The sequence below is a fragment of the Nitratireductor rhodophyticola genome, assembly GCF_019891355.1.
Lineage (GTDB): Bacteria > Pseudomonadota > Alphaproteobacteria > Rhizobiales > Rhizobiaceae > Nitratireductor > Nitratireductor rhodophyticola.
In genome coordinates, this window is the sequence record NZ_JAHSSF010000001.1 from 570,616 (window position 1) to 628,131 (window position 57,516).

The 57,516-nt window shown below is 60.3% G+C and carries 52 protein-coding genes and 1 tRNA gene; 37 read left to right on the top strand and 16 right to left on the bottom strand.

Translation table 11 applies throughout. The features are described from left to right. Positions 1–38: 38 nt before the first annotated feature. Entirely contained in the window at positions 39–1,448 is a 1,410-nt protein-coding gene (glnA, locus tag KUG85_RS02680; protein WP_007009551.1) for a type I glutamate--ammonia ligase, read from the bottom strand. Between the two features lie 73 nt (positions 1,449–1,521). Beyond that, positions 1,522–1,860 (bottom strand): P-II family nitrogen regulator, encoded by a 339-nt coding sequence (locus KUG85_RS02685; RefSeq protein WP_007009552.1) that lies wholly within the window; start codon positions 1,858–1,860, stop codon positions 1,522–1,524. A 278-nt stretch (positions 1,861–2,138) separates the two neighbouring features. Here KUG85_RS02685 and KUG85_RS02690 point away from each other — a divergent pair, with 278 nt between their 5' ends. Then, positions 2,139–3,644, top strand: coding sequence for an NAD(P)H-hydrate dehydratase (locus KUG85_RS02690; RefSeq protein WP_223004034.1), 1,506 nt, complete (start codon positions 2,139–2,141; stop codon positions 3,642–3,644). Between the two features lie 153 nt (positions 3,645–3,797). Here the strand turns inward: KUG85_RS02690 and lexA are convergent, their stop codons facing one another. Further along, positions 3,798–4,517, bottom strand: coding sequence for a transcriptional repressor LexA (gene lexA, locus KUG85_RS02695; protein ID WP_007009554.1), 720 nt, complete (start codon positions 4,515–4,517; stop codon positions 3,798–3,800). Positions 4,518–4,616: 99 nt separating this feature from the next. Next, entirely contained in the window at positions 4,617–5,249 is a 633-nt protein-coding gene (locus KUG85_RS02700) for a MarC family protein (protein ID WP_223004035.1), read from the bottom strand. 231 nt (positions 5,250–5,480) lie between these two features. On the opposite strand from KUG85_RS02700, the gene gyrA reads away from it, so the two are divergent. Next, complete coding sequence (gyrA, locus tag KUG85_RS02705; protein ID WP_223004036.1) at positions 5,481–8,270, top strand: DNA gyrase subunit A; 2,790 nt, start codon at positions 5,481–5,483, stop codon at positions 8,268–8,270. Positions 8,271–8,297: 27 nt separating this feature from the next. Here gyrA and KUG85_RS21070 read toward each other — a convergent pair whose 3' ends face one another. Further along, on the bottom strand, positions 8,298–8,432 hold the full coding sequence (locus KUG85_RS21070) for a hypothetical protein (RefSeq protein ID WP_255606232.1): 135 nt from the start codon (positions 8,430–8,432) through the stop codon (positions 8,298–8,300). 216 nt (positions 8,433–8,648) lie between these two features. Between KUG85_RS21070 and coaD the strand changes: the two genes are divergently transcribed. From coaD to KUG85_RS02750, 9 genes are all read left to right on the top strand, one after another. Further along, on the top strand, positions 8,649–9,149 hold the full coding sequence (coaD, locus tag KUG85_RS02710; RefSeq protein WP_065815287.1) for a pantetheine-phosphate adenylyltransferase: 501 nt from the start codon (positions 8,649–8,651) through the stop codon (positions 9,147–9,149). Positions 9,150–9,167: 18 nt separating this feature from the next. Beyond that, a complete protein-coding gene (locus KUG85_RS02715) occupies positions 9,168–9,758 on the top strand; it encodes a peptidylprolyl isomerase (RefSeq protein ID WP_065815288.1) in 591 nt (196 codons plus the stop codon). A gap of 27 nt (positions 9,759–9,785) precedes the next feature. Then, a complete protein-coding gene (locus KUG85_RS02720) occupies positions 9,786–10,262 on the top strand; it encodes a peptidylprolyl isomerase (protein ID WP_007009560.1) in 477 nt (158 codons plus the stop codon). 55 nt (positions 10,263–10,317) lie between these two features. Then, complete coding sequence (queA, locus tag KUG85_RS02725) at positions 10,318–11,394, top strand: tRNA preQ1(34) S-adenosylmethionine ribosyltransferase-isomerase QueA (RefSeq protein ID WP_223004037.1); 1,077 nt, start codon at positions 10,318–10,320, stop codon at positions 11,392–11,394. Next, positions 11,391–12,521 carry a tRNA guanosine(34) transglycosylase Tgt gene (gene tgt, locus KUG85_RS02730; protein ID WP_065815289.1) on the top strand — a complete coding sequence of 377 codons (1,131 nt, stop codon included), beginning with the start codon at positions 11,391–11,393 and terminating at the stop codon, positions 12,519–12,521. Before queA ends, tgt begins: the two co-directional genes overlap by 4 nt. Positions 12,522–12,938: 417 nt before the next feature. Next, positions 12,939–14,348, top strand: coding sequence for a circularly permuted type 2 ATP-grasp protein (locus tag KUG85_RS02735; protein ID WP_223004038.1), 1,410 nt, complete (start codon positions 12,939–12,941; stop codon positions 14,346–14,348). Between the two features lie 11 nt (positions 14,349–14,359). Further along, a complete protein-coding gene (locus tag KUG85_RS02740; RefSeq protein WP_223004039.1) occupies positions 14,360–15,301 on the top strand; it encodes an alpha-E domain-containing protein in 942 nt (313 codons plus the stop codon). Positions 15,302–15,311: 10 nt separating this feature from the next. Beyond that, positions 15,312–16,106, top strand: coding sequence for a transglutaminase family protein (locus KUG85_RS02745; protein ID WP_223004040.1), 795 nt, complete (start codon positions 15,312–15,314; stop codon positions 16,104–16,106). Positions 16,107–16,141: 35 nt separating this feature from the next. Then, complete coding sequence (locus tag KUG85_RS02750) at positions 16,142–16,870, top strand: proteasome-type protease (RefSeq protein ID WP_065815293.1); 729 nt, start codon at positions 16,142–16,144, stop codon at positions 16,868–16,870. A 33-nt stretch (positions 16,871–16,903) separates the two neighbouring features. Here KUG85_RS02750 and KUG85_RS02755 read toward each other — a convergent pair whose 3' ends face one another. Further along, entirely contained in the window at positions 16,904–17,320 is a 417-nt protein-coding gene (locus KUG85_RS02755; protein WP_065815294.1) for a DUF4864 domain-containing protein, read from the bottom strand. 205 nt (positions 17,321–17,525) lie between these two features. Here KUG85_RS02755 and KUG85_RS02760 point away from each other — a divergent pair, with 205 nt between their 5' ends. The 10 genes from KUG85_RS02760 (at position 17,526) to KUG85_RS02805 (ending at position 27,772) form a co-directional block, all read left to right on the top strand. Beyond that, positions 17,526–18,302, top strand: a complete 777-nt coding sequence (locus KUG85_RS02760; protein WP_065815407.1) for a DeoR/GlpR family DNA-binding transcription regulator — start codon at positions 17,526–17,528, stop codon at positions 18,300–18,302. Positions 18,303–18,428: 126 nt separating this feature from the next. After that, on the top strand, positions 18,429–19,976 hold the full coding sequence (glpD, locus tag KUG85_RS02765) for a glycerol-3-phosphate dehydrogenase (protein ID WP_223004041.1): 1,548 nt from the start codon (positions 18,429–18,431) through the stop codon (positions 19,974–19,976). Next, positions 19,969–21,051, top strand: a complete 1,083-nt coding sequence (locus tag KUG85_RS02770; protein ID WP_223004042.1) for an ABC transporter ATP-binding protein — start codon at positions 19,969–19,971, stop codon at positions 21,049–21,051. The genes glpD and KUG85_RS02770 overlap by 8 nt, the downstream gene beginning before the upstream one ends. A 9-nt stretch (positions 21,052–21,060) precedes the next feature. Further along, a complete protein-coding gene (locus KUG85_RS02775) occupies positions 21,061–22,152 on the top strand; it encodes an ABC transporter ATP-binding protein (RefSeq protein ID WP_223004043.1) in 1,092 nt (363 codons plus the stop codon). Beyond that, positions 22,149–23,012, top strand: a complete 864-nt coding sequence (locus tag KUG85_RS02780) for a carbohydrate ABC transporter permease (RefSeq protein ID WP_065815298.1) — start codon at positions 22,149–22,151, stop codon at positions 23,010–23,012. The genes KUG85_RS02775 and KUG85_RS02780 overlap by 4 nt, the downstream gene beginning before the upstream one ends. Next, on the top strand, positions 23,009–23,809 hold the full coding sequence (locus KUG85_RS02785; RefSeq protein WP_065815299.1) for a carbohydrate ABC transporter permease: 801 nt from the start codon (positions 23,009–23,011) through the stop codon (positions 23,807–23,809). The genes KUG85_RS02780 and KUG85_RS02785 overlap by 4 nt, the downstream gene beginning before the upstream one ends. Before the next feature lie 10 nt (positions 23,810–23,819). Next, complete coding sequence (locus tag KUG85_RS02790) at positions 23,820–24,113, top strand: DUF2160 domain-containing protein (protein WP_007009573.1); 294 nt, start codon at positions 23,820–23,822, stop codon at positions 24,111–24,113. Between the two features lie 128 nt (positions 24,114–24,241). Continuing rightward, on the top strand, positions 24,242–25,972 hold the full coding sequence (locus KUG85_RS02795) for an ABC transporter substrate-binding protein (RefSeq protein ID WP_223004044.1): 1,731 nt from the start codon (positions 24,242–24,244) through the stop codon (positions 25,970–25,972). A gap of 99 nt (positions 25,973–26,071) precedes the next feature. Next, complete coding sequence (gene glpK / locus KUG85_RS02800) at positions 26,072–27,565, top strand: glycerol kinase GlpK (RefSeq protein ID WP_223004045.1); 1,494 nt, start codon at positions 26,072–26,074, stop codon at positions 27,563–27,565. 131 nt (positions 27,566–27,696) lie between these two features. Next, positions 27,697–27,772, top strand: a tRNA-Lys gene (locus KUG85_RS02805). 281 nt (positions 27,773–28,053) lie between these two features. On the opposite strand, the gene KUG85_RS02810 is transcribed toward KUG85_RS02805, so the two are convergent. Genes KUG85_RS02810 through KUG85_RS02820 form a run of 3 tightly spaced genes read right to left on the bottom strand, consistent with a single transcriptional unit; the run spans position 28,054 to position 30,106 of the window. Then, positions 28,054–29,139: a beta family protein gene (locus KUG85_RS02810; RefSeq protein WP_223004046.1), complete on the bottom strand. Its 1,086-nt coding sequence runs from the start codon at positions 29,137–29,139 to the stop codon at positions 28,054–28,056. Between the two features lie 30 nt (positions 29,140–29,169). Next, positions 29,170–29,673, bottom strand: coding sequence for an ImmA/IrrE family metallo-endopeptidase (locus KUG85_RS02815; RefSeq protein ID WP_223004047.1), 504 nt, complete (start codon positions 29,671–29,673; stop codon positions 29,170–29,172). A gap of 16 nt (positions 29,674–29,689) precedes the next feature. Beyond that, positions 29,690–30,106 carry a hypothetical protein gene (locus tag KUG85_RS02820; protein ID WP_223004048.1) on the bottom strand — a complete coding sequence of 139 codons (417 nt, stop codon included), beginning with the start codon at positions 30,104–30,106 and terminating at the stop codon, positions 29,690–29,692. 374 nt (positions 30,107–30,480) lie between these two features. On the opposite strand from KUG85_RS02820, the gene KUG85_RS02825 reads away from it, so the two are divergent. The 4 genes from KUG85_RS02825 (at position 30,481) to KUG85_RS02840 (ending at position 35,682) form a co-directional block, all read left to right on the top strand. Then, the gene (locus KUG85_RS02825) at positions 30,481–31,239 is read left to right on the top strand and encodes a cytochrome c biogenesis CcdA family protein (protein ID WP_223004049.1); all 759 of its coding nucleotides are present in this window, start codon (positions 30,481–30,483) and stop codon (positions 31,237–31,239) included. A gap of 277 nt (positions 31,240–31,516) precedes the next feature. Then, positions 31,517–32,878, top strand: a complete 1,362-nt coding sequence (gene glmU / locus KUG85_RS02830) for a bifunctional UDP-N-acetylglucosamine diphosphorylase/glucosamine-1-phosphate N-acetyltransferase GlmU (protein ID WP_223004050.1) — start codon at positions 31,517–31,519, stop codon at positions 32,876–32,878. A gap of 136 nt (positions 32,879–33,014) precedes the next feature. Then, a complete protein-coding gene (glmS, locus tag KUG85_RS02835; protein WP_223004051.1) occupies positions 33,015–34,838 on the top strand; it encodes a glutamine--fructose-6-phosphate transaminase (isomerizing) in 1,824 nt (607 codons plus the stop codon). A gap of 121 nt (positions 34,839–34,959) precedes the next feature. Beyond that, complete coding sequence (locus KUG85_RS02840) at positions 34,960–35,682, top strand: DUF502 domain-containing protein (protein ID WP_223004483.1); 723 nt, start codon at positions 34,960–34,962, stop codon at positions 35,680–35,682. Here KUG85_RS02840 and recG read toward each other — a convergent pair. Continuing rightward, positions 35,634–37,742, bottom strand: a complete 2,109-nt coding sequence (recG, locus tag KUG85_RS02845; protein WP_223004052.1) for an ATP-dependent DNA helicase RecG — start codon at positions 37,740–37,742, stop codon at positions 35,634–35,636. The two genes, KUG85_RS02840 and recG, sit on opposite strands and share 49 nt — an antisense overlap. 108 nt (positions 37,743–37,850) lie before the next feature. Between recG and KUG85_RS02850 the strand changes: the two genes are divergently transcribed. Together KUG85_RS02850 and mfd are read left to right on the top strand one after the other, a co-directional pair. Next, positions 37,851–38,129, top strand: coding sequence for an FAD assembly factor SdhE (locus tag KUG85_RS02850; RefSeq protein ID WP_223004053.1), 279 nt, complete (start codon positions 37,851–37,853; stop codon positions 38,127–38,129). Positions 38,130–38,141: 12 nt separating this feature from the next. Next, positions 38,142–41,645, top strand: coding sequence for a transcription-repair coupling factor (gene mfd / locus KUG85_RS02855; protein ID WP_223004054.1), 3,504 nt, complete (start codon positions 38,142–38,144; stop codon positions 41,643–41,645). A gap of 41 nt (positions 41,646–41,686) precedes the next feature. Here mfd and KUG85_RS02860 read toward each other — a convergent pair whose 3' ends face one another. Then, entirely contained in the window at positions 41,687–42,364 is a 678-nt protein-coding gene (locus tag KUG85_RS02860; RefSeq protein ID WP_223004055.1) for a DsbA family oxidoreductase, read from the bottom strand. A gap of 11 nt (positions 42,365–42,375) precedes the next feature. After that, a complete protein-coding gene (locus KUG85_RS02865; protein ID WP_223004056.1) occupies positions 42,376–44,211 on the bottom strand; it encodes an extracellular solute-binding protein in 1,836 nt (611 codons plus the stop codon). 262 nt (positions 44,212–44,473) lie between these two features. Between KUG85_RS02865 and KUG85_RS02870 the strand changes: the two genes are divergently transcribed. Further along, complete coding sequence (locus KUG85_RS02870) at positions 44,474–45,100, top strand: invasion associated locus B family protein (protein ID WP_223004057.1); 627 nt, start codon at positions 44,474–44,476, stop codon at positions 45,098–45,100. Between the two features lie 80 nt (positions 45,101–45,180). On the opposite strand, the gene hspQ is transcribed toward KUG85_RS02870, so the two are convergent. Next, positions 45,181–45,513, bottom strand: coding sequence for a heat shock protein HspQ (gene hspQ, locus KUG85_RS02875; RefSeq protein WP_223004058.1), 333 nt, complete (start codon positions 45,511–45,513; stop codon positions 45,181–45,183). 163 nt (positions 45,514–45,676) lie between these two features. Between hspQ and KUG85_RS02880 the strand changes: the two genes are divergently transcribed. Continuing rightward, positions 45,677–46,639 (top strand): AEC family transporter, encoded by a 963-nt coding sequence (locus tag KUG85_RS02880; protein ID WP_007009884.1) that lies wholly within the window; start codon positions 45,677–45,679, stop codon positions 46,637–46,639. On the opposite strand, the gene KUG85_RS02885 is transcribed toward KUG85_RS02880, so the two are convergent. Beyond that, positions 46,602–47,822 (bottom strand): UbiH/UbiF family hydroxylase, encoded by a 1,221-nt coding sequence (locus KUG85_RS02885; protein WP_223004059.1) that lies wholly within the window; start codon positions 47,820–47,822, stop codon positions 46,602–46,604. The two genes, KUG85_RS02880 and KUG85_RS02885, sit on opposite strands and share 38 nt — an antisense overlap. Positions 47,823–47,948: 126 nt before the next feature. Here KUG85_RS02885 and KUG85_RS02890 point away from each other — a divergent pair, with 126 nt between their 5' ends. From KUG85_RS02890 to KUG85_RS02925, 8 genes are all read left to right on the top strand, one after another. Continuing rightward, positions 47,949–48,839: a DUF2182 domain-containing protein gene (locus KUG85_RS02890; protein ID WP_223004060.1), complete on the top strand. Its 891-nt coding sequence runs from the start codon at positions 47,949–47,951 to the stop codon at positions 48,837–48,839. 16 nt (positions 48,840–48,855) lie between these two features. Next, positions 48,856–49,470, top strand: coding sequence for a DUF1326 domain-containing protein (locus KUG85_RS02895; RefSeq protein ID WP_090326381.1), 615 nt, complete (start codon positions 48,856–48,858; stop codon positions 49,468–49,470). Positions 49,471–49,595: 125 nt separating this feature from the next. Then, positions 49,596–50,321 carry a phosphatidylcholine synthase gene (gene pcsA, locus KUG85_RS02900; RefSeq protein WP_223004061.1) on the top strand — a complete coding sequence of 242 codons (726 nt, stop codon included), beginning with the start codon at positions 49,596–49,598 and terminating at the stop codon, positions 50,319–50,321. A 101-nt stretch (positions 50,322–50,422) separates the two neighbouring features. Continuing rightward, a complete protein-coding gene (locus tag KUG85_RS02905) occupies positions 50,423–52,009 on the top strand; it encodes an ABC transporter ATP-binding protein (RefSeq protein ID WP_374730089.1) in 1,587 nt (528 codons plus the stop codon). Next, positions 52,009–53,106, top strand: coding sequence for an ABC transporter permease (locus KUG85_RS02910; protein ID WP_065815313.1), 1,098 nt, complete (start codon positions 52,009–52,011; stop codon positions 53,104–53,106). Before KUG85_RS02905 ends, KUG85_RS02910 begins: the two co-directional genes overlap by 1 nt. After that, on the top strand, positions 53,099–54,013 hold the full coding sequence (locus KUG85_RS02915; protein ID WP_223004063.1) for an ABC transporter permease: 915 nt from the start codon (positions 53,099–53,101) through the stop codon (positions 54,011–54,013). Before KUG85_RS02910 ends, KUG85_RS02915 begins: the two co-directional genes overlap by 8 nt. A 34-nt stretch (positions 54,014–54,047) precedes the next feature. Beyond that, positions 54,048–55,124 carry a BMP family ABC transporter substrate-binding protein gene (locus KUG85_RS02920; protein ID WP_223004064.1) on the top strand — a complete coding sequence of 359 codons (1,077 nt, stop codon included), beginning with the start codon at positions 54,048–54,050 and terminating at the stop codon, positions 55,122–55,124. A 138-nt stretch (positions 55,125–55,262) separates the two neighbouring features. Next, the gene (locus KUG85_RS02925; RefSeq protein ID WP_223004065.1) at positions 55,263–55,898 is read left to right on the top strand and encodes a glutathione S-transferase family protein; all 636 of its coding nucleotides are present in this window, start codon (positions 55,263–55,265) and stop codon (positions 55,896–55,898) included. A 43-nt stretch (positions 55,899–55,941) separates the two neighbouring features. Here the strand turns inward: KUG85_RS02925 and speE are convergent, their stop codons facing one another. Continuing rightward, complete coding sequence (speE, locus tag KUG85_RS02930; RefSeq protein ID WP_223004066.1) at positions 55,942–56,805, bottom strand: polyamine aminopropyltransferase; 864 nt, start codon at positions 56,803–56,805, stop codon at positions 55,942–55,944. Continuing rightward, complete coding sequence (speD, locus tag KUG85_RS02935) at positions 56,802–57,281, bottom strand: adenosylmethionine decarboxylase (RefSeq protein ID WP_223004484.1); 480 nt, start codon at positions 57,279–57,281, stop codon at positions 56,802–56,804. The genes speE and speD overlap by 4 nt, the downstream gene beginning before the upstream one ends. Positions 57,282–57,516 lie beyond the last annotated feature (235 nt).

Genomic DNA, 57,516 nt, shown 5'->3' on the forward strand with positions numbered 1-57,516 from the left:
GTCCGAAGACGGAGCCCTGATCACCCCAACAGATGCAATCAAACGGAGTAGTACATCTCGAACTCGACCGGGTGCGGCGTCATTTCGTAGCGCAGCACTTCCGCCATTTTCAGCTCGATATAGGCGTCGATCTGATCGTCGTCGAACACGCCGCCTGCCTTCAGGAAGCCGCGGTCCTTGTCGAGGCTCATGAGCGCTTCGCGCAGCGAGCCGCAGACCGTCGGCACCTTTTTCAGCTCCTTCGGCGGCAGGTCATAGAGATCCTTGTCCATGGCCTGGCCGGGATGGATCTTGTTCTTGATGCCGTCAAGGCCTGCCATCAGCATGGCGGCAAAAGCGAGGTAGGGGTTCGCGCCCGGATCGGGGAAGCGGACCTCGACACGCTTGGCTTTCGGCGAGGAGCCGAACGGGATGCGGCATGAAGCGGAGCGGTTGCGGGCCGAATAGGCAAGCAGAACCGGTGCTTCGAAGCCCGGAACCAGACGCTTGTAGGAATTGGTGATCGGGTTGGTGAAGGCGTTGATCGCCTTGGCGTGCTTGATGATGCCGCCGATATAGTAGAGGCAGTTCTCCGACAGGCCGGCGTATTCATTGCCGGCGAAGGTCGGCTTGCCTTCTTTCCAGATCGACTGGTGCACATGCATGCCCGAACCGTTGTCACCATAGACGGGCTTGGGCATGAAGGTTGCGGTCTTGCCGTAGGCATTGGCCACCTGGTGGACGCCGTATTTGAACTTCTGGACGCTGTCGGCGCTTTTCAGAAGCGTCTCGAACTTGATGCCCAGCTCATGCTGTGCCGCACCCACTTCGTGGTGGTGCTTTTCAACGATAACGCCCATTTCGGTCAGAACCGTCAGCATTTCGGAACGCATGTCCTGTGCCGAATCGATCGGCGGAACCGGGAAGTAACCGCCCTTTACGCGCGGACGGTGGCCCAGATTGCCCGTTTCATAGTCCGCATCGTCATTGGTGGGAAGCTCGCTGGAATCAAGCTTGAAGCCGGTGTTGTACGGATCGGCCTTGTACTTCACGTCATCGAAGATGAAGAACTCCGGCTCGGGGCCGACATAAACCGTGTCGCCAATGCCCTCGGACTTGAGAAAGGCTTCCGCCTTCTTTGCCGTGCCGCGCGGGTCGCGGTTATAGGCCTCGCCGGAGATCGGATCGAGAATGTCGCAGAAAATCGCCATCGTCGACTGGGCGAAGAACGGATCCATGTGAGCCGTGTCGGGCTCGGGCATGAGCACCATGTCGGACTCGTTAATGGCTTTCCAGCCGGCAATGGACGAGCCGTCGAACATGACGCCGTCGGCGAACATGTCCTCATCCACGGCGGAGACATCCATGGTGACGTGCTGCAGCTTGCCTTTGGGATCGGTGAAGCGCAGATCGACAAACTTCACGTCGTTTTCCTTGATCTGCTTCATGATGTCTTGTGCAGTGGTCATATTCGCCTTCCTATTTGCGATGGTCTTGCCTGATGATCCCGGAGGTCTTCCGGGAAAGAGAATGGTTTGGGGATCAAACGGCGTCGGCGCCGGTCTCGCCGGTGCGGATGCGGATGACTTCTTCCACATTTGTCACGAAAATCTTGCCGTCGCCGATACGCCCGGTCTGGGCGGCCTTGCGGATCGCCTCGATCGCGGCGTCCACGGTCTCGTCCGGGAGCACGACTTCGATTTTCACCTTCGGGAGAAAATCGACGACATATTCGGCCCCGCGATAAAGCTCGGTATGCCCCTTCTGGCGACCGAAACCCTTGGCCTCGATCACGGTTATGCCCTGAAGGCCGATTTCCTGAAGAGCTTCCTTAACTTCGTCGAGCTTGAACGGTTTGATGATCGCTTCGACCTTTTTCATGCCTCAGTGGCCTCCAAATGAGTTCAGGAACGGTGATCCCGCGCCCCTTGTTGCTCCGGTTCGGTTGAAGCACGAAACATGCCAACTCGTGCGGGAGCCTTGCATGAAGCGTGCCAGTCGCTGCATTCTGTGTCCGCACGGGCGAAATCGCGTGGATTGTTCGGGCAGCGACATGTCAGGTCGGGCCTCCGGAGCTTATCAAGGAACCATGCGGTGTGCTGCGCAGTTTGCGACTTGCCTAAAAAATATGCAATGCGCCGAAGAAAGCGGCAAGGTCGATGGGTTTGGAAATTCTGACACCTGAAGAAATGGGCAGCGTGGACCGCAATGCGATCGCTGCCGGGCCTCTCGACGGCTATGGCCTGATGCAGAACGCGGGTGCGGTGGTGCTTGCTGCGATCCTTGAACGTTTCGCCGAGGCGGAGGGATTTCTGGTTCTGTGCGGCCCGGGCAACAACGGTGGCGATGGTTATGTCGTTGCCCGCCTGCTTGCGGAGCGGGGTGTCCAGGTCCGGCTGTTTGCCGAAACCGAACCGGCGGCGGGCAGCGATGCGGCCAGGGCGCGCAGGGATTGCCCTGTTGAACCGAAGCCGTATTCGGAGTTCGAACCCGTTGAGCGATGGCTTGTGGTGGATGCGCTGTTCGGCGCTGGTCTGTCGAAGCCTGTCGAAGGGCGCGAGGCTGCAATCATAGAACGGGTGCGCACCAGCGGGCTCTCCGTGGTGTCGATCGATTTGCCGTCCGGCGTTTCCGGGCTTACCGGGAAGCCGCTTGGCGCTGCGCTCCAGGCGGATCTGACCGTGACCTTCTTCCGCAAGAAGCCGGGGCATGTGCTCGTGCCTGGCCGGCAGATGTGCGGTGTGCTTCTTGTCGCGGATATCGGCATAGCCGAAACAACGCTGGATCGAGCCGAATGGAACACGTGGGAAAACCGACCCGCGCTGTGGCGGGCGGCCTTGCCGGAGATCGGCATCAGCGCCCACAAATATTCGCGCGGGCATGTGGCCGTCATATCCGGCGGCGCCACGTCCACGGGAGCGGCGCGTCTTGCAGCGCGGGGTGCGGCGCGGGCGGGGGCGGGCGCCGTGACCGTGCTTTCACCCGCAAACGCGCTCTCCGTCAACGCAATGCATCTGACCTCGATCATGCTGCGCAAGGCCGATACGGTGGACGAACTGGAGGCGTTCCTGCGTGATCGCGCGCCTTCCGGTGCAGTGCTGGGGCCAGGGGCAGGAACAGGCGAGCGGACGCGAGGTTTTGCGCGCAGCCTTCTCGATCAGGTGGACGATGTGGGCGGGCTGGTTTTCGATGCGGACGCAATCACCGCCTTTCGCGGCGATCCGGAGACGCTTTTCGCCATGATCAAGGCCTCCGCCGCGCAGGTCGTTCTGACACCGCACGAAGGCGAATTCGGGCGCCTGTTTGCAGGTCTTGAAGATGCGCCGGAGGTCTCGAAAGTGGAGCGGGCCCGGGAGGCAGCCATGCGATCCGGTGCAACAATCGTGCTCAAGGGACCGGATACGGTGGTTGCGGCGCCCGACGGGCGGGCAGCCATCAATGTGAACGCAACGCAGCACCTGGCCACAGCCGGGTCAGGCGATGTCCTGTCCGGAATCGTGGCTGGTCTGATGGCACAGAGGATGCCGGCATTTGAAGCAGCCTGCGCGGGTGTCTGGCTTCATGCGGAGGCCGGCGGAGTGTTCGGCCGAGGGCTTATCGCCGAAGATCTGCCCGAGATGCTGCCCCGGGTTCTGCAGTCTCAGTTCCCGGAACATGTCCGCTGAAAGGTCGAAGCGAGCGGGACGTACCGGCGGGGAGAAACGAACGGGGTGTACCCGGCTGTGGAAGAAAAGTGGGGGCTACACAGACGGCTCGACCCGCCGTCGCCGCGTTGGAGGATTTTGCAGTCAGTTTTTTCCACCTGACTGCAACATACTTCAGTAACGGCGCATCAATCCAACCAGACGCCCCTGAACCTTGACCCGGTCGGGGCCGAAAATCCGCGTTTCATAGGCCGGGTTTGCAGCTTCAAGGGCAATCGACGCGCCTTTGCGGCGAAAGCGTTTCAGGGTTGCTTCTTCCTGATCCACCAGCGCGACCACGATCTCGCCCGGATTGGCGGTCTGGGTTTCGCGGATGATGACGGTATCGCCGTCGAAGATCCCCGCCTCGATCATGGAATCGCCCCTGACCTCCAGCGCGTAATGATCGCCGCCGCTCAGCATGTCCGGGGGGACGGCGATGGAATGTGTCTGGTGCTGAATGGCGTCGATGGGAACGCCGGCAGCGATGCGCCCCATCACCGGCACGGAGACGACGCCAGCCAGACCGTCATCATTGCTGGCGGCGGGTTTTGGCTGGGGCGAGGGGGCTTTGCCGAGGCTGCCTTCAATGACGCTGGGCGAGAATTTGCGTGCGCCGGGGTTCAGGCCGGGAGCAATCGAATCGGGGAGGCGCAGAACTTCCAGTGCGCGAGCCCGATTGGGAAGCCGGCGAATGAAGCCACGCTCCTCGAGCGCGGTGATCAATCGATGAATGCCGGATTTCGAGGCAAGGTCCAGCGCTTCCTTCATTTCATCGAAGGAGGGCGGAATTCCTGTCTCCTTCAGCCGCTCGTGGATGAACAGGAGAAGTTCGTGCTGCTTGCGGGTCAGCATGGGCGCCACCGAGAATCAGTTAAAAACAAAACCAGAACATACTCTATATGTTCCAGTTGTGTTCCGCAACTCCCGGCATTTGTGTGCGGTTTACCGGGGCTACGGCGCCGCGAACAGCGCCTTGGCACCATCGGCGACGAACTGCACGGCGAGCGCGGCCAGTATAACGCCGAGAAGGCGTGTCAGGATCGAGCGTCCTGTCTCGCCGAGGAAGCGGTCGACGCGCTCGGCAAGCGTGAAGACGGCGTAGGTGATGACGATCGTTGTCGCCAGGATTGCCAGCAGTGTCGCGCTTCCGGCCAGTCCGCCGAAGGAACCCGAGAGCAGAACGGTGGCCGAAATCGCGCCGGGACCGGCTATCAGGGGGATCGCCAGCGGAAAGGCGGCGATGTTTCGGATCATGTCACGGGTGATGGCGCGCTCGGCGCTCTTCTCATGGCGTTCCTGGCGGCGCTCGAAGATCATTTCGAAGGCGATGAAGAAGAGCAGCAGGCCGCCCGCCACGCGGAAAGCGGGAAGTGTGATCCCGAACACGGAGAGTATGGCGCTGCCGGCCACGCCGAAGAGAGCGAGGACCGCGAAGCCGATGATCGCCGCCCGAACGGCGACCTGATTGCGCTCCGACCGGTTCATGCCCACCGTCAGGGCGAGAAAGAGCGGGGCGAGGCCTGGCGGGTCCACGGTCACGAGCAGTGTGACAAAGGCATTGAATACGGTCTCGTAGCCTAGCATGAGGTCCTCCCTTGCAACTGTCTAGCCCAGTCGGGAGGCTTCGGAAAAGACCCGAATGTGTCTCCTGGCGGGCGGTCTGCGGCAATTTGTCAGTGAAATCATTCACAGACCTTCCATATGCATCTGAAATTGCGTTGGATTTCCCCGGCTTCAATCGCTGCTCTGATTGGAGAATCAGCGGCGCTTCATATATAAGAAGTCAGTGATTCCTTATTCTGTGTGTGACACGATTTGACTGACCAGACGACGCCGACCGGACCGGGCGAGCCCGACGACATCGAGCCGATTTCCATCATCGAGGAGATGCAGCGCTCCTATCTCGATTACGCGATGAGCGTGATCGTGAGCCGCGCTCTTCCGGATGCGCGCGACGGGTTGAAGCCGGTGCACCGGCGCATTCTCTATGCCTCGCACGAGAGCGGCTACCACTGGAACCGCAAGTATGTGAAATCGGCGCGCCCGGTCGCCGACGTCATGGGTAAATACCACCCCCATGGCGATGCGGCGATCTATGATGCGCTGGTGCGCATGGCGCAGGACTGGTCCATGCGCCTTCCACTCATCGACGGTCAGGGCAATTTCGGCTCCATCGACGGCGATCCGCCGGCGGCCATGCGCTACACCGAGTCGCGGCTCACCAAAGGCGCTCACGAGCTTCTGGAAGACATCGACAAGGAAACGGTCGATTTTCAGGACACGTATGATGGCTCCTCCAGCGAGCCAAAAGTGCTGCCCGCACGCTATCCGAACCTTCTGGTCAATGGTTCCGGCGGTATCGCGGTCGGCATGGCGACCAACATTCCGCCGCACAATTTGTCGGAAGTCATCAATGGCTGTGTGGCCATGATCGACAATCCGGCGATCAGCCTGCCCGAGCTGCAGGAGCTGATCCCGGGCCCCGATTTCCCGACCGGCGGTCTCATCCTCGGGCGGTCCGGCATCCGCAGCGCCTACGAGACAGGCCGCGGCTCGATCATGATGCGCGGCAGGGTGGCCATCGAACCCGCCCGCAACGACCGCGAAGCCATCATCATCACGGAGATCCCCTATCAGGTTAACAAGGCCTCGATGATCGAGAAGATGGCCGAACTGGTGCGCGACAAGCGCATCGAGGGCATCTCCGACATCCGCGACGAAAGCGACCGACAGGGCTATCGCGTCGTGGTCGAGCTGAAGCGCGACGCTGTCGCCGATGTCGTGCTAAACCAGCTTTATCGCTTCACGCCGCTGCAGACCTCCTTTGGCGCAAACATGGTCGCGCTCAACGGCGGCAAGCCGGAGCAGATGAACCTGCTCGATCTCCTGAAGGCCTTTGTCCACTTCCGCGAGGAAGTCGTCAGCCGGCGTACGAAATATCTTCTGCGCAAGGCGCGCGACCGTGCGCATGTGCTGGTCGGTCTCGCCATCGCCGTCGCCAATATCGACGAGGTGATCAAGCTTATCCGTCATGCGCCCGACCCGCAGACGGCGCGCGAACAGCTGATGGAGCGCCGCTGGCCGGCGGAGGATGTCGAAGCCCTCATTCTCCTGATCGATGATCCGCGCCACCGCATCAACGACGATGGCACCTATAATCTGTCGGAAGAGCAGGCGCGTGCGATCCTCGAACTGCGCCTGCAGCGTCTGACGGCGCTCGGGCGCGATGAAATCGCCGACGAACTGAACCAGATTGGCGCGGAAATCAGCGATTATCTGGAAATCCTGTCGTCGCGGGCGCGTATTCAGCAGATCGTCAAGGACGAGCTCATCGCCGTGCGCGACGAGTTCGGCACACCGCGTCGCTCCGAGATCACCGAAGGTGGTGCGGACCTGGACGACGAAGACCTGATCCAGCGTGAGGAAATGGTCGTCACCGTCACACGCAAGGGCTATATCAAGCGCGTGCCCCTCTCCATCTACCGGGCGCAGGCGCGCGGCGGCAAGGGCCGTTCGGGCATGTCGACCAAGGACGAGGATTTCGTCACGCGGCTGTTTGTGGCCAACACGCACACGCCCATTCTGTTCTTCTCCTCGCGCGGCATCGTCTACAAGGAAAAGGTCTGGCGCCTGCCGGTTGGTACGCCGCAATCCGTCGGCAAATTCCTGCGCAACATGCTGCCGCTCGAGGAGGGCGAGAGCATCACGACGATCATGCCGCTGCCGGAGGACGAGGAGAGCTGGGGCGCGCTCGACGTCATGTTCGCCACCACGCGTGGCACGGTGCGTCGCAACAAACTGTCCGATTTCGTCCAGGTCAACCGCAATGGCAAGATCGCCATGAAGCTGGATGACCCGAGCGACGAGATTCTCGGGGTTTACACCTGCACGGAAGACGACGACGTGCTTCTGACCGCAGCGTCGGGCCAGTGCATCCGCTTCTGCGTCACAGATGTGCGCGTCTTTGCCGGTCGCAATTCGATCGGCGTGCGCGGCATCAATCTCGCTGATGGCGACCGTGTGATTTCCATGGCGATCCTCTCGCATGTCGAGGCAAGTCCGGCCGCACGCGCCGCCTATCTCAAGCAGGCGGCAGCGGAGCGCAGACAGGCAAGCGGCGAAGATGAAGACATTGCCCTCACCAATGAGGAACTCGGCGAAGAGGAAAGCCTGACACCTGAACGCTATGAGGAGCTCAAGGCGCGCGAGCAGATGGTGCTGACCGTCAGCGAATTCGGCTATGGCAAGCGTTCTTCAAGCTATGATTTCCGGGTCACCGGCCGTGGCGGCAAGGGCATTCGTGCGACGGATGTCGCCAAGACCGATGAGATCGGTCCTTTGATTGCGGCGTTCCCGGTGGAGCAGGATGATCAGATCATGCTGGTTTCGAATGCGGGCCAGGTCATTCGTGTTCCGGTTGACGGTATCCGCATCGCCAGCCGCGCCACGAAGGGCGTGACGATCTTCAATACGGCCAAGGGCGAGAAGGTGGTTTCGGTCGAGCGCATTTCCGACACGCAGACCGAAGAGGAAGAAATCGCCTCTGCCGATGACGCCGCCAACGGAGAGGCGAGCGACCAGAATGGGGATGGCGCTGCCGAGTGACCGGCCTGCGGCATCCCCGATTCCGGTTTAACGGAAGCGGCGGTTTGCAGAGTTGCGAACGCGATTTTCGAGTTTGACACGACCGGCCTCTTCATGGAGGCCAATAACGGTGGCAATCAGCATTGCGACGGTCATTGCGGCGGCTAGCGTAAAGATCAGCATGGCTTCACTCCTTTGGTCTGTTAACGAGGAGAGACGCCATTTGGTTTCATACCCCGGACCGGCGCCCCTTCAGCCATTGGTGTCCTGACTACCCGATCGGGTTCGAACCGGTGTTGAACGGCATGTTCATGTGCGGTTCATCTTTTCACCGCCATTGCTGCGAAGAGGTGCGATTGCTGAATTGCCTTCATCCGACAACATGGATACAAGCACGCCATGACCGAACGAACAGCATTTTATGCAGGATCCTTCGATCCCCTGACGAACGGCCATCTCGATGTGCTCAAGGGCGCGCTGACGGTGGCTGACAGGGTGGTTGTCGGTATCGGTGTTCACCCAGGCAAGCAGCCTCTTTTCAGCTATGAGGAGCGCGTCGCGCTGATCCAGAAATCTGCCATGGTCGAACTGGGTGGTGACGCCCGGCGCATCGAGGTTGTGGCATTCGACAAGCTGGTGATCGATGCCGCTCGCAGACATGGCGCCTCGATCATGATCCGCGGTCTGCGTGATGGCACGGATCTCGACTATGAGATGCAGATGGCCGGCATGAACGAAACCATGGCGCCCGACCTGCAGACGGTTTTTCTGCCCGCCAGCCCATCCGTGCGCACCATTACCGCCACACTTGTACGTCAGATCGCTTCCATGGGTGGAGACATCGCACCATTCGTGCCTTCCGCTGTTCTGGAAGCGCTCGAAGCCAAGTTCCCCGCCTGAAACCAAAAGGAGAGTTTCATGCAGCTTCGCAAGCTAGCCTCGTCTGCGCTCGTGGCCGGCGCCCTTGTGGCTTCTCTCGGTATGGCTTCGGCCGCCGAACCTGAAAACACTTTGATCCTCACGCTCAGGAACGGTGAAGTGACCATCGGGCTGCGGCCGGATCTTGCACCCAGGCATGTGGAGCAGGTCAAGGCCCTCGTCGAAGAGGGCGCTTATGACAATGTCGCTTTCCATCGCGTAATCGACGGGTTCATGGCGCAGACTGGTGACGTCCAGTATGGCGATGTGGAAGATGGCTTCGATGCGCGTCTTGTCGGCACCGGTGGCTCCGATAAGCCCGATTTGCCGGCGGAATTCTCCGAAGCCGCGTTCGCGCGCGGAACCGTGGGCATGGCCCGTTCGCAGAATCCGAACTCCGCCAACTCCCAGTTTTTCATCATGTTCGCGCCCGCCGAACACCTGAATGGACAATACACGGTGATCGGCGAAGTCGAATCGGGCATGGAACTGGTTGACGCGATCAAGAAGGGGGACGCCGCGCAGAACGGAATGGTGCAGAATCCCGACAAGATTCTCAATGCGCGGATGGCGAGTGACGACGCGAACTAACCGCGTCGACGAAAGAAAGGTATAGGAATGGCTGATATCAAGGATCCGGAAAACACCATCGTCATGGAGACGACCAAGGGCAAGGTCGTTATCCAGTTGTTCCCGGACATTGCTCCCGAGCATGTGAAGCGTGTCAAGGAACTTGCGCGCGACAAGTTCTACGATGGCATCGTGTTCCACCGCGTGATCGACGGTTTCATGGCGCAGACGGGTGACCCGACGGGAACTGGTATGGGCGGCTCCGACAAGCCGGATCTCAAGGCCGAGTTTTCTAACATGGCCCATGAGCGCGGCACATGCTCGATGGCCCGTTCGCAGAACCCGAACTCGGCCAACTCCCAGTTCTTCATCTGCTTCGACAAGGCGCCATGGCTCGACCGTCAGTACTCGGTCTGGGGCCAGGTGACCGAAGGGATGGACTGCATTGACAGGATCAAGCGCGGTGAGCCCGTCTCGGAGCCGGATTCCATCATTTCCATGCGGGTTGCGGCTGACGCTGCCTGAGTTTTCGATGCCGGGCGGCAGAGCGCCGCCCGGTCATTATGCCGGCCGGTTTGCGATGCGTGTAGACATCTTCGATTTTGAGCTGCCGGAGGAACGGATTGCGCTCAGACCGGTCAGTCCGCGCGATTCTGCGCGGCTTTTGACGGTCCACGGCGAGAAAATCCGTGACCATGTGGTGCGTGAGCTGCCCCAGCTTCTGCAGCCCGGCGACGCGCTGGTCTTCAACGACACAAAGGTTATCCCCGCCCGCCTTGGCGGCATTCGCCGGCGCGGTGAGGCACAGGCGCGCATTGAGGCGACGCTGCACATGCGCGAGGGGCCGGACCGCTGGCGCGCTTTCCTGAAGCCGGCGAAGCGTGTGAATGTGGGCGAGCGCATTCAGTTCGGCCATGATGGCGAAAGCTGTTTCCTTGGTACTCTTGAGGCGACCGTCGCGGAAAAGGGCGAGGGCGGGGAAGCGCTGCTCGTTTTCGATTTTTCGGGGCCCGTCCTCGATGAAGCCATCGCTGCGGCCGGCCATATGCCGCTGCCGCCCTATATCGCCGGGAAACGCGCCGAGGATGCGCGCGACGAGGTCGACTATCAGACCATCTATGCTCGTGAGGAGGGCGCCGTCGCGGCGCCGACCGCCGGGCTGCATTTCACGCCGGAACTGATGCAGGCGCTGGATGCGGCCGGTATCGAGCGGCATTTTGTGACGCTCCATGTGGGGGCGGGCACCTTTCTGCCGGTCAAGGTCGACGACACGGACGACCACAGAATGCATTCCGAACGAGGCGAGGTGAGCGCCGAGACGGCAGAAGCGCTGAACGCGGTCAGGGCGCGGGGTGGGCGCATCGTCTCGGTGGGCACCACGTCGCTGCGGCTATTGGAGAGTGCTTCGCAACGGACCGGAGAACTGGAAGCATGGTCCGGTGCCACGGACATTTTCATCACGCCCGGCTATCGCTTTCGCACGGTCGACGTGCTGATGACCAATTTTCATCTGCCGCGCTCGACACTTTTCATGCTCGTTTCAGCCTTTAGCGGTACGGAAACGATGAAGCGCGCCTATCAGCATGCGATCGGCAATGAGTACCGTTTCTATTCCTATGGCGATGCCAGCCTGCTTTTCAGGGACCATCAATCGTGAGTGAGCGGTTTACCTTCCGCCTTCTGGCAACGGACGGCGATGCCCGTCGCGGCGAGATTTCCATGCCGCGCGGCACCATCCGCACACCGGCCTTCATGCCGGTGGGAACGGCAGGCACAGTCAAGGCCATGTATATGGATCAGGTGCGCGATCTTGGCGCCGACATCATTCTTGGCAACACCTATCACCTGATGCTGCGACCGGGCGCGGAACGGGTGGCGCGGCTTGGCGGTCTGCATGAATTTGCACGCTGGCCCTATCCGATCCTGACGGATTCAGGCGGGTTTCAGGTCATGTCGCTGGCGGACCTGCGCAAAATCACCGAAAAAGGTGTAACCTTCCGCTCTCATGTGGATGGCCAGGTGTTCGAGATGCCGCCTGAGCGCTCCATAGAGATACAGGGACTGCTCGGCTCCGACATCCAGATGCAGCTCGACGAGTGTGTTGCACTGCCGGCCGAAGAATCCGAAATCGAACGGGCGATGGAACTCTCGCTGCGTTGGGCGGAGCGCTGCAGGACCGCGTTCGGCGACCAGCCTGGCAAGGCGATGTTCGGCATCGTGCAGGGTGGAGACAAGCCGCACCTGCGCGAGCGCTCGGCCAGAGCTCTGGCTGCGATGGACCTGAAGGGCTATGCTGTTGGCGGACTGGCCGTCGGTGAACCGCAGGCCGTCATGCTCGACATGCTCGAAGCCACGTGTCCGGTGCTGCCCGGTGGAAAGCCCCGCTACCTGATGGGCGTCGGCACACCGGACGACATCCTCAAATCAGTCGCGCGCGGGATCGATATGTTCGATTGCGTGATGCCGACACGCGCAGGCCGGCACGGTCTTGCCTATACGCGGCGCGGCAAGATCAACCTGAAGAATGCCCGTCACGCCGAAGACATGCGTCCGCTGGACGAGGAGAGCGATTGTCCGGCCGCACGGGATTATTCCCGCGCCTATCTTCATCATCTGGTGAAGGCGGGCGAATCCCTGGCCGGAATGCTGCTGACCTGGAACAACCTCGCCTACTATCAGTCGCTCATGCAGGACATTCGCGACGCTATTGAAGCAGGGCGGTTTCAGCAACGCTCTTCCGAAATCAGTGCGGCGTGGGAAGAAGGCGATCTGCCGCCCCTCTGACGGAGGGTGCTCATAATTTTGGCAGAGCAGTGCGCATCCGGCTTAGGGTCAGGACCTATTAATATGGTCGCAATGGTCGGCCTGATCTGTGCGGATACGCGAAGCAGGACCGCAGGAAGACTTCACGTCTTTCAAGGTCTTGCGACAAAGTAGGCCGTGCAAATCAGGCCGATCCGAAGGACGCTCGATAGACCGGCGATCTGCCGCGTCAAACCCCTTGACCGGGGGGAAGACCCCGCTCTGCGGGCTTCTCCTTGCATCTCTTGGTCTATCGAACGCCATTGTGATCATATTAATAGGTCCTGACCCTAAAGATTGGGCATGGAAGCTGGCAATCTTCCCCATTTCCCGCAACCTATAGAAACAACTTGCTTTTTTGAGGCATCCCCGCTGAAATGCTCTTGAGAGGAGCATTTCTTGACGCACTTTGACGAGATGCGCCTGGGGGGCCAGGCCCGAGATCCTTACGAAGATTACCAGAGCTGGTTCGACCGGCAGGACCCAAAGCGCCTGAAACAGAAGGCGGACGATGCGGAGCGGGTTTTCCGAAGAACCGGCATCACTTTCGCCGTATATGGCGAGCAGGAAGCAGCCGAGCGGCTCATCCCCTTCGACATTGTACCGCGCATTATCTCCGGCAAGGAATGGCGTCGGCTCGTGCAGGGCATCGAGCAGCGTGTCCAGGCGCTCAACGCGTTTCTGGAGGATATCTACCACCGGCAGGAAATTCTGCGCGCCGGGCGCATTCCCAAAGAGATCATATCCAACAACGAGGCATTTTTGCCTGAAATGATCGGTGTGCGGCCGCCTGGCGGGGTCTACACGCACATTACCGGTGTCGATATCGTGCGCACTGGCGAGAATGACTTTTTCGTCCTGGAGGACAATGCGCGCACGCCGTCCGGCGTCTCCTACATGCTGGAGAACCGCGAGACGATGATGCAGCTCTTCCCGGAGCTCTTTCAGCAGGTGAAGGTGCTGCCGGTGGAAAACTATCCGCAGCTTCTGCGGGAATCCCTAAGAAGCGTGAAGCCCGAGCATTGCGATGGCAAACCGACGATCGCCGTTCTGACACCCGGAAGCTTTAACTCGGCCTATTTCGAGCATGCTTTCCTGGCCGACCAGATGGGCGTCGAACTGGTGGAGGGACCGGACCTTCGTGTGGTGGACGGGCATGTGGCGATGCGCACGACGCAGGGCTATCGTCGCATCGACGTCCTTTATCGCCGGATCGACGACGATTATCTGGACCCGCTGACCTTTCGGCCCGATTCCGTCCTCGGCGTGCCGGGCATCATGGATGTCTACCGCGCCGGCAAGATCACGATTGCAAACGCGCCCGGGACCGGAATCTCCGACGATAAGGCGATTTATTCCTACATGCCGGAGATCGTCGAGTTCTACACCGGCCGCAAGGCGATCCTGCAGAACGTGCCGACCTGGCGCTGTTCCGAGCCTGACAGTCTCGCTTATGTGCTGGAGCATCTCGACGAACTTGTCGTGAAGGAGGTTCATGGTTCAGGCGGCTATGGCATGCTGGTGGGGCCTGCCGCTTCGAAGAAGGAGAGGGCGGCTTTTGCGAAGAAACTGAAAGCGAGACCGAAGAATTACATCGCCCAGCCGACGCTTTCGCTGTCAACCTGCCCGATCCTCACCGGCAAGGGGCTTGCGCCACGGCACGTGGACCTTCGTCCCTTCGTGCTCGTGTCGGATCGCATCCGCATTGTGCCAGGCGGTCTGACCCGCGTGGCGCTGAAAAAGGGCTCTCTTGTGGTCAACTCCTCCCAGGGTGGCGGCACCAAGGACACCTGGGTTCTCGATGATTAAGGCGCTCTGACATGCTTCTTGGTCGCTCCGCGAACGGACTTTTCTGGATGGCGCGCTACATCGAACGCGCGGAGAACATGGCGCGCCTGGTCGACACGGGACTTAGACTGGCGCTGACCCAGACCAGCGCTTCGTCCGACGAATGGGCTTCGGTTCTCACCAGTGCCGGCGTGCGTGATCTGTTCGAAGAGGAGAACGACGCGTTCGATACGGCGACAGTGACGAATTTTCTGCTGCGGGATACCGGCAATCCCTCCAGCGTCCTGTCTTCCATAGACACCGCGCGCATGAACGCGCGCATGGTAAGGACCGCACTCACGCGCGAGACGTGGGAGAGCGTGAACGAGGCTTGGATGTCGATGCACCGCATGCTGAAGAGGCGTGTGGACGAACAGGACCTTCCGGCCGTTCTCGACGCCGTAAAACGTGAAACGGCGCTTATCCGCGGTGCGTTTCAGGGCACCATGCTGCGCAACGAGATTTTCGATTTTGCCCAGATCGGCACGATGATCGAGCGGGCCGACAACACGGCGCGCATACTGGACGTGAAGTATTACGTGCTTCTGCCGTCGGCGGCATGGGTGGGCTCGCCGCTCGACAATATCCAGTGGCAGACGATTTTGCGCTCGGTGTCGGCACTCCGCTCATATCGCTGGACCCATGAAGGGGACTTCAATCCCGCCAATATCGCCGACTATCTCATCCTCAACCGGCGAATGCCGCGTTCGCTGGCCTTTTGTTATCGGGGCATTCGGGATTCCCTGGACTATCTGGCCGATGAATACGGTGTACGTCAGAGTTGTAACGAAATGGCCGATGCGAAGGTCGAAAAGCTGAAGACTGCGGCCGTCTCGGATATATTCGACGAAGGTCTGCACGAGTTCCTGAGCGATTTTATCCGGGACAATGCAGCGCTCGGCAATCAGATTGCCACAGATTTTCGCTTCCACTGAGAGCAGCCAGATGCGCCTGAAAATCAAGCACCGTACGGAGTATCGCTATGATGCTCCTCTCTCATACGCCCTTCAGCGCCTGCGCCTCTTTCCGCAAAGCGGCCCGACGCAGGAGGTGGTGGAGTGGTCGCTGAAAACCGAGGGCGCCACGCAGGAAGTGCAGTTTGTCGACGGTTTCGGAAATGACACGCGTCTTGTGAGCATTGATGGCGAGCCGCATACAATCGTGATCGAGGCGTCCGGCGTGGTCGAAACGCGCGATACGGCTGGCGTGACAGGAAAGCATCAGGGGCTTGCGCCGCTTTGGCTTTTTCAGCAGCAGACGCCGCTTTGCACTGCCGGGCGCGGCATTTCGGCCCTGCTACGCGGCATCGACGGTGAAACGGATGTCGAGCGCCTCCACAGCCTCATGAGCGAAGTGCGTGATCGCGTGGCCTACAGGATCGGAACCACCGATGCCGGAACGCCGGCCGAGACCGCCCTGGCGAACGGGGAGGGGGTCTGTCAGGATCACGCCCATATTTTTCTCACTGCCGCGCGTATGATGGGGTTTCCGGCTCGCTATGTAAGCGGTTATCTGCGCATGGATGACCGGGATGAGCAGGCAGCGAGCCACGCCTGGGCCGAGACACATCTCGAAGGGCTGGGCTGGGTGGCCTTTGACTGCTCCAACGGCATCTCGGCGGATGATCGCTATATACGGGTTGCGACAGGCCGGGATTACCGTGATGCGATGCCGGTGATGGGGATCAGGATCGGGCAGGCGCAAGAAGAGCTTGCGGTTCAGATCACGGTCGAGCAGTAATCTTTTAGAACGAATCTGAATGAGGTACGGTCCGGATGACCTATTGCGTCGGGCTGAAAACACAGCACGGCCTGGTGTTCATGTCCGATACGCGGACGAATGCCGGTGTCGACAATATTTCCACCTTTCGGAAGATGCATTGCTGGCAGGAGCCGGACGAACGGGTTCTGGTGCTGCTTTCGGCGGGCAATCTGGCGACCACGCAGGCCGTGGTCAGCCTGCTGGACGAACGGACCAAGGCGCCCGATGAGCGCACGCCCTCCATGCTCGAAACTCCGTCCATGTATCAGGCGGCGCGCCTGGTGGGGGATACCGTCAAGGAAGTCATCCGTCAGTCCGCGCCGGCAGGCCAGAGCGCAGACGCATTCGGTGCCTCTTTTATTCTGGGTGGCCAGATTCGCGGCATGGAACCGCGTCTCTTCCTGATTTACCCGGAAGGGAATTTCATCGAGGTCAGCGCCGACACACCCTTTTTCCAGATCGGCGAGACGAAATACGGAAAACCCATTCTGGTTCGTGCCTTCGACCCGGCCATGACGCTGGAAGAGACGGTGAAGCTCCTGCTTGTGTCGTTCGATTCGACGCTCAAATCCAACCTCTCCGTCGGTCTACCGCTCGACCTTCTCTTCTACGAGAACGACACATTCCGCATCGGCTATGAAAAGCGCATTGAGGCGGATGACCCGTATCTGCGGGAAATCTCCGAGGGATGGTCGGATGCCTTGAAGACGGCATTCAAAAGCCTCCCGGACTTTACGCGCTGAGATCCGTGGCGGGCCGGCTCGCCGCTTCGCGCATCAGATCGCAAGAGCGTCTGTCTCCTTCAGGCTCACGCCTGTGATCCGATAAGTGCCGTCGGACTGCCGCTCAAGGGTATAAACCGCTTCATAGCTTCTGCCGTTCGGACCGGTGGTCAGCACGCGCTGAATGACTGTCGATGCGTTCGGCTCGGACGCCTTTCCGAATGCGTAATTGCGCGGGCGGTAGACGGGCTGATAGCCGCGCGTCACCATCGCCATGAAGCGATCGAGCGTCGGGAAGAGCGCCTTGATGTTGGGCGCGGCGTAGGAATAGGCGCGTTCATTGTCTCCTGCCAGAAAGGCTTCGATCTGGTTCCTGATGGATGACTGCGCTGCGCGAATTTCCGCCTCGCCGGCGAAAGCGAAAACGGGCGTCATCAATGTCAGTGCGATGGTTGGCAGCAGGTCTCTCATGGTGCGTTCCTCTCTTTCCGCATGTGCGCGGCTTTCTCCCGAAGCCGGTTTTGCATTTTAGTCTGTTTTCGGAGCCACGAGACATGACCGGAAATGGTTTCGCCGGCGATTGCCGGTGTGCGTTCGCCGTACTGCTCGCCGCAGAGTGCGCTTGCTCTATGTTCGTTTTTGTCCTTATATGATCAAAACGAATATAGAGACGACAATGAACCCTTCATTCTTGACGCCGCGACTCTCGGAGATCCTTGAACAGGCAAAGGAGCATGGCCGTGTTCTGGTGGATGACCTTGCCGAGCATTTCAGCGTGACGCCGCAAACGATACGGCGCGATCTCAACGAGCTCTGCGACCGGCGCCTGCTGACGCGCATCCATGGCGGCGCGCTGCTGCCCTCCGGTATCGAGAACATGGAGTATGAAGCGCGGCGCAAGATCGCTCTGGATGAAAAGCGGGCGATCGGCCAGGCGGCTGCGCGGCTCATTCCCGACAGGGCATCGCTTTTCGTCAATATCGGCACCACCACCGAAGCCGTGAGCGATGCGCTTCTCGATCATGAAGGGCTCATGGTGATCACGAATAATATCAATGTTGCCAATAGGATGCGTGTTTATCCTTCACTCGAAGTCATTATCGCAGGTGGCGTTGTCCGCGGCTCCGATGGTGGCGTTGTCGGCGAGGCCGCTGTCGACTTCATCCGGCAGTTCAAGGTGGACTATGCGGTGATCGGCGTCTCATCCATCGACCCGGATGGCGCGCTTTACGATTTCGACTTCCGCGAAGTGAAGGTGGCACAGGCGATCATTGCCAATGCAAGACATGTGATCCTGGTGTCCGATTCGACCAAGTTCGAGCGCGGCGCGCCCGTGCGTATCGGTCATTTATCGCAGGTCGACACATTCATCACCGACCGCTGTCCGCTTCCGGCGATGCGAGCCCTGTGCGAGGAGGCGGGTGTACGGCTTATCGAGACCGGGTCCCAATAATTTCTCCATTTTCGTTTGACATTCATTATGCTTTCGAAATAATTCTTTTGTCTCCGCTGGAGGGGGATTGCTCCTGCAGTCTGAGAGACAGGGGAGGATTGCGTGTCCGGTTCTGCGCCCAGTTCAATGTCTGCCAGCTCTGTCATGTTCGACGTGTTCGTCATTGGCGGCGGCATCAATGGCTGTGGCATTGCACGCGATGCGGTCGGGCGCGGTTACTCCGTCATTCTGGCGGAGATGAACGACCTTGCGAGCGGCACCTCTTCCGGCTCCACCAAACTCATCCATGGCGGTCTGCGCTATCTCGAACATTACGAGTTTCGCCTCGTGCGCGAAGCGCTGATGGAGCGCGAGATTCTGTGGCGCAACGCGCCGCACATCATCTGGCCGATGCGTTTCGTCCTGCCTTTGCACAAGGGGCTGCGCCCAGCCTGGCTCGTGCGGCTCGGGCTCTTCATCTACGATCATATCGGCGGGCGAAAGCGGCTTCCAAAGACACGCACGCTCGACATGCGGTCCGACCCGGCGGGTAAGCCGCTGAAAGCCTCCTACCGGCGGGCCTTTGAATATTCGGACTGCTGGGTGAACGATGCGCGCTTCGTCGTGCTGAATGCCCGTGACGCTGCAAACCGGGGTGCCGATGTGCGGGTGCGCACACGCGTGATCTCGGCCGAAGACGAAAACGGGACCTGGAAAGTTCGTATCCAGAACCTTTTGACCGGTGAGACTGAGGCTGTGCGGGCGCGTTATCTCGTCAATGCAGCCGGTCCCTGGGTTGATCACGTCATTTCGGGCGTGCTGGGACAGAACGACGTTCACAATGTGCGGCTGGTCAAGGGCAGTCACATCGTCGTCCGGCGCAAATTCGATGATCCGCGTGCGTATTTTTTCCAGAATGCCGATGGGCGGATAATCTTCGCCATCCCATACGAGGAAGATTTCACCCTGATTGGAACCACGGATCAGGATTATGACGGCGATCCGAAGGATGTGGCCATCAGTGACAGCGAGGTTGATTATCTCTGCGCCGCTGCAAGCGAGTATTTCTCCGAACCGGTGACCCGTGGCGATATCGTCTGGACCTACTCCGGGGTGCGCCCGCTATTCGATGACGGCGCCTCGAAGGCACAGGAAGCGACGCGGGACTATGTGCTGAAATCGGAGACCGCGCGGGGCGGGGCGTCCATGGTGCACGTGTTCGGCGGCAAGATAACAACCTACCGCAAGCTGGCCGAATCCGCCCTTGAAAAAATCGCCGGGGCGCTTGGTCCCAAGGGGCAGCCGTGGACGCATGCGGGCGCGCTGCCGGGCGGCGAGTTTCCTTTCGACGGCTACGACGCACAGGTCGAGGCGCTGATGCGGGACTATTCCTTCCTCGACAGGCATCATGCGGCGCGGCTCGTCAGGCTCTATGGCCTGTGTGCCCGCGATCTCCTCGGAGACGCGCGGTCGGTCGATGATCTGGGCCGGCATTTCGGTGTCGATCTCTACGAAGCCGAATTGCGCTATCTGGCCACTCACGAATGGGCTGTCAGCGGTGATGACGTGCTTTGGCGCAGAACCAAACGCGGTTTGCGCCTGTCGCAGGAGGAGGCGGCAGCGGTCGACACTTTCATGCGTGAAATTTCGGGAATGCACAACCAGGCGGCAAACGCTGGGGGAGGACATGCTTGAACTGCGCGACGTTTCAAAGGTTGTATCCGGCGAAACGCATATAGACAACGTTTCGCTGAGGCTGGAGCCGGGCTCGCTGAACGTGCTGCTCGGGCCGACGCTGGCTGGCAAGACCAGCCTGATGCGGCTTATGGCCGGGCTTGACCGGCCGACCGCGGGCAGCGTGTGGATGGATGGTACCGATGTGACCGGCGTGCCGGTGCAGAAGCGCAGCGTTGCCATGGTCTACCAACAGTTTATCAATTATCCGGCGATGACGGTCTATGAAAACATCGCTTCGCCGCTGCGCGTTGCGGGTGCCGAGAAGCGAGTCATCGAGGAAAAGGTACGGCAGGCGGCAGAGCTTCTGCACCTGACGCCGCATCTGGACCGCACACCGCTGGAGCTTTCCGGTGGCCAGCAGCAGCGCACGGCACTGGCCCGCGCCATGGTCAAGGAAGCACGTCTGGTGTTGCTGGACGAGCCGCTGGCCAATCTGGATTACAAGCTGCGCGAGGAGCTGCGCGCCGAACTGCCGAAGATATTTGCTGCGTCCGGTGCGATCTTCGTCTACGCCACCACCGAGCCGAGCGAGGCGCTGCTCCTTGGCGGCAGCACGGCGACGCTGAGCCAGGGGCGCCTGACACAGTTCGGCCCGACCATCGACGTGTTCCGCAAACCGATCGATCTCGTCACCGCGCGCACCTTTTCCGACCCGCCGCTGAACACCGTGGCGGTGACGAAGGCGAGTGGCAGGTTTGCACTCGACGAAACCGTTCAACTGCCCGTCCCACAGGGCCTCCAAGGCGCGCCCGACGGACAGTACACGCTCGGCTTCCAGCCTCATCATCTCTCGCTGGCGGCGCGTGAGGCTGACGGGGTTTCGGTCCGGGCCACCGTTTCGGTGACCGAAATAACCGGCTCCGAGAGCTTTGTTCATCTCGATTTCGCAGGCCACCGCTGGGTGATGCTGGAAGAAGGCATTCATCGTCTGGAGGTCGGCGAAACGGTCGATGTCTTTATCGATACGCGCCACGTGCTGGTGTTCGACAATGCAAACCGGCGAGTGACGTCCGGTACCAGCCAGGCTGCGTAGGAGGCGGGAATGGCGCGAATTGATCTGAACAACATCCGCCACGCCTACATGCCCAACCCTGTGAGCGATGACGATTTCGCTTTGAAGCGGGTTCACCACACCTTCGATGATGGTGGCGCCTATGCTCTTCTGGGGCCGTCGGGCTGTGGCAAGACCACACTTTTGAACATCATCTCGGGGCTGTTGCGGCCAACCGAGGGAGAGATCCTCTTTGATGGACACAGGGTGACAGACCTTTCCACGGAAGATCGCAATATCGCGCAGGTTTTCCAGTTTCCGGTCGTCTACGACACGATGACGGTCTACCAGAACCTGGCCTTTCCCCTACGAAATCGCGGCGTGGCTTCCAACGAGATCGAGCGGCGGGTGCGCGAAACGCTCGAAATGATCGATCTGGCGGACCGCGCTGATCAGAAAGCCAAGGGACTGACGGCAGACGACAAACAGAAGATCGCGCTCGGTCGCGGGCTGGTGCGCTCGGATGTCAGCGCCATCCTGTTCGACGAACCACTGACGGTTATCGATCCCCACATGAAATGGGTGCTGCGCTCGCAGCTGAAGGAACTGCACCGGCGCTTTGCCTTTACCATGGTCTATGTGACTCACGATCAGACCGAGGCGCTGACCTTTGCCGATCAGGTGGTGGTGATGAACGAGGGCGAGATCGTCCAGATCGGAACGCCGGAAGAACTGTTCGAACGTCCCAATCACACCTTTGTCGGATATTTTATCGGCTCTCCGGGCATGAATGTTCTTCCTGTCCGGATTGACGGACAGGGCGCCCATATCGGCAGCCACGCCATCACCCTGGCCGGGCCGGTCGCGGCAGACCGTGCGGCGCGCATGGAACTGGGCGTGCGCCCGGAATATGTGCGCATCGGCAACAACGGCATTCCGGCACAGATAACGCGCGTCGAGGATACGGGGCGGCGCAAGATCGTTCATGCGACCATCGAGGGGCAACCCATTGCCGCGATTGTCGCCGAGGATACTGCCATTCCAGGTGAACCGCATGTCAGTTTCGATCCGGCCGGCATCAACATCTATGCGAATTCATGGCGTGTGGATCCGGCGGCTGCGCGCCAGGGAGGGGCAGCATGACCAAGACATGGAACAACCGGGCCTGGTTTCTCGTCCTGCCGGTCCTGCTGCTGGTCGCATTCAACGCGATCATACCGCTGATGACGGTGGTGAACTACTCGGTGCAGGAGACGTTCGGCAACAATCTGTTCTTCTTCGAAGGTGTCAAATGGTACGAGGATGTGCTCACCTCCGACCGTTTTCACGCCTCGCTTTTCCGGCAGTTTCTGTTCACCGGGATCATTCTTCTGATCGAGGTGCCGCTCGGCGTCGCCATTGCTCTGACCATGCCGCGCTCCGGGCCATGGGTGTCTGTCTGTCTTGTGCTGATGGCGCTGCCGCTGCTCATTCCGTGGAACGTGGTGGGTGCGATGTGGAACATCATGGCTCTGCCGGATATCGGCCTTCTGGGCTATGGGCTGAATGCTCTCGGCATTCCCTATAATTTCACCCGTCAGCCCATTTCCGCCTGGTTCACGGTGGTGTTGATGGATGTCTGGCACTGGACCTCGCTTGTGGTGCTGCTTGCCTATGCCGGCCTGCGCTCCATCCCGGAGGCCTATTATCAGGCGGCGAAGATCGATGGCGCATCGCGCTGGTCGGTGTTCCGCTTTATCCAGCTGCCCAAGATGAACCGCGTTCTCACCATCGCCGTTCTCCTGCGCTTCATGGACTCCTTCATGATCTACACGGAGCCCTTCGTGCTGACCGGCGGCGGTCCCGGCAATGCGACGACGTTTCTGTCGATCGACCTCGTGAAAGCCGCGCTGGGCGAGTTCAATCTCGGCATCGCAGCCGCCATGAGCATCATCTACTTCCTCATGACATTGCTGGTGAGCTGGATCTTCTACACGCTGATGACCCGGGGAGACGAACAATGAGACTGACGCGCTGGCTTGTTCCCACGCTCTATATCGTCTTCCTGCTTCTGCCGATCTATTGGCTGGTCAACATGTCGTTCAAGACGACAAACGAGATCCTGGGCGGCTTCAGCCCCTGGCCGAAGAACTTCACCATCGACAGCTATGTGGAGATTCTGACCAACCCCGTCTGGTATAACGGTTACATCAGCTCCATCAGCTATGTCATTATAAATACGGTGATTTCCGTCGCCTTTGCGCTGCCGGCAGCCTATGCGTTTTCACGCTATCGCTTCCTTGGCGACAAGCATCTGTTTTTCTGGCTTCTGACCAACCGCATGGCGCCGCCGGCGGTCTTTGCCCTGCCGTTCTACCAGCTCTATTCGGCCATCGGCCTGTTCGATACGCCGTGGGCCGTCGCGCTCGCACACTGCCTGTTCAACATTCCGCTCGCCGTCTGGATCCTCGAAGGGTTCATGTCGGGCGTGCCCAAGGAGATCGACGAAACCGCCTATATCGACGGTTATTCATTCCCGCGCTTCTTTGTCAGAATTTTCATGCCGCTGATTGCATCGGGCATCGGGGTTACGGCCTTCTTCTGTTTCATGTTCTCATGGGTGGAACTGCTTCTTGCAAAGACGCTGACCTCTGTCGCCGCCAAGCCCATCGCGGCCGTCATGACACGCACCGCAAGCACGTCCGGCTATGAGCTGGGACTGTTGGCTGCGGCCGGCGTTTTGACCATCATCCCGGGCGCGATCGTGATCTGGTTCGTACGCAATTACATCGCCAAGGGCTTTGCCCTCGGGCGCGTGTAGGGAGGAAATCATGCCCCATTGGCTCGATCTCACATGGATGGCCTGGACCTGGCAGACCGCCACGTTTTTCCTCGTCATCTTCGCGCTTCTGTGCGCCATGACCGTCTGGGAATGGGCGAGCCCCGGTGGAGGGCCGCGGCACGGGATTCTCGGTCTGGACACGACACGCGGAGACCGGCTGTTCATCTCTCTGCTTGGCAGCGCCTTCATCCATCTTGGATGGCTGGGGCTGACGGATATGCCGCTTTGGGGTGGCACGATTTTGTCGCTGATCTACGCCTACGCGGTGTTTCGCTGGGTGTAGGTCCATCGGCAAAGCAAAGCGGAACGGCAGGCCGCTCCGCAAACCGGCGCAACGGGACCGGAACAAGCCCACCCGAACCGCCAACCATGTTCAGGAACTGAATGTGGAAACAGGAGGAGGAGTTTGAAATGAAAGCGCATTTGAAAGCTTCAGTCGCTGCGCTCGCTCTGCTCTGGCTGCCCGGCCAGGCCATGGCGGACATGGCGGCAGCGGAAAAGTGGATTGATGACGAGTTCCAGCCCTCTTCACTCAGCCGTGAGGAGCAGCTCGCAGAAATGGAATGGTTCATCAAGGCAGCGGAACCGTTTCAGGGAATGGAGATCAACGTTCTCTCCGAAACCATCCCGACCCATACCTATGAATCCGAAACGCTGACCAAGGCGTTCGAAGAGATCACCGGCATCAAGGTGAACCACCAGCTTCTGGGCGAAGGCGAGGTGGTTCAGGCCGTGCAGACGCAGATGCAGACCAACCGAAACCTCTATGATGCCTATGTCAACGACGCCGATCTGGTGGGCACGCATTCCCGCCTGCAAAGCGCCGTCAACCTCACCGACTGGATGGGCGGCGAGGGTGCGGACGTCACATCGCCGACACTCGATCTGGAAGATTTTATCGGTGTGGCTTCGGCCACGGGTCCCGACGGCAAGCTCTGGCAACTGCCCGACCAGCAGTTCGCAAACCTGTACTGGTTCCGTAAAGACTGGTTTGATCGCCCTGAAATCAAAGAGAAATTTAAAGAGAAATACGGGTATGAGCTCGGCGTTCCCGTAAACTGGTCTGCCTATGAGGACATCGCTGATTTCTTCACCAACGACGTGAAGGAGATCGACGGCGTTCGCGTCTACGGCCATATGGACTACGGCAAGCGCGCACCGGATCTCGGCTGGCGCATGACGGATGCCTGGCTTTCCATGGCCGGTGCGGGCTCCAAGGGTTTGCCCAATGGCCGGCCTATCGATGAATGGGGCATCCGCATGGAGGAGGGTTCCTGCAATCCATCCGGTGCATCCGTCAGCCGCGGCGGTGCTGCCAATGGGCCGGCCGCCGTCTACGCCATCCGCAAATGGGATGAGTGGCTGCGTCAGTATGCACCGCCCGGTGCCGCCGACCTCGACTTCTACCAGTCGCTGCCGGCATTGAGCCAAGGCAATGTCGCCCAGCAGATTTTCTGGTACACGGCGTTCACCGCCGACATGGTGAAGCCGAAGAGCGAGGGCAACAACACCGTCGATGACGAGGGCAATCTGCTTTGGAAGATGGCGCCTTCGCCGCATGGTCCCTATTGGGAAGAGGGCATGAAGCTCGGCTATCAGGATGTCGGCTCCTGGACCCTGTTCCAGTCCACGCCCGTGGACCGGCGCAAGGCGGCCTGGCTCTATGCCCAGTTCGTCACGTCGAAGACGGTTGATGTGAAGAAGAGCCATGTGGGTCTCACGATCATCCGCGATTCCACGGTGAACCATGAATCCTTCACCGAGCGGTCGCCGAAGCTCGGCGGGCTCGTCGAGTTCTACCGCTCACCGGATCGGGTCCTGTGGACGGACACCGGCGTCAATGTGCCGGACTACCCGAAGCTCGCCCAGATCTGGTGGCAGCAGATCGGCGATGTGAACTCCGGCGCCTTCACGCCGCAGGAAGCAATGGACCGTCTGGCCGGCGAGATGGACCTGACCATGGCCCGCATGCAGGCAGCGGACGAAAGCGCCAATGTCTATGGTGGCTGCGGGCCGCGTCTGAACGAGGAGAAGGACCCGTCCGAGTGGATCGGCAAGGGTGGTGCCAAGGCCAAGCTTGAAAACGAAAAACCCCAGGGCGAAACCATCGTCTATGAGGAAATCGTCAAGCGCTGGCAGTAAGGCCGGTTGCAGTCGGCTCGATTGAGATGACAATTGCACGGGGAGGCGGTCAGTCCGGCTCCCCGTTTTCGACAGTTTGCAGACCGATCCGGAGGACCCATGAGCGGCTATGTATTGGCGATAGACCAGGGCACCACGTCAAGCAGGTCCATCGTGTTTGACGCGGCCATGAAGCCGCTGGCGACGGGCCAGAAGGAGTTTCCGCAACACTATCCGGATTCGGGCTGGGTCGAGCACGATCCGGAAGACATCTGGAAGGGCGTGGTGTCCACCGTGCGCAGCGCTTTGCGCAAGGCGAAGCTTTCCGCGGGGGATATTGCAGCCATCGGCATCACCAATCAGCGTGAAACGGTCGTCGTATGGGAGCGCGATACGGGCAAGCCGATCCACAATGCCATTGTGTGGCAGGACCGCCGCACCGCTTCCATGTGTGAAAAGCTGAAGGCCGAGGGGCTGGAAGAAACTTTTACGGCGAAGACCGGTCTGCTTCTTGATCCTTATTTCTCGGGAACCAAACTCGCCTGGATCCTCGATGAGGTCGAAGGCGCGCGCGAACGCGCCGAAAAGGGAGAGCTTCTTGCAGGGACCATCGACACATTCCTGATCTGGCGGCTCACCGGCGGCAGGGCGCATGTGACCGACGCGACAAATGCATCGCGCACGCTGCTTTTCAATATCGGGACAAATACGTGGGATGACGAGCTTCTGAAAATCCTTCGCGTGCCGAAGGTCCTGTTGCCGGAGGTAAAGGATAGCGCGGATGATTTCGGCGTGACGGAGAAGGCTCTTTTCGGTGCGGCCATCCCGATCCTTGGCGTTGCCGGCGACCAGCAGGCAGCCGTCATTGGCCAGGCCTGTTTCGAGCCGGGAATGCTCAAGGCAACCTACGGAACGGGTTGCTTCGCGGTGCTCAACACCGGCGAAACCATGGTCGCCTCGAAGAACCGTCTGCTCACCACCATTGCCTATCGGCTGAACGGCGTGACGACCTACGCGCTCGAAGGGTCGATTTTCGTTGCGGGTGCTGCGGTGCAATGGTTGCGCGACGGCCTGAAGGTCATCGGCAAAGCCGCCGATTCCGGGGCGCTTGCCGCGAAAGCCGACCCCACACAGCACCTTTATCTCGTTCCCGCCTTCGTGGGGCTCGGCGCGCCATACTGGGACGCGGAAGCCCGCGGCGCAATCTATGGCCTCACGCGCAATTCAGGCCCGGCGGAGTTTGCGCGGGCGACGCTCGAATCGGTCGCCTACCAGACGCGCGACCTGCTCGATGCCATGCGCAAGGACTGGCAGGACGGGGCGAACGATACGGTTCTGCGCGTCGATGGCGGCATGGTTGCCAGCGACTGGATGCTGCAGTGCGTTGCCGACATGCTCGACGCGCCGGTGGACCGGCCGACTCAGCTTGAGACGACGGCGCTGGGAGCCGCCTGGCTGGCGGGCGCGCGGGCGGGCGTGTGGCCGGATGCCGGTGATTTTGCGCGGAGCTGGAAGCTCGACCGGCAGTTTCGGCCAAAGATGGACGCGGCCGAGCGTGAGGTGAGGCTGAAGGGCTGGCACGATGCGGTGCGTCGCACGCTCAGCACCACCTGAAGTCGCGCGGGATGGCGCTGGTCGGGAAGAGCCGAAAAAAGTCGGGAGAAAGACACTTTTTTCCGGTTGACCGCTGATAAGCGCCTCTCTATGTTCCGCCGCAATTTCCGGGGTTCGGAAGAACCCGCCGGGAGCGCGTAGCTCAGTTGGTAGAGCAACTGACTTTTAATCAGTAGGTCCAGGGTTCGAGCCCCTGCGCGCTCACCAAATTCTCTAGTAAATTCAAAGATTTTTAGCACCGTTGGAGCCTATATGTGATTAGGCTTTCATGTCTGCATGGTGTCCAGATTTTGTCGCATGTCCGCTTTGATCGCGAGAACGCTTGATACCCTGCTGATTCCTACAGCCATCAGACAAAATAGGATGATCCTGCGGCAGTGAAAGGCAGGCACATTTGCGGATAGGTGCTATTCCACTGACGAGTGGTTTTGATCGGTCAATTGGAAATATTTGAACGTCAGGCGAAATGCGAGATCTATACGAACAGATCAGTCTTCCCAATCTTCGTCGAGATTTAGTGATTTCGGATCGTCAGAATCATAGAAGGCTTGATTATGAAGGTGTATGTTCACTCGGACCGAAACGTTCTTCCTCGCCGAATTGATGCCAACGTCTTGATTGGTGGCTGTTTGGCGAATCATCGTCTCTCCCCAGATGCCCAAGCCGTCCACCTCATTCCATTCATCACTCTCGAGAATCTCAGTTGCAGCGTCTGAATAGTTCCAATCTTCAGGCTTGTTTCGCGCGGATAGCCACCCGCTCCTCAATGCTAAATCAATACGTGGTTTTGGGGGGCTCTGAGGGGTTGGGGCTTCCCGAGGGCGCGTGCTTCCCCAGTCGCCGAACACAAGCTTTTGTCGGTTGGTGAGTTGACGGAGTTCCTGAATAAACTCGCGATTATCGAATGGGGTGAATCGTGTTCCTTCTACTTCGGCATAACCCTTTGGTATCGTTGTGTAAGAAACCACGATGGGTACTTGAGCATCAATGTCGCCGAATGCATTCTGGATGAGATTTCCGATTGCGGCTCTGGTAGTTAGGGAATCTGCTATCCAACCGGCGTCGATCATCACAACATAGTCGGCAGAGCCAACTGCATTGATGCCAGCTATTGTGTCGTCGAGATTGTCGGGAATCCGGTGCGTTTCAACTCTGAGGGCAAATGTTCTCTGCATCTCCTGAAAGGCGATGATCTGTTCGGTGACTTCTGCTTCGGTTAGGCCCTCGATTTGCAAGCAGGGGCTGGCGTTTGGAATGCCGTCAATGAAACCGATCCAGTTTGCAAAATTGTTTGCCGGGTCGCGTAATTCGAGCCATTCCTGTTGCGCGGATGCTTCCAAATTCGTCGGTGTATAGTCGCGATCAATATCCAGAAAATACGATCTTTTTGGATAGGCGCGCTCAATGCGGTCTATCGCCTTCATCAGCTCGCCAGCGTTAGGCCAAGGGGCCAGAAGAAAGACTGGTTGCAGGCGATCTTTGGTTGCCGCAGGGAGTTTTTCTAGCCCATTCATTTCGCTCGACCGGACGGCAAGGGTCGGTACATAATTCAAATTTGTGATTTCGACTGACATGCTTCCCCCGCCCCGGTCCTTGCCTGCGTACTACGCGGCCACGCGTATCTCCATGGCAGCCTTTGAAACTCCAAACTGTTCGGCCAAGTGTTCAATCGCTGCTTCACTTAGCTGCTCACCATACTCCAGGTACGCTTTCTCAAGAACATCTTCAGGCATAACGATGTGCGCAGCAAGTCTATTTGCTTCGTATTCGATACTTTCTTCTGCTCCTGAGCGATACAGTACGTTGTCTTTCAGCGTTCCCCCAAGGTCGTCAATAACGGTGCGATGTAGGAGGTAATGTGAGATCTCATGCGCCAGAGTGAATCGTTGTCTCTGTCTACTCTCGTGGCGATTGATTTTGATTTCATAACCCCCACTGGTTTTTGAAATTTGCCCAGAAACATTGATGGGCAATGAAGAGAGCTTTACACTTATGCCCAATTCTTTTGCCATTGCTCCAAGTTTCACTGGTACATTTTTCATATGACGTGCGACGATTTCGCGTTCATCTGGCCTGATGTTGTGCCACTCCCTCGATTTTTTAAACATGTCCTGCTCCTTGGTGTCAGGCAATCTGATCTTCCACGTCGGTGTCACCGTCGGTGTCCTTGTCAGTGCCTCCTGAATAGATCGCTCGCTCTAAAGCTGCAGCAAGTCGCCCATCGTTCTCCATACGGTGAAGCTCATTTTTGAGTTTCTCGGGAAGCTCCTCTTTTACCCTCTCCTCGGACGCCTTGATGGAGGCTGATCTTATAACTTGAAAACCGAACACGGCTGCGATCGTCACGACTACTGCGACTGCACCTAATGCTACTGTTGCAGCAGTCAAGTTTATCGCAGCCAGTTCAGCGTAGCTCATCTGTATGCCTGTTGGTGGGTGGGTAAACCCGGCAAACAACACGTTGCTTCCAAGCAGGCTTACCAATCCAGCCCCAACAAGCACTCCGACGGAGATTTTAGCGATTTCGGTGGCTATCCGCATATGGAGTTTCACTCCGCAAATAGAAATATAATACCCGATTCCGAGAGATTAAAGAAAGTCATCAACCGTGAAGTTTCCGGCGGATATGCGTCCGACTGCAAAATGCTGCCAATGCTACGAAATCCGCGTTCGCTCGGATCAGATTAGTCGACGTTATTAATCAGTAGGTCCAGGGTTCGAGCCCCTGCGCGCTCACCACCATCTCCGTCAGACTAGAGTTGAACGTCATTCTCCCGCACAGGCTGGCCGCGCGGGTGCTCATCCGTCGCGACGGTATGCCACGCAAAGGTGATTGGCGTGTGTGGACCCGTCTGCTTATACGGGTGTGTTCTTTCTGCAGCCCGCTTTGCGCGGATTTGGTTTTGAGATGAAGCATGGCAATTGATGTCGGATATTTGAGTGCCGCAGGTGCGGGTGCGCTGTCGTTCCTGTCACCGTGTGTCCTGCCGCTCGTTCCTCCCTATCTATGCTACATGGCAGGCGTCTCGGTGGAGCAGTTCCAGGGCGAAGGCGCAGATGGAACCGGCGCTTCGTCCGGCGGCTCAACGCGGTTCGCGCTCTTTGCGGCGTCCGTCTCTTTCGTTCTCGGCTTTACCACGGTCTTTGTGCTTCTGGGGGCGGGAGCGTCCACGATCGGCGCCGTGCTGCGCGCATGGCAGCAGGAACTCGCCATTCTTGCCGGCATCGTCATCATCATCATGGGGCTGAACTTCCTGGGCGTGGTGCGCATTCCATTTCTGTCGCGCGAAGCACGCTTTCAGGCGGGGGGCAAACCGGCCACCAGGCTCGGAGCCTATGTCATGGGGTTGGCGTTCGCCTTCGGCTGGACACCGTGCATCGGACCCGTTCTGGGACCGATCCTGACGCTGGCAGGCGGACGCGAGACCGTTGGCGATGGCGCGCTGCTGCTCGCCGTTTATTCCCTGGGGCTTGGGGTGCCGTTTCTTCTGGCGGCACTGTTTTCGGGCAGTTTCATGCGCTTCCTCGCCCGGTTCCGCATGCAACTCGGGCGAGTTGAAAAAGTAATGGGCGGACTGCTGGTCCTTGCCGGTGTCCTTTTCTTAACCGGCGGCATGCAATCCATGGCTTTCTGGCTTCTTGAAACCTTTCCGGCCCTCGGCAAACTCGGCTGAGAGTGGATTGGTGCCGCAAGGGCAGGATGCTAGGAGCCTGACCCTAGATCGGACGCACAAAGGACGATCTAGACTAATGATGGAGCATCGGAACGATCCGAAAACCGGATTCCACTTTTCGGTCCGATGCTCTAGATCGCCGTGCGTCCATCCGGACGCACAAAGGACGATCTAAATGATTGATGGAGCATCGGAACAATCCGAAAACCGGATTCCACTTTTCGGTCCGATGCTCTAAGAAAAGGCGACTCGTCAGAAGCACAACGGATCTCCTTCCATGAGCGAACGCACCTGCCTTTCCGTCATTCTCGCAGCAGGCGAGGGGACGCGGATGAAAAGCGCCACGCCCAAGGTGCTGCACAGGATCGCCGGGCTGGAAATGCTCGGTCACGTGACACGCGCGCTTGACGATGCCGGAGCTGGCAACAAGGCGCTGGTCGTAGGGCACGGTGCCGAAGCCGTGTCGAAAGCGGCGGAGGGGTTTGCGCCGGGGGCCGAGACATTCATTCAGTCGGAGCGGCTCGGCACGGGCCACGCAGTGCTCGCAGCCCGCGCGGCGATTGCACGCGGGTATGACGATGTTCTCGTGACCTTTGGCGACACACCGCTCATTTCGCTGGAAGCGCTTCAGGCACTGCGCGCAGGGCTGGCCAGGGGAGCCGACATCGTGGTCATGGGGTTTCGCACGGATCGCCCGACCGGCTATGGCCGGCTGATCGAGAATGGCGAAGCGCTGATTGCAATCCGCGAGGAGAAGGACTGCTCCGATGAAGAGCGTCGGATAACGTTTTGCAACGGCGGTGCCATGGGCATTGCCGGCAACCGCGCGCTGGAGCTCCTTGAGGCCATCGGCAACGACAACGCCAAGGGCGAATATTACCTCACCGATATTGTCGAGATCGCAACCGGCCGCGGGCTGAAGGTTCGGGCAATCGAAGCCGACTACGAAAGCGCGCTCGGCATCAACAATCGGGCGGAACTTGCCGCCGCAGAGGCGATCTGGCAGCAGCGCCGGCGCGAAGCCATGATGCTGGATGGCGTAACGCTGATCGCTCCCGAAACCGTTTATTTCGCATATGACACCGTTGTCGGCCGCGACACGGTCATCGAACCGAATGTCTTCTTCGGACCCGGCGTGACGATAGGTGAAAACGTCACGTTGAAAGCCAATTCCCATCTCGAGGAAGCGCGTGTGGACGCGGGGGCCTCGGTCGGACCGTTCGCGCGGCTGCGTCCGGGCGCCGAGATCATGGATGGCGCGAAGGTCGGCAATTTCGTCGAAATCAAAAAGACGCGTGTCGAACCCGGCGCCAAGATTCCGCACCTGTCCTATGTGGGCGACGCGCGTGTTGGTGCGAAGGCCAATCTTGGAGCCGGCACCATCACCTGCAACTATGACGGCTTTTCGAAGCATTTCACCGATATTGAGCCGGGCGCCTTTGTCGGCACCAACTCTTCCCTGGTTGCTCCGGTGACCATCGGCGCGGGTGCCTATGTGGCGTCGGGTAGCGTGATCACGGAGTCCGTGCCAGCCGACGCACTTGCTTTCGGCCGCGCGCGTCAGTCCAATCGCGAGGGGCTTGGCAAACGCCTGCGCGACCGGCTGGCGGCGCTTAAGGCGCGGCGTGCAAAGACCTGAAACACCGATGTTTGAGGCCGCTGATCAGGCCTGATACGAACTGAAAGACTTGTTGATTTTCATCCCCTTCTTCCACGCTCTAGAACAATCGCGTGAATCGGGGTTTGACCGTTTGGTGGGAGGCTGAGACAGCCATATGTGTGGAATCGTAGGCATTGTCGGACAGACGCCGGTGGCACCGCTCATCGTCGATGCGCTGAAGCGGCTGGAGTATCGCGGGTACGATTCCGCCGGTGTTGCCACGCTGGATCACGGCAAGCTCGACCGCCGCCGCGCGGAAGGCAAACTCGTCAATCTTGAGAAGAGGCTTGGCGAGGAGCCGCTTGGCGGGACGATCGGTATCGGTCACACACGCTGGGCGACGCACGGTGTTCCCAACGAGACCAATGCGCACCCCCATTTCGCCCAGGATGTCGCCGTCGTTCACAACGGCATTATCGAGAATTTCGCTGAGCTGCGTGACGAACTGAAAGCGGATGGTGTTGCGTTCTCGTCCCAGACCGACACGGAAGTGGTCGCGCATCTGGTTGCTAGCGGGCTGAAGAACGGGGCTGCGCCGCAGGATGCGGCATTTGCGGCACTGAAGCGTCTGCGCGGTGCATTCGCTCTGGCAATCATGTTCCGGGGCGACGAAGACATGATCATCGGTGCCCGAAACGGCCCGCCGCTCGCTGTCGGTCATGGCGAGGGCGAGATGTATCTCGGCTCCGACGCCATTGCACTGGCGCCGTTCACCAACGCCATCACCTATCTGGAGGATGGCGACTGGGTGGTGGTGCGCCGTGGCGGCATGGAGATTTTCGGCATGGACGGCCAGCCTGTCGAACGCGCGCGCCAGCAGTCGGTCGGCACCAGCCTTCTCGTCGACAAGGGCAATCACCGGCACTTTATGGAAAAGGAAATTCATGAACAGCCGGAGGTGATTTCCCATACACTCGCCCACTATCTGAACTTTGCCGAAGGCACGGTGGCAGACTTCGACCTGCCGTTCGACTTCGGAAAGATCGAGCGTCTGGCGATTTCGGCCTGTGGCACGGCCTACCTTGCGGGGCTGATCGGAAAATACTGGCTTGAGCGCTATGCACGTCTGCCGGTGGATATCGATATCGCTTCCGAGTTCCGGTACCGTGAGATGCCGCTGCCGAAGAACAGTGCTGCACTGTTCATATCGCAGTCCGGCGAAACGGCCGACACGCTCGCCTCGCTGCGCTATTGCCGGGGCGAAGGCGTTCCGATCTCCGCCATCGTCAATGTGCGCGAATCGACCATCGCGCGCGAGAGCGACGGTATCTTCCCCACACTGGCCGGCCCTGAAATCGGCGTTGCCTCCACAAAGGCGTTCACCTGCCAACTCAGCGTTCTCGCAGCACTGACGCTCAGGGCGGCAAAGGCGCGCGGCACGATTTCCGCGGAGGAAGAGCAGTCGCTTGTGCGTCAGCTATCGGAAGCGCCGCGTTTTGCTTCGCAGGCGCTCAAGCTGAGTTCAGGCATCGAGAAGGTCGCCCGCGAACTCTCCCATGTGCGGCATGTCCTCTATCTCGGGCGGGATACGAACTATCCGCTGGCACTGGAAGGCGCGCTGAAGCTCAAGGAAATTTCCTACATTCATGCCGAAGGCTACGCGGCCGGCGAACTGAAACACGGCCCCATCGCGCTCATCGATGAGCAGATGCCGGTGATCGTGATCGCCCCGCATGACCGCATTTTTGAGAAAACCGTCTCCAATATGCAGGAGGTCGCCGCACGCGGCGGGCGGATCATTCTGATCACGGACGAGAAGGGCGCGAAAAACGCAACGCTCGACACGCTGGAGACGGTGGTCCTGCCGGACGTGCCTGAGTTCGTTGCGCCGATTATCTACGCGCTCCCAATCCAGATGCTGGCCTATCATACGGCGGTCATCATGGGCACGGATGTTGATCAGCCCCGCAATCTGGCGAAATCGGTTACGGTCGAATAGCGAAAGAGGGGCTGTCATATAGCGGCCCGAATTCCTATTCTATTGTTCAGCCTGGTGGCGTAGTGTCCACCGGGCTGTTTTTCGTCAATCCATCATATTCGAGGCCCGTTTCCACATCATGATGACTCGCCTGCGCAACTACTTCCTTACGGGCTTCATTGTCACCGCGCCGCTGGCGATCACGGCCTATCTCGCCTGGTCGATGATCGGCTGGGTCGATTCCTGGGTCAAACCCTACATTCCGTTCCGCTACAATCCGGACAATTACCTGCCGTTCGCCCTACCTGGGTTCGGCCTGATCGTGGCCCTGATCCTGATCACTCTGATCGGCTTCCTGACCGCCAATTTCATTGGCCGCACCATTGTTCATACCGGCGAGAGCATACTGGGGCGCATGCCACTCGTGCGCAGCGTCTATCGCGGGCTGAAGCAGATCCTCGAGACCGTGCTTTCGGAACGGTCCGACACATTCAAGAAGGTCGGTCTCGTGGAGTATCCGCGCAAGGGACTGTGGGCGCTGGTGTTCATCGCAACGGAAACGCGTGGCGAGGTTCAGGCGAAGATCGACGACGATGCAGGGCAGACCATCGCCGTGTTTCTGCCGACCACGCCAAACCCGACCTCCGGTTATCTGCTCTTCGTTCCCAAGAAGGATGTGATCGAGCTCAAGATGACTGTTGAGGAGGGTGCAAAACTCGTCATATCGGCGGGTCTCGTCGCCCCGGAGTATCACGCCAGGACCGCTGCTCTCGCCGAGGAAGCCGAGGGAGCCAAGGGAGCCGGAAAAACCGGCACTCAGCCGGCACGCAGCAAGCGGATGGCCTCGTCGCGTCCGAACAAATAGAGCAGCAACCGGAGAGCCTCGCCGCGCGGGGTCTGGAGTTCGGGATCGCGCGACAGGATAAGCCGTGCATCGTCACGGGCGGCCTGCAGCAGATCCACATGCGCCTCGATCCGTGCGACGCGGAACCCGGGCGTTCCGGACTGCTTGGTGCCCAGAAGATCGCCTTCACCGCGCAGTTTCAGGTCTTCCTCCGCGATTACGAACCCGTCCTCTGTATCGCGCATCACCTCCAGCCGCCGCGTGGCCGTTTCCCCGAGCGGCCCCTTATAGACAAGCACGCAGGAAGAGGCGAGGGCGCCACGGCCCACGCGCCCGCGCAGTTGGTGAAGCTGGGCGAGGCCGAAGCGCTCGGCATGTTCTATGACAATGATCGTCGCGTCCGGCACATCGACGCCCACCTCGACCACCGTCGTACCGACCAGAATGCGTGTTTCACCGGCCTTGAAGGCGCGCATCGCCTCGTCCTTGTCGGCAGCCTTCATGCGTCCGTGAATGAGACCGACGGCGTTCCCGAAGACTTTCTGCAGCGCTGCGTGGCGGTCTTCGGCCGACATCAGCTCAAGTTCCTCCGATTCCTCGACGAGCGGGCAGATCCAGTAGACCTTCTGGCCTTCTGAAAGCGCTTTCCTGAGCCGGTCGACCAGTTGCGGGAGACGCTCCACCGGCAGCGTCACGGTGCGGATTGGCTGTCGCCCGGCGGGCTTTTCAGTCAGGCGCGAGACATCCATGTCGCCAAACGCCGAAAGCACGAGCGTGCGCGGGATCGGGGTCGCCGTCATGACGAGCATGTCCGGCGCATTGCCCTTTGCGGTCATGGCCAGCCGCTGATGCACGCCGAAACGGTGCTGCTCGTCCACGACTGCAAAGGCGAGATCGCGGAACTGGACCGTTTCCTGGAAAAGTGCGTGGGTCCCGATCACGAAATCCACCGCGCCTGACGCGATTTCATCGAGAATTCGCTGGCGCTCCCTGCCTTTCTCACGGCCGGTCAGAACCGCAACCCGAAGCCCGGCTGCTTCGGCCAGCGGTGCGATTGTTGCCGCGTGCTGGCGGGCGAGGATTTCCGTCGGCGCCATGAGCGCCGACTGGCCGCCCGCTTCCGCCGCGCGTGCCATGGCAAGAAGTGCCACCACGGTCTTGCCCGCGCCTACGTCGCCCTGAAGCAGGCGAACCATTCGCTCCGGGCTCGCCAGATCCGCGTGAATGTCCTGCACGGCCTCTTCCTGTGATCGCGTCAGCTGATAGGGAAGGGCAGCCCGGATTTTCGCTTCAAAGCGCCCATCACCCGTCAGCGGACGACCGGAGAGACGTTTGACCTTTGCGCGCACCAGTGCCAGCGAAAGCTGTCCGGCAAGGAATTCGTCATAGGCGATGCGTCGCCAATAGGGGCTTTCAGGCTGGACGTCTTCCGGCGTGTCGGGGTCATGCAGCCTGTTCAGCGCCTCGCTGAAAGCCGGCATCCGGTTGCGGGAGAGAAAGCTCTCATCCTGCCATTCCGGCAGGTCGGGGAGGCGCTCCAGCGATTGCGCAATCGCCCGGCGCAGGACTTTTGCCGAGAGACCGGCCGTCAGCGGATAAACCGGCTCGAGCGTCGGCAACGTATGCGCCTCTGCCGCCGGAACGACGAAATCGGGATGCACCATGGAGGCGCGCCCGTTGAACCATTCCATCCGCCCGCTCACCAGAACCTGCTCGCCTTCCGGAAGGATTTTTTCGATCCACGGCGCGCGGGCGTGAAAGAAAGTGAGGGCGATCTCGCCCGTTTCGTCGAAGGCGAAGACCCGGTAGGGCGCGTTCCTGCGGCCGGGCGGAGAAGGGTGGTGACGTCCGACCGTCAGGTCGAGCGTGACAATCGTTCCTTCCGCCGCGTTGGCAATGCCCGGGCGGTTTCGCCGATCAATCAGCGAATGCGGAAGCACGAAGAGAAGATCGCCGACACGAAGTTCCCGTCCCGCCACGTCACCGGGAACGATGTTTGCCATGAGGTCGGCCAGTTTCGCGCCAACGCCGTCGAGCGTCGTGACAGGAGCGAAGAGAGGGTCGAGAGCGGAAGGGCGCATCCTGTCATGATTAAGGCCCAAATTCGGCGACGCAAGGCTGACAGACGCTCATGCACACGCTATATCCGCCCGGGCGACCGACCGCCGCAGACCATGAAGGCGAAACCCATGACAGGCACAACCCGTTCCAGCCACGATCTCGACCCGCGCCGACGCCGCGCGCTTGTGCGTTCCTGGCGGCGCGGCATGCGCGAGATGGACCTGGTGCTCGGCGGATTTGCGGATGCCGAGATCGACCGTCTGAGCGATGAAGAAATGACCGAGCTCGAGGCCATTCTCGATGTTCCGGACGCGAATCTCTTCAAATGGGTGACGGGCGAAGTGGCGGTGCCGCCGGAGTACGACACGCCTCTTTGGGCGCGCATAACCGCGTCGCGCGGACGCTGAGGCGCGACGTCGATGAGCTTGATGGATTCACTGAAACTGCCGCGTCAGGGCGTCGGTGCGCTGACAGTTGATGGTGTGGCCGACGGGTTCGAGGCTTTTGCACTGGCAGCCGTCGCCCGCGAAGTGGCGCCCGATGGCCCGACGATTTTTATCCTGCGCGACGGGCAGCGTCTGCCTGCGCTTGTCGACACGCTGCGCTTTGTCGATCCGGGATTGCCCGTGCTCGACCTGCCGGCCTGGGACTGCCTGCCCTATGACCGTGTGTCACCGGGCGGGGATGCAGCCGCGCGACGGCTCGCCGCGATGGGGGCGATGGCGGAGCTGCGCAGGAAACCGCACCGTTCTTTGGTGATCGTGAGCGCCAATGCGCTCTTGCAGCGCATGCCGCCGGCAGACCAGATCGGCGCCCAGGGCTTTTTCGCGCGTCCGGGCAATCAGGTCGACATGACCGCGCTCACGGCGCGCCTTGAAACCAGCGGGTTCGAACGCGTTTCGACAGTGCGCGACGTGGGCGAATATGCGGTGCGCGGCGGCATTCTGGACCTCTTCGCTCCTGGCTGGGATGAGGCGCTACGGCTCGATTTCTTCGGCGACACGCTCGAATCGATCCGTGCCTTCGACGTGGCCACCCAGAGGACGACCGGGCAGCGCAAGGAAGTATCGCTTCAGGCCATGAGCGAGATCACGCTCAGCCCCGAGGTCATCAGCCGGTTTCGCCGCAACTATATCGAGACTTTCGGCGCACCTTCACGCGACGATGCGCTCTATGCGGCCGTGAGCGAGGGCAGGCGTTTTGCGGGCATGGAACACTGGCTGCCACTCTTCCATGAGCGGCTCGACAGCGTCCTCGATTATCTTCCCGAGGCTCCGATCGTGTTCGATCATCTGGCGGAAGAGGCGCTGGGTGAGCGTCATGCGCTCATCGTCGATCACTACGAGGCACGCCGCGCACAGATGGAAGGTAGCGAGCTTGGCGGAGCGGTGCCTTACAAGCCGGTCGCGCCGGAAACGCTTTATCTCGATCGGGAAGAGGTGAGTGCTGCGTCACGCGACAGGCGTGTGATTCATTTCACTCCCTTTGCAACGCCGGAGACGAGCAAGGCACGTATCTACCACGCGGGCGCGGAAGCCGGGCGCAATTTTGCCGAGGAGCGCGCCGATCCCAATGCCAATGTGTTCGATCACGCGGTCAGGCATATCGGAGCGCTGCGCGCCAGCGGCAAGCGCGTTCTGATCGCGGGCTGGAGTGAAGGTTCCGCCGAGCGGCTTTCGCAGATTCTGGCCGAGCACAATCTTGGCAACGTCGCGCGTATCGAAACGCTGGCAGAGCTGGAAAAGCTTCCGGAACAGCAGGCAGGCATCGGCGTTCTGCCGCTGGAAACCGGGTTCGAAACGGCCAGGCTGGCCGTCATCGGCGAACAGGACATTCTGGGCGACCGTCTGGTGCGCCGCGCCAGGAAGCGCAAAAAGGCGTCCGATTTTATCTCCGAAGTGGCAGCCCTTTCAGCCGGAGATATCGTCGTTCACGCCGATCACGGCATCGGCCGGTTCATTGGCCTCAAAACCATCGAGGCCATGGGTGCGCCCCATGACTGCCTTGAGCTGCGCTATGCCGGCGATGACAGGCTGTTCCTGCCGGTCGAAAACATCGAGCTTCTGTCGCGCTACGGGTCGGACGGGCCGGACACCATGCTCGACAAGCTGGGCGGTGTGGCCTGGCAGTCGCGCAAGGCGAAGCTGAAAAAGAAGCTTCTGGAGATGGCGGGCCATCTGATCCGCATTGCCGCCGAACGCGAGATGCGGCCCGGCGTCAAGCTTGCACCGCCCGAGGGGCTTTATGGCGAGTTTGCCGCGCGCTTTCCCTATGAGGAAACCGAGGACCAGCAGACTGCCATTGATGCGGTGATCGACGATCTGGGCTCCGGCCGGCCCATGGATCGCCTGATCTGCGGCGATGTGGGGTTCGGCAAGACGGAGGTGGCGTTGCGTGCGGCGTTCGTTGCCGCTATGGAGGGGTTGCAGGTCGCCGTGGTCGTGCCCACGACGCTGCTTGCCCGCCAGCACTTCAAGACCTTCCGCGACCGGTTCGCCGGTCTGCCCCTGCGCGTGCGGCAGGCCTCGCGTCTGGTCGGCTCAAAGGAGCTCGCCGAAACCAAGAAAGGCATCGCCGATGGCACGATCGACATCGTGGTCGGCACCCATGCGCTTCTGGGTAGCTCCGTCACCTTCAAGAACCTCGGCCTTCTGATCATCGATGAAGAGCAGCATTTCGGCGTCAGGCACAAGGAGCGGCTGAAGGACCTCAAGTCGGATATCCATGTGCTGACACTGTCGGCCACGCCGATCCCGCGCACCCTCCAGCTGGCGCTGACCGGCGTGCGCGAGCTGTCGCTCATCACCACGGCACCGGTGGACCGCATGGCCGTGCGCAGCTTCATCTCGCCGGTCGATCCGCTCGTCATCCGCGAGACGCTCCTGCGCGAGCGCTATCGCGGCGGGCAGAGCTTTTATGTCGTCCCGCGGGTCTCAGATCTGGCGGAAGTCCGGGAATTCCTCAGCGAGCACGTGCCGGAACTGAAAGTTGCGACAGCACACGGGCAATTGGCGCCGGGCGAACTCGACGACATTATGAACGCCTTCTATGACGGTCAGTATGACGTGCTTCTGTCCACGACCATCGTCGAGTCCGGTCTCGATATCCCGACAGCCAACACGCTGATCGTGCATCGGGCGGACATGTTTGGCCTGGCGCAACTCTATCAGCTGCGCGGGCGCGTGGGCCGCTCGAAGGTACGCGCCTATGCGCTCTTCACCCTGCCGCCAAACCGGACATTGACCGCCACGGCCGAACGGCGTCTCAAAGTGCTCCAGTCGCTCGACACGCTCGGCGCAGGGTTCCAGCTTGCAAGCCACGATCTCGACATTCGCGGTGCCGGCAACATTCTGGGCGAGGAGCAGTCCGGTCACGTCAAGGAAGTTGGCTATGAACTCTACCAGCAGATGCTGGAAGAAGCCGTTGCAGAGCTGAAGGGCACGGAAGAGGCCGTAGACACTGGCTGGTCGCCGCAGATCACGGTCGGCACGGCGGTGATGATCCCCGAATCCTATGTTTCGGATCTGCAGTTGCGTCTGGGGCTATACCGCCGCATTGCAGAGCTCGAAACGCCTGAAGAGATCGATGCTTTCGGCGCCGAACTCATCGACCGTTTCGGCCCGCTTCCGCAGGAAGTGGAGCATCTGCTCAAGATCGTCTTCATCAAGGCTCTGTGCCGCAGGGCCAATGTCGAAAAGCTCGATGCCGGCCCCAAGGGGACCGTGGTGCATTTCCGAAATCAGGAATTCCCCGAACCGGTGGGGCTCGTTCGCTTCATCGGCGAGCAGGGATCGCTCGCCAAAATCCGGCCCGACCAGAGCATCGTCTTTATCCGTGACTGGCCGACGCCCGAGAAGCGGCTTGCCGGTGCTGCCGTCATCATGACGCAGCTCGTGCGACTGATCGAGAAGAAGGCGGCCTGACAGGGCGGGCGGCGACCGCTTGTCTTACCCCGCCTCAGAGGTCACGCCTGGCCGTTGTCCAGCGTGCCGTCAGCCTTGGCCTGTGCCACCTGGCGGATGGCATCGGCAAGTGTTGCCGGTTCCTGCGCTCCCACCACCGCATACCTGCCTTCAAGCAGGAAGCAGGGCACGCCGGTGACACCCATCTGTTGAGCAGTCGCGATTTCCTGTTCGACCTCGGTCCGGTCGGCGTCGGTCGCAAGCAGCGTCTCGACCACCGCAGCATCCATCCCTGCCTCTTTTGCAGCCTGGATCAGGACGGCGGCATTCCCGATATCCGCGCCTTCCTCGAAATAGAGTGCAAAAAGGCGGCCGACGAGGCGATCCTGCACGCCCGGTTCCGCCGTTGCCGCCCAGCGGATCACCCGGTGTGCGTTGAGCGTATTGGGTGAAAGCGCAATGGCGTCGAAATCGAACGATATCCCCTCGGCCTCTCCAAGCGTGCCAAGCTGCTCGTGCATCTGTCGGATACGCGTCTCGTCGCCGAATTTGTCGGCGAGATAATCCCGCCGGCTCTTGCCTTCTGGCGGAATGGTCGGGTCGAGCTGGAACGGTCGCCAGCGCAGGTTGACGGAAATCTCTGGAACCGCCTCCAAAGCCTTCTTCAGACGCGCGCGCCCCACATAACACCAAGGGCATACGACGTCGGAAACGACGTCGATCGTAACGGGAACAGTCATGGTCTCAAGCCTTATTCAGCGTCCTTGTTGTGCCACCAGGTCTGTAGCTTGTATCCGTAAAGCGGTGTCTTCTCGGGATGCGCCAGATCGCTCCAGTAGGCGACCCATTCGTCGCTGTCATGCTGCATGGGGACGACATAGGCGCCGGACATTAAAAGCCGGTCGAGCGCGCGCACGGCCGCGGCGTAGTCGTCCATGTCCCGCGCATTGAGCATCGCGTCGATCATGGCATCGATCGCCGGATCGGCTGCGCCTGAAAGGTTGAACGTACCCTCGGCCTTCGCAGCTTCAGAACCCCAGCGGTTGATCTGTTCGATACCGGGCGACAGCGAACCGGAAAAGCCCACGGAAGCGATGATCACGTCGAAATCATAGCGCTGCTTACGCTGCTGGGCCTGTGAATCGTCCAGCAGGCGGATCGAAACATCTATGCCGATCTTCTTGAGCACTCGCTGAAAAACGGCGGCCAGTTTCTCGCCTTCCTCCGAGGTCACGAGGATTTCGAAGGTGAGGGCCTCGCCATCGGCATTCACCAGTGCATTGCCTTCGAGGCTGTAACCGGCCTGCTGAAGCATCTGCAGCGCTTCGCGCATTTCACCACGCCCGACGGGCGCCCCGGCCATCTCCGCCTTGCCATAGGTCCCGTCCATGACGTCCGGCGTCACGCGGTCGGCAAAGGGTTCCAGAAGGGCGCGCTCGCGCTCGTCGGCGGGCTTTCCAAGGGCGGAGAGATGCGATCCCTGCCAGTAGCTGAGCGTGCGCTCATATTCGCCGCGCAACACGTTCGTGTTGACCCAGCCAAAATCATAGAGTTTGGAAAGTGCGCGGCGCACCTGCGGATCGGCGAACTTTTCGCGGCGTGTGTTGAAGAAAAAGCCCGTGACCGCGGGCGGGATGCCATTGGTGAAGGTTTCGCTGACGACCTTGCCTTCGCGGGCAGCCGGAAAATCGATGCCGCGCTGCCGGCGCACCGGGTCGGATTCTGCATAGACCGAGCAGATGCCCTTCTTGAACGCCTCGATAAGCGAATTGGCGTTCAGGAAATACTCGATGGTGACCTTGTCGAAATTGTCGAAACCGCGCTTCGACGGGATGTTTTCGCCCCAGTACTCTTCGTTTCGGGTGAAGACGATGCGCCGACCGGGCTCGACCTCCGAAATGCGATACGCGCCGCTGCCGGTCACCGGTTTGAGCGTCGTCTGATCGAAGGTTTCGATGTCGAATGCGTGTTCCGGGATGATCGGGGTCATCGCAACGATCAGCGGAAACTCGCGATCCGCCTTGTCGTTGAAGGTAAAGCGCACACTGTGATCGCCGGTTTTCTCGATTTTCTCGATCTTTGCCATGCGGCTGGAATAGGGCGGGCGTCCCTTCTCCGTGTACGCCTCGTAGGTGAAGATCACGTCTTCCGGCGTCACATCCGTTCCGTCCGACCATTTGGCGTCCGGGTTCAGGTTGAATTCAGCATAACTGCGCGCCTCGTCCATCTCCACGCTTTCCGCCAGCAGGCCGTAGAGTGAAAAGGGTTCGTCTGCACTGCGCATCATCAGGGATTCAAACACCAGATTGCCGAAAATGGTGTCGATCACGCCGCGCGCAGTGGTGCGCATGCTTTTGAGAATGAAGGGGTTGAGATTGTCGAAGGAACCGACGACGCAATAGGTGACGTCGCCGCCCTTTGGCGCTTCGGGATTGGCGTAGGGGAAATGCGAGAAATCGGCCGGCAGTTCAGGTGCGCCGTGCATGGCGATGCCATGTTTCGGCTGGTCGTCTGCCGCGACAGCCGCACCTGTTGCGATCAAACTCGCCAACAGGGCGAAACGAAGGGGTTTGAGGGCTGCAGACATCGAGACACCTTGACCGGGAATGACGCGTTTCCATGATTCGTCCGGGAGCCTAGCACACAGTGTGACGTTTTCCGGGCTTCCCGCAGATCGTGTGATGTTTGCCGCACACCGTCATAAAGTCCAGGGAAATGCGCGGACGGACTGGATTCGCACCGCATGGCGGTGTAACACGCGGCCAAGGGTCATGCTGTCGCCGCATTTTAACAACAGGTGACGCAGTGATCGATATTCTGGCGCTGTGCATTTAGAGGAACTGAGCCATATGAAAAGCCTGAACGCGAAAGCAATCCGCACCCTGTTCGCCCTTGCCGGCGCCGCCTGCGTGGCCGCAAGCGGAGTTGGTGTCGCCGCCGCGCAACAGCAGCAGCCGCCGCAGGGCTGGTTCAAGGCCTGCACCAAACAGGAAGACGTGGATATCTGCAATGTGCAGAACGTTCTCGTGGCGGCAACCGGCCAGATGATCACCGGCGTCAGCCTGATCGAAGTGAAGGGCAAGGTGAACCGCAAGGTCTTCCAGATCACCGTTCCGACCGGCCGCATGGTGCCTCCCGGCATCGGCCTGCAGATCGACGGCGGCCAGACCCAGAAAATCGACTACGCGATCTGCCTGCCGGATCGCTGCATCGCGGAGGCCCCGCTGACCGATCAGCTCGTGGCTTCTTTCAAGCGCGGCTCGGAGCTGACGCTCACCTCCGTCAATTTCCAGAACCAGCCGAACCCGATCAAGATGACGCTGTCCGGTTTCACCAACGCTTATGACGGCGACCCGCTGCCGCAGTCCGACATCGAGGACCGCCAGAAGAAGCTTCAGGACTTCGTGAACAAGAATAACGAAGAGTTGACCGAAAAGCTGCGTGAAGTGCAGGAGAAGGCCAAGAAGGCTGAATAGTCTTCATTCTTCTCCGAAATTTCGTAAAAAAACAGGGCCTTCGCGGCCCTGTTTTCATTTGCGCTTTAAAAAACCTGCCGTCAGTGGTGTATCCGCTCGCGGGGCTCGTACTGACCGTCGCCGGTCTCCACGAAGAATTCCGCCAGTTGCGGGTGCCGGACGGGCACGCCGGATTCATCGGGCGTCAGGTTCTGCTCCGAGACATAGGCCACATATTCCGTCTCCTCATTCTCGGCGAGGAGGTGGTAGAATGGCTGGTCCTTGCGCGGACGTACTTCTTCCGGGATCGCCTGATACCAGGCTTCCGTGTTGTTAAACTCGGGATCGACATCGAAAATCACGCCGCGGAAGTCGAAAACCTTGTGTCGGACGACCTGGCCAATGCGAAATTTTGCAGTTCCAATAGTTTGCATAATGTTACCTCTGGCTCCTATGTGGCGCAGCCGCCGCCACAATTCAATCCCGCAGGCTTGACGGGCAGGGCGCGCGCGGGCTAGCCGCCATGTATGGGCGAAACGTTTTCAACCTGCCTCTGCGGGTGAGCGAACCGAGCGGTGGCCCAGACAGGGATGGGCCATGACCGGTGTCGCAGGACTTGTTCTGCCGTTTTTCGGATTGATCTTCATCGGCTATGCAGTGGCACGGCTGAAGCCGCACCCAGCCGACGCGCTCGGCTGGATGAACACGTTTGTCATCTATGTGGCGCTTCCGGCTCTCTTTTTCCAGCTTCTTGCCAAAACACCCATCGAGCGACTGACGGAGTGGGGCTATATTTTCGGCGCGGTCGCCTCCACCTACATCGTCTTCGCCATCATGTTTGCCGGTTCGCTTCTGATCAGCCGAAGCTCGATCGCCGAAAGCACCATCAAGGGGCTTGCCGCCAGCTATGGCAATATCGGCTATATGGGGCCGGGCCTGGCGCTGCTTGCCTTCGGCGAAGAGGCAGCGGTGCCCGTGGCGCTGATCTTCTGCTTCGAGAACATGGTCCACTTCGCGGTTGCGCCGATGATGATGGCGATCTCCGGCGGCAGCGGCCAGAAGCCGGGGCGGCTGGCTCTGGAAGTGGTGCGCAAGATCGTGCTCCATCCGTTTATTGTGGCAACAGCGGCAGGCGTGGCCGCGGCAGCGATCAATTTTGCCCCGCCATTGCCCGTTGAGCGGCTGCTTGCCTATCTGGCATCGGCGGCAGCCCCCTGTGCGCTCTTCGCCATGGGGGTCAGCCTGGCGCTGAGACCGCTGAAGCGTGTGCCGCACGAAGTCGGCGCCATCGTTTTCCTCAAGCTCATCCTCCACCCGGCCATCTGCTATGTCATGCTGAGCTGGGTCGGAAATTTCTCGGAGAGCTGGGTGTTTTCAGCCGTCCTTCTTGCCTCGCTGCCCACGGCAACCAACGTGTTTGTCATCAGCCAGCAATACGGTGTCTGGATGGAGCGCGCTTCGGCAAGCGTGCTCATCACCACGCTCGTGTCGGTGGGTACAGTGACAGCGCTCCTCTATGCCATCACGAACGGGCTCCTGCCGCCGGACCTTTTCCCTTAAACGGCAGAAGCGCGGAGAAGCCGCTGCCGGGTCGCATGCCCTCGCGCATGAAGAGGGCGCGCAGCGGCGGAATGCTTCCGATGACACTGAGCCCGGCGCTGCGGGCAATCTGTGCGGGAAGAAAGCCCGAAAGAAGCGACGCATTCAGAAGGTTGACCGAGTTGCTCCGGGCAAGAATATCCGGGCGCCGCGCAGCATGATAGCGGCTCATGGCGGCAGGTGACCCGGGATCGTCGGGAAAAGCACTGGCCACGGCCACGAGGTCCTCAACGTCCCGAATGCCCAGATTGAGCCCCTGTGCCGAGATGGGCGGGAAAACATGCGCCGCCTCACCGACAAGCGCCACCCGGTTCTGTCCGAAACGCGATGGCATCAGCGTGCCGAGCGGATAAATCTGGCGGCCGGGTTCCACCGTGACGCGGCCGAGCATCGACGAAAGCCGTTCCTCGACCCTGCGCGACAGTTCTTCGTCGCCGAGCGCGTTCATTGTTTCGGCGTCTTCGGGTTTCAGCACCCAGACAAGGCTCGAACGCATTCCGGGGAGGGGGACCTGTGTGCAGGGGCCGCTCTGGGTGTGAAACTCGGTCGATACAAAGCCGTGTTCACGCGCATGCTTGAAGTTGAGCACCAGGGCGGCCTGGGGAAGAGCTCGGGTCTTGGCAGAAATACCGGCGGCTTCCCGCGCCGGCGAGCCGCGCCCGTCGGCGGCCACCGCAAGCTGCGCCACAAGGCGTTCGCCGTTTCTGAGCGTTGCGGTCACGCGGTCGCTTTCGCAGGCCCATTTCTCTACAAGGCTTTCGTGCCAGTCGATCAGGGGCGAGGTTTTTGCCGCCTCTGCGAGCTCTTCCGTCAGGCGTGCATTGGGGATGTTCAGCCCAAAAAACTCTTCGCCGATCTCGCCTGCATGAAAGGTCACCGTCGGGCTGCGGATGAGACGCCCCGTCGCGTCCACAAGCCGCATGGCGCGCAGCGGCGCGGTTTCCGGCAGCAGCCGGTCAAGAATGCCAAGGGGCTCGATCAGGTCGAGCGACGGGCGCATAAGCGCCACGGTCCTCCGGTCACGCCCCTCGGGGACGGGGCCCACAAGCGTCACCGCGTGGCCGTGATGCGCGAGCATCAGCGCGGCGATCAGGCCGGCTGGTCCTGTCCCTGCAACGAGTATCCTGCGGTTGCGATCGCTCACGGCTTTCCATCCATCTCTGTTTCTGTCTTGATCGACAGCAATGCTTCCTGTCTTTGTCATGATGGGTCGGTTCGGCGCAAGCTTCAACGTGGCGAAAGAACCCAGTCTGGTGGATGAGGTTTGGATGTGAGTTGCAAGGATGACGATCTGACTGCTCTGGCGGGTTCCGGCCGCACCGTGCACCGCATGGCACGTCTGGCATATCCACTCTCGCTGTTTGCGCTTTGTCTGGCCATTGCAGCGTCCTGGACCGTTCTCGCACTCATGGGTGTGAGGATCGCCGCCGTCGACCCAAGGGCTGCCGGGCCGGGGGTGGCCTTGCTTCAACACATTCCCGAAATCGCATTGCCGGCGTCCTTCGAGACGTTTTTGTCCCTCTGCCTTGCTCCGGTCGGCGCCGGCAACGGCTGGACCGCCTTTTTTCTTCTCGCCTTCATGTGGTTCCTGATGGCGGTTGCCATGATGCTGCCGTCGGCTGCGCCGCTGCTCCGCACCTATTGCGAGATTGCCGATACCGCCGCCCGAAAGGGTGAAAGCGTGGTGCATCCCGTCATTCTCGTGGCCGGGTATCTCTCCGTCTGGCTGGCGGCATCGTTCGGTTTCGCAGCATTGGCACTCGGTGCCTTCCGGAGCTTCAATGGCGAAGCTTTTCTGTCTCCCTGGACGGGCCATGCCGGCGCAATTGTTCTCGCCATTGCCGGATTTTATCAGTTCTCCGCCTTGAAAGAGGCCTGCCTCGTCAAGTGCCGCAATCCCTTTGCCACGCTGTTTGGCCGCTGGAGCACACGCCCGGCGGCGATCTATCGGCTCGGCCTGCAGCAGGGGCTCTGGTGCCTCGGCTGTTGCTGGGCGCTCATGCTGGTCATGTTGGCCGTTGGCCTCATGAATGTGTTCTGGATGGCGCTTCTCGGCGTGTTCACGCTGGCCGAGAAATCTGGTCATAGCCGCGTTTTCACACGCGTTTCGGGCGCACTCCTTCTTGTGTGGGCGCTTACGCTTCTTGTAATCTCATTTTAGAAGAGGGGCCGATGCCATGGGAAAGAAAGACTGGGCGCTGAAAGGCGAGCTGGTGCTGTCGTGCAATTGCACCGTGTTCTGCCCCTGCGTGCTTTCGCTGGGCAACCATCCGCCCACCGAGGGATACTGCCAGACCTGGGCCGGGTTTCGGATCGACCAGGGGCACTACGGCGAGACGGACCTTTCCGGCCTCAATCTTGGGCTTGTCATGGAAATTCCGGGCTATATGAGCCGCGGCAACTGGACAGCGGGCATCTTTCTGGATGAACGCGCGTCGATCTATGCGGAAAAGGCCATCGGCAAGATCTTTTCCGGCAAGGCCGGCGGTACGACGGGGCTTCTCTCCATTCTCGTGGGACAGTTTCTCGGCATACAGCGGGCGCCGGTTCACTATGAAACCGACGGGAAGACCCGCATTTTCCAGATTCCGAAAATCATCGACGGCGCCATTACGCCGATCGCAGGCAAGGATGCCGACGGCGACACGGTCATCACCAATTCGCAATACTGGATCGCGCCGGAGATTACCGTTGCCCGATCCGAGAAGAGCCGCATGCGCGCCTTTGGGCGCAACTGGAATTTTGCCGGGCGGTCGGCAGAGATATGCCCGCTTGACTGGCGCGGACCTTAAAGCAATTTCAGGAAAAATGGGAACCGGTTTTCCGCCCGGAATTGCGCAAAAACAAGAGGATAGAGCGTTTTTTTGCGATTTACGAAAAGCGAAAGCGCTCTGGGGGCAGGATCTGGGCACAGAGCATGAAGACCAAAAAAGTCACGGCCCCGCAGGCCAAGGCGTTTTCCGTTCACCTTTTGACGGCATCCGGTTCCTTTCTCGCTTTTCTGTCGCTGGTCGCCGCCAGCGAAGGGCGGTTGGTCGCCATGTTCTGGTGGCTTGGCTTCGCGCTGTTCGTCGATGGGATCGACGGGCCGATCGCGCGCAGGCTCGATGTAAAGCAGGTTCTGCCCACATGGTCGGGCGACATGCTCGACAACATCATCGATTATGTCACCTATGTCCTCATTCCCGCGTTCGCGCTCTACCAGAGCGGGTTCATGGGCGAGGGGCTTTCCTTCCTGTCGGCTGCGATCATCGTCGTTACCAGCGCGATCTATTATGCCGATACCGGCATGAAGACCCGGGAGAATTTCTTCAAGGGTTTTCCCGTGGTCTGGAACATGGTGGTGTTCACCCTGTTCGTGGTCGAGCCGGGCGAATATGTCGCGTTCGCCGTCGTGCTCATTTCGGCCGTGACGACCTTTCTGCCGGTCTTTTTCCTCCATCCGGTGCGTGTGCAGCGACTGCGCGCTCTCAATCTGACCATCTTCTTTGCCTGGTGCGGGTTTGGCGTGCTTGGACTTGTCCAGCATCTCGACGCGCATCCCCTGGTGCGGATAGGCATCGGCACCACCGGCATCTATCTCTTTGTGATCGGCGGGCTCATGCAGGCTTGGCCGAATCTGGGCAAAGGGCGTAATGAGTAATGGGGCTGTCGTGTTTGAAGCTCTTTCAAGCAAAGCGGCTCTAATTAACGACAAAGCCGTCTGCCTATGATCGAGTTGGGAACAAAATAAAAATGTCCGAAATGGGAGCCGGCGTGGATCAAGCACACGAAGGCAAGGGCAGCGAACTTCTGGAAGTTCGCGGGCTGACAAAGATATTTGGCGCCCTGAAGGCGTGCGACGCGATCGACCTTTCGATTGGCAAGGGCGAGATTCATGCGCTGCTGGGCGAGAACGGTGCCGGCAAATCGACACTGGTCAAGATGCTGTTCGGTGCGCTCGAACCGGCGGCGGGCGACATTCGCTGGAAGGGAAAGCCGGTGTCCATCCAGTCGCCGGGGGAGGCCCGTCGTCTTGGCATCGGCATGGTTTTCCAGCATTTCTCGCTGTTTGAAGCGTTGACCGCGGCTGAAAACATCATGCTGTCGCTGGACGACAATACGCCGATCCTGCAGGTGGCCGAACGTGCACGCGATTTGTCAAAGGCCTATGGCCTGCCGCTCGATCCCTTTGCCCATGTGGGCGATCTTTCGGTCGGTGAGCGTCAGCGGATCGAGATCATTCGTTGCCTGCTGCAAAAACCGGATCTGATCATTCTCGACGAGCCGACGTCGGTTCTGACCCCGCAGGAGGCGGACAAACTCTTCGAGACGCTGGAAACCCTGCGCGACGAGGGCAAATCGATCCTCTACATCTCTCACCGGCTGGAAGAGGTGAAACGACTTTGCGACCGTGCCACCGTTCTGCGCCATGGCAAGGTGGTTTCGCATTGCGATCCACGGCAGGAGACCGCCGCCTCGCTTGCCCGCATGATGGTTGGCGATGACGTCGATGCAGTCAGGCGCACCGGCAGCGTCGATACCGGCGGCGAGGCGCTGCTGGAAATCACGGCGCTAAAGCGGCCTGCCGCAAACCCGTTCGCCATGCCGCTTCGAGGGATCAGCCTTTCGGTGCGCGCCGGCGAGGTCATGGGCATTGCCGGCGTGGCGGGCAATGGACAGGGGGAACTGTTCGAAGCCCTGTCTGGGGAAGTGCTTCAGGAACAGGCGGGTGCCATCCGCATTCGCGGCAGGGATGCGGGGCGAACCGGCATTTCCGGTCGGCGCCTGCTGGGCGCCGCCTTCGTGCCTGAAGAGCGCCTTGGTCATGGCGCGGCGCCGCAGATGCGGCTTTCAGAGAATCTCTTCCTGTCGCGCCATATCACCGATGCGGGCGCTCTCGTCGGGGCGCTCGGCACCGTGCGTTCGGGCGCGCTGGCGAAGGCCGCTTCCCGCATCGTCAAGATAATGGACGTTCGAAAAAGTGGCGAGGATCCAGAAGCTTCCGCCCTGTCGGGCGGCAATCTGCAAAAGTTCATCATCGGTCGCGAGCTCGATCGCCAGCCCGCAGTGATGGTGGTGAACCAGCCCACCTGGGGCGTCGATGCGGGGGCCGCCGCGCGCATCCGGCAGGCCCTGATCGACCTGGCGCGCTCGGGCTCGGCGGTTCTGGTCATCAGTCAGGATCTGGATGAACTGTTTGAAATCTGCGATTCCGTGGCCGTCATGCATGACGGACGACTTTCGGCGCCGATGCCGATTGGCGAGGCAAGTTTTGAAAAAATCGGCCTTCTGATGGGCGGTGCCGAGCCCGAACGGTCCGACCAGCCTGAAAATGCGGAGACTGCATAATGCGCCTGGAACTCGTCAAGCGTCCGCAGCACTCCGTTCTCTTCAGCGCCATATCGCCGCTGATTGCACTGGTTCTTACGATGGTCGCCGGCGCAATCATGTTCTCCATTCTCGGCAAGAACCCGCTCGATGCGCTCTACTACTATTTCATCGATCCGCTACGCGAGACGTGGTCGCTGCATGAGCTTGCGATCAAAGCGGCACCACTAATCCTTATCGCCGTCGGCCTGTCGGTCTGTTTTCTATCAAACAACTGGAACATCGGTGCCGAGGGGCAGTTCATAGCCGGCGCAATAGCCGGCAGCATCCTGCCCGTGGTGTTTCCCGACTTTCAGAACTGGCTCGTTCTGCCCCTGATGCTCGTCATGGGCATGGCGGGCGGCGCTGCCTATGCGGCCGTGCCCGCCTTCCTCAAGGCCCGTTTCAATACAAACGAGATTCTGACAAGCCTCATGCTGGTCTATGTGGCGCAGCTCTTTCTGGACTGGATCGTGCGCGGTCCATGGCGCGATCCGGGCGGAATGAACTTTCCCGAGACGCGCGATTTTCACGCTTTCGCCATTCTGCCCGAACTGATGCCATCGGCCGGCAGGGCCAACTGGGGCATCGTCTTTGCCGTTCTTGCGGCCCTGATCCTGTGGTTCGTCCTGCGCAAGACCCGCAAGGGATTCGAAATCCGCGTTCTGGGCCAAAGCCCGCGGGCAGGGCGGTTTGCCGGCTTCAGCTCTTCGCGCATGGTCATGGTGGCCTTTCTCATCTCCGGCGGCCTTGCCGGCCTTGCCGGTATCTCCGAGGTCGCAGGCGCAATCGGTCAGCTTCAGCCCTCCATTTCACCTGGCTACGGGTTCACCGCCATCATCGTTGCCTTCCTTGGGCGGCTCAATCCGCTGGGCATCGTGGCGGCAGGCTTCGTGCTCGCGCTCTCCTATCTTGGCGGTGAGGCCGCGCAGATTTCACTTGGGCTATCCGACAAGGCCGCCCGTGCGTTTCAGGGCATGCTGCTTTTCTTCGTGCTCGGCTGCGACACGCTGATCCACTACAGGGTCCGGCTCGCCGGACGCGCCTTGCGGGGTGGGGAGGCCGCGAAACATGCTTGAATCCGTTCTGATCACAATTGCCACAGCGGCAACACCGCTTTTGATCGCCGCAATGGGCGAGCTGGTGGTGGAGCGTTCCGGCGTTCTCAATCTCGGCGTCGAGGGGATGATGGTGATGGGCGCCGTGACGGGGTTCGGCGTCGCCATAACCACCGGGTCCCCCTGGCTCGGCGTGTTCGCGGCCGTTCTGGTCGGCGCAGCCTTCGCCCTTCTCTTCGGGTTCCTGACACTCTCGCTCGTGACCAACCAGGTTGCGACCGGTCTCGCGCTGACGCTGCTGGGGCTTGGTGTTTCCGGTATGATCGGCGAGGCGTTCATCGGTTTGCCCGGTGTCAGGATGACACCGCTTGTCATTCCGGTCCTGTCCGATCTGCCCGTGGTCGGGCGCTTTCTCTTCGCGCAGGCCCCGCTCTTTTATATTTCGATCCTGCTGGTCATCGGCGTCAGCTATTTTCTCTTCAGCACCCGTGCGGGTCTCACGCTGCGGTCGGTGGGGGACAATCACGATTCCGCCCATGCGCTCGGCATCAGGGTCATCGCCGTGCGCTATGCGGCGGTCGTCTTCGGCGGTGCGTGCGCCGGGCTCGCGGGCGCGTATCTCTCGCTCGTCTATACGCCGCAATGGATCGAGAACATGACGGCCGGCCGCGGCTGGATCGCGCTGGCACTGGTGGTGTTCGCATCGTGGCGACCGTGGCGCGTTCTGGCCGGAGCCTATCTTTTCGGCGCCGTCTCAATCGGCCAGCTGCATGCACAGGTGATCGGTGTTTCCGTGCCCTCGCAGTTCCTGTCCGCCTTGCCCTATCTGGCGACCATCGTCGTTCTTGTACTAATCTCGCGAAACCGGCGCCTGACGATGGTCAACACGCCCGCATGCCTCGGCCGGCCCTTCGTGCCGGCCCGATAAGCCCCGCACTCAGTCAACAGAGAGGACGTCAACAATGAAGAAACTCGTTATGGCTCTTGCCGCAGGCGCTGCGGCCATCGCCTACGGTGCGGCGCCCGCCGCGGCGCAGGACAAGACCAAGGCCTGCTGGATCTATGTCGGCCCCATCGGCGATTTCGGCTATTCCTACCAGCATCATCAGGGCCTGCTCGATGTCGAGGAGCATTTCGGCGACAAGGTCGAGACGGCCTATCTCGAAAGCGTTCCGGAAGGGGCGGATGCCGAGCGCGCGCTCGAGCGTTTTGCCCGCTCGGGGTGCGACATCATCTTCGCCACCTCGTTCGGCTTCATGGATCCGGTGCAGAAGGTCGCTGCGAAGTTCCCCGACATCAAGTTCGAGCACGCAACCGGCTTCAAGCGCGATCACCCCAATGTGGCAACCTACAATTCGCGCTTCCACGAAGGTCGCTATGTGCAGGGCGTGATCGCAGCAAAAATGTCGGAGAAGGGCGTAGCCGGCTATATCGCCTCCTTCCCGATTCCCGAAGTGGTGATGGGCATCAATGCCTTCATGCTCGGTGCGCAGTCGGTCAATCCGGATTTCCAGGTCAAGATCGTCTGGGCCAACACCTGGTTTGACGCCGGTAAGGAAGCCGACGCGGCCAAGGCGCTGCTCGATCAGGGCGTCGACATCATCACGCAGCACACCGATTCCACGGCGCCGCTGCAGGTCGCCGCCGATCGCGGCATCAAGGGTTTCGGCCAGGCCTCCGACATGATCAAGTTCGCGCCTGAAACCCAGCTGACATCCATCGTCGATGACTGGGGCCCGTATTACATCGAGCGCGTCCAGGCCGTGATGGACGGTACGTGGGAACAGCAGGATGTCTGGGGTGGCATGAAGGACGGCCACGTCGTCATGGCGCCCTACACGAACATGCCCGACGATGTGAAGGCGGCGGCCGAAGCCATCGAGGCCCAGATCAAGGATCAAGGCTTCAATCCGTTCACCGGCCCTGTCTACAAGCAGGATGGCACACTTTGGCTTGAGGAAGGCCAGGTCGCACCCGACGGCGAAGTCCTGAGCATGAACTTTTATATCAAGGGCATCGACGACAAGCTGCCGAACTGATCAAGACGGTATCCACATTTTCGGAAAAGGCGGCTTCGGCCGCCTTTTTGCATTTGCGGGGATGAAAACCGGAACATGCTGACGGTATCCTGTCAGGAGGGGCCTGATAGGGTGCGGCATAGAGTAGGAGAAAGCCCGATGTTGACATTCTATCATGCACCCTGGTCGCGCTCTTCAAGCATCCTCTGGCTCCTGGAGGAGTTGCAGGTCCCCTATGAACTGGAGATGATCGACATCCGCGCACGCGGCGGCGTGCCGGAGAGCTATCGTTCCATTCAGCCCAGCAAGAAGGTTCCGGCCATCGTCCATGACGGGCAGGTGGTGACCGAACGCGCCGCCATTACCATCTATCTTGCCGACCGATATTCGCAGGCTGGACTGGCACCCGCGGTCAATGAAGCGGATCGCGCGGCCTATCTGACGGCTCTGGTCTATTGCGATGCCGTTTTTGATCCTGCCATCTGCGCGCATGTGCAGGGGCTGAAATATGAGAGCAACGAATATCCGTTTGGCACCTTCGCCGACATGCTGGCTTACGTCGAACTGCGGCTTGCAAACAATTCCTATGCGGCAGGCGAGCGTTTCACCGCTGCCGATACACAGCTCGCATCCGGGATCAATTACACCATGAACATCCTGCGCGCCCTGCCCGAAAAGCGTGTCTTCAAGGACTATCTGGCGCGGGTGGAATCGAGGCCCGCCTATCGCAGGGCACAACAGCTGGACGCGGAGCTTGCCTCCAGCGTGCCGTTCTTTTCCGGTCAGGAGGCATAGAGTATCGGACCGAAAAGTGGAAATGGGCCCTGGAGCCCATTTCTCACGACTTCACGGCGTTCTCCAGCAGCGTCTCGATGAAACGCGGAAGGGCGAAGGCTGCCCTGTGGTGGGCAGGCGTGTAGTAACGTGTTTCAATTCCCGCCATACGCTCCATGAGCGTCTCCTCGCTGACTGCGAGAGAGGCGGGATTGTCGGTCGACCAGCCAAGCGTCATGTGCCCACCAAAATAGGTGGGGACGGAAACGAGGTAACAGGTGGCGGTCCCGAACACCGAGGACAACCCCTTCATCGCCTTCGAAAACTCGTCGGGCTGGAGGAAGGGGACACCGTTCTGAGAAACCACGATGCCGCCCGGGCGCAGGATGCGTTTCAGGTTCCTGTAAAACTCGGTCGTAAACAGAACCGCGCCGGGCCCGGTGGGATCCGTGGAATCGACGAGAATTACATCGAAGCGCCTGTCGGTTTCCGCAGCAAAAACCGCTCCGTCGGCGATCTCGACCCGGAAACGCGGGTCGTCGAAAACGGGCGCGTTGAAGTCGGCAAAATGCTCGCGTGAGAAGTCAAGGACAGACGCATCGATCTCGACCTGGGTGAGGGTGCCGACACGCCTGTGCTTCAGCACCTCCTCTGCGAGGCCGCAATCGCCGCCGCCGATGATCAGCACATCGGCGGGGCTTTCGTGCGCGGCAAGCGGCACGTGCGCAAGCATCTCATGATAGATGAACTCGTCGCGGCTGGTGACCTGCACCGCACCATCGAGCACCAAGACCTTGCCGAAGACAGGGTTACGGATCAGCGTAAGCTGATGATGTCCCGTTCCCTCCTCGTAAAGCACCTCTTCGGCATCGAAAACCATGCCGACGCCGTCATGCAGGGTTTCCGAGATGGTTTTGCGCCCGCTCACGCGTTTCGTCCCCGAAGCAGCTCGTTCACATCCATCCGGCCGGGAGCGAAGGCTTCCTTCAGCACATCGATGCAGCGTTCCGGCTGCGCGTCGCCGCACATGAAGATGTCCAGCGCTGCATATTGCCGCTCGGGCCAGGAATGAATCGAGATATGGCTTTCGGCCAGAACGGCAACGCCGCTTATCCCGCCATTCGGCTCGAACGGGTGCAGATGGATATGCAAAAGAGTGGCGCCGGCTGCGTTCACGCAGTCGATCAGCGTCTTCTGAATATAAGGCAGATCGTCCAGGCGTTTGGCCTCGAACAGATCCACGATGAAATGAGAGCCGGCGCACAAAACGCCGTCTTTCTCGATAAAGTGATCCTTGTCGTCGCAAGCCGCAGATGCGGGCTGCGCGGTGATGCTTTCTTCCTTTTGGGCGGTGTTCAGTACAACTGAATCCATCCCCAATTGGAAAAGGGCGTCTTGAGACATGGCGTCCTCTCCAACCAGCAGATGCTCAACCTGATCATTCAGGAGTGTGCCCGTATATATGCAACGAAACCGGGGACGCAAGCACAATCACACGCATCATGGCGGACATTGAGGCCTCGCAGAGAAAGCCTCAAGATTGCGCAGGACCACAAATCCGGGTGGCAAGATGCGTGCGTCTTCATGATATTCCGCGTTCGTTACAAATATAAACGCCACCCTTATTTCATAAAAAATT

Coding starts and splice junctions, on each gene's coding strand:
- glnA (WP_007009551.1), bottom strand. CDS start 1,448: ATGACCACTGCACAAGACATCATGAAGCAGATCAAGGAAAACGACGTG.
- KUG85_RS02685 (WP_007009552.1), bottom strand. CDS start 1,860: ATGAAAAAGGTCGAAGCGATCATCAAACCGTTCAAGCTCGACGAAGTT.
- KUG85_RS02690 (WP_223004034.1), top strand. CDS start 2,139: ATGGGTTTGGAAATTCTGACACCTGAAGAAATGGGCAGCGTGGACCGC.
- lexA (WP_007009554.1), bottom strand. CDS start 4,517: ATGCTGACCCGCAAGCAGCACGAACTTCTCCTGTTCATCCACGAGCGG.
- KUG85_RS02700 (WP_223004035.1), bottom strand. CDS start 5,249: ATGCTAGGCTACGAGACCGTATTCAATGCCTTTGTCACACTGCTCGTG.
- KUG85_RS21070 (WP_255606232.1), bottom strand. CDS start 8,432: ATGCTGATCTTTACGCTAGCCGCCGCAATGACCGTCGCAATGCTGATT.
- coaD (WP_065815287.1), top strand. CDS start 8,649: ATGACCGAACGAACAGCATTTTATGCAGGATCCTTCGATCCCCTGACG.
- KUG85_RS02715 (WP_065815288.1), top strand. CDS start 9,168: ATGCAGCTTCGCAAGCTAGCCTCGTCTGCGCTCGTGGCCGGCGCCCTT.
- KUG85_RS02720 (WP_007009560.1), top strand. CDS start 9,786: ATGGCTGATATCAAGGATCCGGAAAACACCATCGTCATGGAGACGACC.
- queA (WP_223004037.1), top strand. CDS start 10,318: ATGCGTGTAGACATCTTCGATTTTGAGCTGCCGGAGGAACGGATTGCG.
- KUG85_RS02740 (WP_223004039.1), top strand. CDS start 14,360: ATGCTTCTTGGTCGCTCCGCGAACGGACTTTTCTGGATGGCGCGCTAC.
- KUG85_RS02745 (WP_223004040.1), top strand. CDS start 15,312: ATGCGCCTGAAAATCAAGCACCGTACGGAGTATCGCTATGATGCTCCT.
- KUG85_RS02750 (WP_065815293.1), top strand. CDS start 16,142: ATGACCTATTGCGTCGGGCTGAAAACACAGCACGGCCTGGTGTTCATG.
- KUG85_RS02755 (WP_065815294.1), bottom strand. CDS start 17,320: ATGAGAGACCTGCTGCCAACCATCGCACTGACATTGATGACGCCCGTT.
- KUG85_RS02760 (WP_065815407.1), top strand. CDS start 17,526: ATGAACCCTTCATTCTTGACGCCGCGACTCTCGGAGATCCTTGAACAG.
- glpD (WP_223004041.1), top strand. CDS start 18,429: ATGTCTGCCAGCTCTGTCATGTTCGACGTGTTCGTCATTGGCGGCGGC.
- KUG85_RS02770 (WP_223004042.1), top strand. CDS start 19,969: ATGCTTGAACTGCGCGACGTTTCAAAGGTTGTATCCGGCGAAACGCAT.
- KUG85_RS02775 (WP_223004043.1), top strand. CDS start 21,061: ATGGCGCGAATTGATCTGAACAACATCCGCCACGCCTACATGCCCAAC.
- KUG85_RS02780 (WP_065815298.1), top strand. CDS start 22,149: ATGACCAAGACATGGAACAACCGGGCCTGGTTTCTCGTCCTGCCGGTC.
- KUG85_RS02785 (WP_065815299.1), top strand. CDS start 23,009: ATGAGACTGACGCGCTGGCTTGTTCCCACGCTCTATATCGTCTTCCTG.
- KUG85_RS02790 (WP_007009573.1), top strand. CDS start 23,820: ATGCCCCATTGGCTCGATCTCACATGGATGGCCTGGACCTGGCAGACC.
- KUG85_RS02795 (WP_223004044.1), top strand. CDS start 24,242: ATGAAAGCGCATTTGAAAGCTTCAGTCGCTGCGCTCGCTCTGCTCTGG.
- glpK (WP_223004045.1), top strand. CDS start 26,072: ATGAGCGGCTATGTATTGGCGATAGACCAGGGCACCACGTCAAGCAGG.
- KUG85_RS02810 (WP_223004046.1), bottom strand. CDS start 29,139: ATGTCAGTCGAAATCACAAATTTGAATTATGTACCGACCCTTGCCGTC.
- KUG85_RS02815 (WP_223004047.1), bottom strand. CDS start 29,673: ATGTTTAAAAAATCGAGGGAGTGGCACAACATCAGGCCAGATGAACGC.
- KUG85_RS02820 (WP_223004048.1), bottom strand. CDS start 30,106: ATGCGGATAGCCACCGAAATCGCTAAAATCTCCGTCGGAGTGCTTGTT.
- KUG85_RS02825 (WP_223004049.1), top strand. CDS start 30,481: ATGGCAATTGATGTCGGATATTTGAGTGCCGCAGGTGCGGGTGCGCTG.
- glmU (WP_223004050.1), top strand. CDS start 31,517: ATGAGCGAACGCACCTGCCTTTCCGTCATTCTCGCAGCAGGCGAGGGG.
- glmS (WP_223004051.1), top strand. CDS start 33,015: ATGTGTGGAATCGTAGGCATTGTCGGACAGACGCCGGTGGCACCGCTC.
- KUG85_RS02840 (WP_223004483.1), top strand. CDS start 34,960: ATGACTCGCCTGCGCAACTACTTCCTTACGGGCTTCATTGTCACCGCG.
- recG (WP_223004052.1), bottom strand. CDS start 37,742: ATGCGCCCTTCCGCTCTCGACCCTCTCTTCGCTCCTGTCACGACGCTC.
- KUG85_RS02850 (WP_223004053.1), top strand. CDS start 37,851: ATGACAGGCACAACCCGTTCCAGCCACGATCTCGACCCGCGCCGACGC.
- mfd (WP_223004054.1), top strand. CDS start 38,142: ATGAGCTTGATGGATTCACTGAAACTGCCGCGTCAGGGCGTCGGTGCG.
- KUG85_RS02860 (WP_223004055.1), bottom strand. CDS start 42,364: ATGACTGTTCCCGTTACGATCGACGTCGTTTCCGACGTCGTATGCCCT.
- KUG85_RS02865 (WP_223004056.1), bottom strand. CDS start 44,211: ATGTCTGCAGCCCTCAAACCCCTTCGTTTCGCCCTGTTGGCGAGTTTG.
- KUG85_RS02870 (WP_223004057.1), top strand. CDS start 44,474: ATGAAAAGCCTGAACGCGAAAGCAATCCGCACCCTGTTCGCCCTTGCC.
- hspQ (WP_223004058.1), bottom strand. CDS start 45,513: ATGCAAACTATTGGAACTGCAAAATTTCGCATTGGCCAGGTCGTCCGA.
- KUG85_RS02880 (WP_007009884.1), top strand. CDS start 45,677: ATGACCGGTGTCGCAGGACTTGTTCTGCCGTTTTTCGGATTGATCTTC.
- KUG85_RS02895 (WP_090326381.1), top strand. CDS start 48,856: ATGGGAAAGAAAGACTGGGCGCTGAAAGGCGAGCTGGTGCTGTCGTGC.
- pcsA (WP_223004061.1), top strand. CDS start 49,596: ATGAAGACCAAAAAAGTCACGGCCCCGCAGGCCAAGGCGTTTTCCGTT.
- KUG85_RS02905 (WP_374730089.1), top strand. CDS start 50,423: ATGGGAGCCGGCGTGGATCAAGCACACGAAGGCAAGGGCAGCGAACTT.
- KUG85_RS02910 (WP_065815313.1), top strand. CDS start 52,009: ATGCGCCTGGAACTCGTCAAGCGTCCGCAGCACTCCGTTCTCTTCAGC.
- KUG85_RS02915 (WP_223004063.1), top strand. CDS start 53,099: ATGCTTGAATCCGTTCTGATCACAATTGCCACAGCGGCAACACCGCTT.
- KUG85_RS02920 (WP_223004064.1), top strand. CDS start 54,048: ATGAAGAAACTCGTTATGGCTCTTGCCGCAGGCGCTGCGGCCATCGCC.
- KUG85_RS02925 (WP_223004065.1), top strand. CDS start 55,263: ATGTTGACATTCTATCATGCACCCTGGTCGCGCTCTTCAAGCATCCTC.
- speD (WP_223004484.1), bottom strand. CDS start 57,281: ATGTCTCAAGACGCCCTTTTCCAATTGGGGATGGATTCAGTTGTACTG.